Genomic DNA, 55,603 nt, shown 5'->3' with positions numbered 1-55,603 from the left:
TGGTTTAACCCGAAGCGGGCAGGATGGGCACAGTCAGGCCCCGCGGCCGAAGCCCGGAGATTCTCGGATGAACTTACTGATCGGCGCTGTCATCGTCTTTGCTTCCGTCCTGGGCGGCTTCATGGCCCTGGGCGGCCATCTGACTGTCCTGTGGCAACCGTTCGAGGCCGTTATCATCTGCGGTGCCGCCTTCGGCGCCTTCATCATCGCCAACCCGTGGGAGGTGATCAAGGATACCGGCGGTTCCGTCATCGCCATTTTCAAGGGCACGCGGCACAAGCGGTCGGATTATCTCGACCTGCTGTCCCTGCTCTACACCATCCTGCGGACGGCCCGCACCAAGGGGCTGCTGGGGCTGGAAAAGGATATCGAACATCCCCAGGACAGCGCCCTGTTCCAGCAATTTCCCAAGGTGGTGGAACATAAAAGGGCGCTGCGCTTCATCACCGATTACCTGCGCCTGATGTCGCTGGGCGGCGACAAGGCGATGGAACTGGAAGTGCTGATGGACGAGGAGCTGCACACCATGTCCAAGGAATTCGGCCGCGCGCCGCGCGCCCTGCACACCATGGCAGAGGCCATGCCGGCGCTGGGCATCGTGGCGGCCGTGCTGGGCATGATCAAGGCCATGGGCGCCATTTCCGAACCGCCGGGATATCTGGGAAAGCTGATCGGCGGGGCCATGGTCGGCACCTTTCTGGGCGTGCTGCTCTCCTATGGGCTGGTCGGGCCGCTGGCCGCAGCCCTGAACCGGATGCGGGAAGATGAGCTGCGCTATTTCCACTGCATCAAGGCAGCACTGGTGGCCCATGTCGGCGGCTCCGCCCCGGCCGTGGCCATCGAACATGCGCGCAAGATGCTGCATAGCGAGGTACAGCCCACCTTCCACGAGGTGGAGGAAGTGACCAGCAACGCCACCCAGCGTCTGGGTGGCGAGCGCAAGGCAGCCTGATCATGGCAGGCCCCGGCAAGCGTCCCAATGGCGCCAACCACCATGTTGTGGTGCGCCGCAAATATATGCATGGCGAACATGAAGCGCATAATGGCGGCTGGAAGATCGCCTATGCTGACTACGCCACCATGCTGATGGCCTTCTTCATGATGATGTGGCTGGTGAACATCACCACCGAATCGCAGCGGGAAGGCATCGCCGACTATTTCAGCCCGATCAATGTCTCGGACAGCAATTCCGGTGCCGATGGCCAGCTTTCCGGCCGCAGCGTGGCGGAAAAGGGCAACCTGACCAGCTCGGTCGCCAGCGCCTGGGAAACCATCCCGACAGCGCGGGTGCCCGCCCTGTCGCCCCCCGGCCCCTCGCCGCAGATTGTGGAAGAAGGGGTGGGGGATGAAAAGGTGCGCAAGCCCGGACTGGCCGGTGCCACCGGCGACATGACCCTGGGCGAAATCCCCGCCGGCAGCATCCCGGAAGGGGAGGCGATGGACCCGTTGCTGCGCGAACAACTGGCCAAGGTGGCGGCCGAACAGGCCGCCTTTCAGCGGATTGAGGCAGAGGTCCGCACCGCCATGGCGGCGGCCGGCGATCTGGCCGGGCTGTCGGACAATCTGCTGTTCGAAATGACGCCAGAGGGGCTGCGCATCCAGATCACCGACCAGCCGCATTTCGCCATGTTCGAGGTGGGGTCGACCCGCATGAATGACCGGGCGGATGCGTTGTTGCGCGTGGTGGCGGCGGCGCTGGTGCCGGTGCCCAACCGTATCGCCGTCTCTGGCCATACCGATGGTCGCGGCTTTTCCACCACGGCGCGCTATGGCAATTGGGAATTGTCTTCCGACCGGGCCAATGCCGCCCGGCGCATTCTGTTCGCCGGCGGCATTCCCTCCACCCGCATGGCGCGGGTGGAAGGGATGGCCGACACGCTGCACCTGATCCCGGATAATCCCGGTGATCCCCGCAACCGTCGCATCAGCATCACCGTGCTGCGCCGCGTGCCGCTGCCGATGGGCATGAAGCCCGGCGCGGTGCCGGCCCCCCAATAATATCCATGAACATCCCTCCGGGCAGAAGTCTGGTTGAAGGGGGCAGTCCCCATGGCACGCATCCGGCCCTGGCCGGTCCGACAGCGCCAGCCATCCCCAGAACAGGTTGCTTCAACCGCATCAAGCAGACTGGAGAAGAAAGATGACCATCTACAGCGCCATGAATTCCGGTGTTGCCGGTCTGGCCGCCCAGAGCACGAAGTTCGGCGCCATTTCCGACAATATCTCCAACTCCTCCACCATCGGCTATAAGCGCACCGATGTGCAGTTCGCCACCATGGTGACCAGCACCACCATCCCCGGTTCCTACTCGGCCGGTGGTCTGCAGACCGATGTGCGCTCGGAAACCACCATCCAGGGCACGGTGCAAAGCACCTCCACCTCCACCGATCTGGCCATTTCCGGCAGTGGCTTCTTCGTCGTCAGTTCGGCCGCCACGGACGATGTGACCAAGGCATCGGAAAAGCTGCTGACCCGCTCCGGCTCCTTCCGGGTGGATGAACAGGGCAATCTGGTCAATGCGGCCGGTTACTTCCTGCAGGGCTGGCCGCTGGATAGCAACGGCAAGGTGTCTGGCGGGGAACCGTCACGCACCAGCTTCACCTCCCTGCAGACGGTGAACCTGGCGGAGATCACGGGCATGGCACAACCGACGACCGCGATCACGTTCGCGGCGAACCTGCCGGCCAGCAGCACCAGTCAGACCCAGGTCTCCGCCCCATTTTCGACATCCATTGATTATTTCACGCCGCTTGGCTTCACCAAGCAGCTGGATATGCAATGGGTACCAAAGCCGGCCACCACCACCACGAACGCGGCAGGCGCGACAGTCGTCACGCCCAGCAACGAGTGGACATTGAATATCATTGATGGCGGTTCTGTTCGGCAAAGCGTCACGATTAAGTTCAACGATGGTATCACCGCTACGCCGGCAGGCAGAATTGCCAGCATCACGCCCGCGACGAACGGTATTGTCTCTGTCACCACCACCGCTGGTCAGAAGCTGAATATCGATATCGGCCAGGCCGGCAGCCTGACCCAGTGGGGTGACCAGTATGTGCCCAGCAAGATCAGCAAAGATGGCGCCTCCTATGCCTCGCTGGACCGGGTGCAGGTTGGTGAAGACGGCATCGTCACCGCCATCTATGGCAATGGTTTGCGCCAGGCTGTCTACCAGCTGCCGCTGGCGACCGTCATCAATGCCGACGGGCTGACCAGCGTGGCCGGCAATGCCTACAAGGTCAGCCGAGAGTCAGGCGATATCTATCTCTGGGATTCCGGGTCGGGTTCGACCGGCACCATCAGCGGCGGGGCGCTGGAAGCCTCCAATGTTGATATCGCCAAGGAACTGACCAGCATCATCGAGACGCAGCGCGCCTATTCCTCCTGCGCCAAGATCATCCAGACCGCGGACGAGATGCTGGAACAGATCAGCATGTTGATGCGCTGATCCGGGGATGTGAAAAGGGGAGTCAGCCATCATGACCATCAGCGTGGCCCTGCAGAATGCCCTCAGCGGGATGCAGGCGAACCAGTCCCGATCCGCCGTCATTTCCCGCAATATCGCCAATGCCAGCACAGAGGGCTATACGCGCAAGCAGGCGGTGCTGACCTCGCTCACCATTGCCGGCGAAGGGCGGGGCGTCACGGTGGCCAGCGTGGAGCGGCAACTCAACGCCTCCCTGGTGCGGGAAACCCGGGTTCAGTCATCCGCCTATCAGGCCCAGGCCGCCAAGGCGGAAATGCTGACCCTTTATACGGACAGTATCGGCCAGCCCGCCGATGCCCGCAGCATCAGCAGCAAATTGTCCGGTCTGGAACAGGCACTGGTCGGGCTGGAGGAACTGCCCGACAGTGCTGCCCAGCAGCGCGCCGTGGTGGATGCCGCCGTCACCCTGGCCAATGGCCTGAACAGTGCCAGCGACACCATTGCCGATGTGCGCCAGCAGGCCGATGCCGGCATCAATGACGGGGTGACCCAGGTCAACACCGCGTTGAAGCAGATGGAGGATTTGAACCGCCAGATCGGCATCCGCACCGGCGCCGGTCAGGATACCAGCGAGATGGAGGATCAGCGTGACCGGCTGCTGGATCAGGTCGCCTCGCTGATCGATATCCAATATTTCACCCGCGCCGGGAACGAGATGGTGGTGATGACCAGCAGCGGTGTCACCCTGCTGGATGAACGGGCCCGCACGCTGGAATTTACCCCCACGCCCGTCATCGGGGCGCAGGCAGCCTATCCTGGCGGTCTGTCTGGCCTGAAGGTGGAAGGGGTGGATATCGCGCCGGCCAGCGGGTCACCGCAGCGCATCGCCGGCGGCCGCATTGCCGGCCTGTTTGCCATCCGTGACGAGGCCATGCCGGAGGCACAGCGCCAGGTGGATGAGGTGGCCAGCGTGCTGACCAGCCTGTTCCAATCGGCCGATGCCTCCGTTACCGGCACGGGGAGCAGCGCCACCGGTCTGTTTACCGATAATGGCCAGCCGCATAACCGGGCGGCCGGCCCGGTGCTGGGCATGGCCGATCGCATTCGGGTGAATGACCGGGTGCTGCTGTCAGCCGGTGGCGATCCCTCGCGGGTGGTGACCGGCCTGCATGCCAGTGGCGGCGATATCGGCAATACCAAGCAGGTTGCCGCCTTCATCGGCACCTTCAGTACCCGGACCAGCTTCTCTGCCGCAGCCGGGCTGAGCACCAGCAACACCATCAAGAACTACGCCAATGCGGCCATCAGCCAGCAGCACACGACCCGCGCGGCGGCACAGAACAGTGCCACCACGCTGAATGTGAAGCTGGAAACCGTGAAGGCCAGCCGCGAGGCGGCCGAGGGCGTGAATATTGAAGAAGAGCTGCAGGACTTGATGCTGCTGGAACGCAGCTTTGCCGCCAACGCCCAGATCATGCAGGCCGCCGGCCGCATGTTGGACAAGCTGCTGGAGATCTGATCCATGACCATGATCCGCGTTTCCACCCTCTCCATGGCCCGCCAGACGCGCAACAATGTGGCGCAGATGCAGGCCGAGATGATGAAGCTGCAGCAGGAACAGGCGTCCGGCACCAAAATGGATGTGGCCGGGGAGAATGGCAGCCGCACCGCCACCCTGATCAGCCTGCGCAACACGGTTGACGAGATCAATCAGTTCGACACCAACATGACCGGACAGGCGGCCCGCCTGTCCACCATGCAGGAAGCCCTGACCCAGGCCCGCACATCGGCACAGACGGTCCGCGACCTGGCGCTGGCCGCGTCGGGCAGCCAGTCGCAGACCAGCAACGCCACCATCAAGGGGGCGGCAACCGATGCGATCAAGGCGATCACCAACATGCTGAACAGCAGCCAGTCCGGCCGCTTCCTGTTCGCTGGCACCCGCTTTGACCAGCAGCCGTTGCAGCAGCCTGATGCGGTGGCGGCGTCGGGCCTGTCCCCCAACGCCGCTGTCACCCAGGTGATCAACGCCTTTGGCGGCACCGCTGCACTGACCAGCCCCGCCCAGGTGGATGCGTTGATCGATGGGCCCAACGGTATTGGCGCCCTGTTCAATGATACCCGTGTGCCGGCGGCCGGCAATTATTCCAACACCTTCTTCAATGGCTCCACCACGCCTGTGGTGGGCCGGGTGGAAGGCAGCGTCACCATCACCTATAACGCGACGGCCGGCGACCAGAGCGTGCGCGACATGATGCAGGGCCTGTACATGCTGTCCGCCGTCCGGGCCGAGGATGTGCCGGACGAGGCCTATCAGCAGCTGGCCGGGCGGGCCATGAAGCTGATCAATTCCGGGCTGGAGAAGCTGACCCAGACGCAGAGTCTGCTGGGCTTGAATGAACAGACCGTGTCCAATACCCAGGAAAATCTGCGGGTTCAGAAGGGGCTGGTGAATAACCAGATCGTCAAGCTGGAGGAAGCCGACCCTTATGAATCATCCCTGCGGCTGACCGTCCTGAAGACCCAGCTGGAAGCCACCTTCTCCGTCACGGCCAGCCTGGGTAAGCTGTCGCTGATGAATTATCTCTGAGTGTTGGCTTGAAAGGATTTTTGTTTACTATCAAAACATCACCGCATTCTCACCGTCACCCCGGCCGCAGCATGGGTGACGGTGATACGGGAAATAAAGCCGTGTAAGGAATTGAAATAAAAGTTTACGCCCCCCTAAACGGGCCGCAACACCCCACCTTTTCATCAGTGACGGAAAAAGGCCGCCCCCGGCAATCACGGGGGCGGCCGCGCAAATAGCCAGAGCCTTGGACCTGCCTGGGCAGCGGGGAGGTGCCGACAGCCGTCAGGCCGCCGCACCCCCCATCAGGGCCATGGGAAAATCCTTGGCGGAGGCGGGCGTCAGCTCGCGGTCTTCATCGGCTGGGGCCTCGAACTTGTAACCGCGGCCATAGACGGTCTCGATATACTTGTCGCCGCCAGTCGCCTCAGCGATCTTCTTGCGCAGCTTGCAAATATAGACATCGATCACCTTGTCCAGCGGGTCGGAGCCGGACAGGGTATAGACCGATTCGTAAATCTTTTCCTTGGAAACCACCCGTCCGACATTCAGCGCCAGCACGCTGAAAATGGCATGTTCGCGGTGCGACAGGCGCAGGCGCTGGCCATCCACGCAGGGGTCGCGCCCGTCCAGATAGACGGTCAGGCGGCCCACCGTCAGCTCCGGTGAGCTATGGCCATGGGTACGGCGGCGCACGGCGTGCAGCCGCGCCTCAATCTCCTGCGGATTGATCGGCTTCACCAGCACATCGTCGGCCCCTGCCCGCAGATGCTGGATGGTGGAGTTGACGCAGCGATGATCCAGCAGGCTGACGATGATTGCCTGGCCGACGATGGCCCGCAGCTGGGCGATGAAGCCGTCAGCGCCGCTGATGCCCCCGACCAGGATAGCGTCATGGTTTTCCATGCTGCCATCGCGTTCGGCCAGGAAACCCTCCGCCTCCGCCTGGGTCTGATGTTCGCAACGGACACCAACCCGCCCGATAGCCCGGGAAATTGCTCCCGCGATGGTTCGATCGTTCTCAATCAACAAGACGCGCATTACCCCACTCCTGCGTTCAAGTCCAAGCCCAAGGGAAGACTCAGTAGATTCTATTCGAGGAAAATTTATTATGATTTTTGTAGCGTTTTTGATTTGCTCTACTCTCAGAAACTCACCTGAAAGAGCAATGACTACCCACAAGGTCGTAGTCAAGTCGGGAATCAAAAATGTCTTAAAGCACCATTAACGCGAAGCCGGGCTGAAAACCCGCTTTAACCCTGCGGGCCTATGGTTGGCATCCGATCGGGAATTTGCAGGGGAAGGCCATGGCTGAGCGCCATTACGTCCACCGTTTCATGGCCATGGCGGCCTGTCTGTGGGCGCTGGCCCTGCCCATGGCGGCATCGGCCCAGATGCGCATCAAGGATCTGGTGGAGGTGGAAGGGGTGCGCGGCAACCAGCTGCTGGGCTATGGCCTGGTGGTGGGGCTGAACGGCACTGGCGACCGCTTGCAGAACTCCCCCTTCACCCAGCAGAGCCTGGAAGGCATGTTGGAACGGCTGGGCGTGAACATCACCGGCTTGAATGTGAAAACACGCAATGTCGCCGCCGTGATGGTGACGGCGACATTGCCGCCCTTTCCCCGTCAAGGCACACGATTGGATGTGTCCATCTCCACCATGGGGGACGCGAAAAGCCTTTCGGGTGGCAACCTGATTGCCACGCCGCTGATGGGGGCCGATGGCAAGATCTATGCGGTGGCGCAGGGGCCGGTGGCCACGGCGGGCTATGCGGTGGAAGGGGCGGCGGCCAGTGTCACCAAGGGGGTGCCGACCTCTGGCCGCATCGCCAATGGCGCCATCGTGGAACGGGAGGTGGATTTCGATCTGGACAGCCTCAGCCGGGTGCGGCTGACCCTGCGCAATCCCGATTTCTCCACCGCCAACCGCATCGCGGCGGCGGTGAACCAGACGCTGGGCGGCGGGACGGCGCGGTCCACCGATCCCGCCACCGTGGATATTACCGTGCCCGACAATTACCAGGGCAATGTCGCCGGGCTGATGACCCGCATCGAAACCCTGCCCATCAAGCCCGATCAGGTGGCCCGCGTGGTGATCGATGAACAATCGGGCACCATCGTCATGGGTGAGAATGTGCGGATCAGCACGGTGGCCATTGCCCAGGGCAACCTGACCGTGCGGGTGGAGGAGACACCGCAGGTTTCCCAACCCGCACCCTTTGCCACCCAGGGCCAGACCACATTGGTGCCGCGCACCCAGATTCAGGTGGATGAGGGTCAGGGTCAGCGGGTGAATGTGCTGGAAGGCGGGGCCTCGCTGCGCGATCTGGTCAATGGTCTCAACAAGCTGGGCGCCACGCCGCGTGACATCATCACCATGTTGCAGGCCATCAAGGCGGCGGGCGCCCTTCATGCCGAACTGGAGGTGATGTGATGCTGGATACCGTGACCACCACCGTCCTGCCACCGGCCAGCCCGCCAGTCGCCCCGACCGGGGCGGCGGGGGCCGACAAGGTGGACAGCGTTGCCCGCGAATTCGAGGCGATGATGTTGAATCAAGCCCTGCAATCCATGTTCGAAGGCGTGTCCACCGAGGGTGCTTTCGGCGGTGGTTATGCCGAAGAGGTCTATCGCGGGATGATGCTGGACGCCGTGGCCCGCTCCATCGCTGACGGCGGCGGGCTGGGCATCGCCCCCCAGGTGGCGGCCCAGATCGACGCCTATAATAAAGCCAAGGAGTCCTGAGCCATGCGCGCTGAGGAAATGTCGCCCGATCTGCGCCTGCATCTGCTGGAGGCGCTGGAACTGCTGTCCCAGGTGCTGGAGGAAGAGACGGAGAAGGTCGCCCAAAGCCAGACCGAGGGGCTGGACCTCTATCTGGCGGCCAAGCGCCAGCTGTTCGAACGGCTGGGCCTGCTGCTGCGGCAGGCCCATCGGCCGGCAATAACGGCTTCCCCGTCAGCGGACGCGGACGGGGAAGAAGAGGCGATGGACGATCCGGCCCCGCCGGCGGCGCTGCGCGCGGCGGGTGACCGGCTGCGTGAGGCCATTGCCGCCAACTTGCGCACCCTGACGGCGGCGCAGGAAGCGGTGGCGGCGATCACGGGTCACATGGCCCGCATCGCCGCCCGCCAGCAGGCCGATGGCGTCTATGGCCGGCGCGGGGATGAGACCCGCCGCGCCATCCCCGGCTATGGCCGGGTGGAGCATCAGCTCTAGCCGGTTGCTTTTAACCGGAAACACAACCGGCTCTAAATCCTTGTTCAACGAGCGGATTCACGCTCCAATACTTTCAGCTTCCGGGCTGGCCGCCAGCCCGGAAGCGACCGGCCAGCCAGGTGCAGACGATCAATTGGATCTGATGGAAGATCATCAGCGGCAGAATCAGCAAGCCGACCTGCGCGGCTGAAAACAGCACGCCTGCCATGGGTACGCCGGAAACAAGGCTTTTCTTCGATCCGCAGAAAATCAGGGTGATCCTATCCGCGCGGTTGAAGCCCAGCAGCCGCCCGGCCAGGGCCGACAGGCCCAGCACCAGCCCCAGCAACAGCGAACTGGCCACCAGGATGGTGACCAGATCAAACGGCGCCACCTTGTGCCACAGCCCTTCCGCCACGGCGGCACTGAAGGCGGAATAGACCACCAGCAGGATCGATCCCCGGTCGCTATAGCCGATCAGCTGCTTATGCCGCGCCACGAAGCCGCCGATCAGCGGGCGCAGCAGATGGCCGCCGACAAACGGCACCAGCAATTGCAGCAGGATCGATTCGATGGCGTGCAGCGAAATCCCCGCCTCCCCGTTGGTCTGCATCAACAGGCCGACCAGCACCGGGGTGATGAAGATGCCCAGCAGGTTGGAAGCCGAGGCCGAACAGATGGCCGCCGGCACATTGCCGCCGGCCATGGAGGTAAAGGCGATGGAGCTTTGCACCGTGGAGGGCAGCAGGCAGAGATAGAGCAGGCCGCCGGCGATACCCGGTGACAACAGCCATGCCGGCAGCAACCCCATGCCCAGCCCTAACAGGGGGAACAGCACAAAGGTGGTGGCCAGCACCGTCAGATGCAGCCGCCAATGCCCGATGCCGGCCAGAATGGCCTCCCGCGACAGCTTGGCTCCGTGGAAGAAGAACAGCAGCGCGATGGCGATATCGGCCGCCACATCCACCCACCCCACCAGCGCCCCGCTGGCCGGAAACAAGGCGGCCAGCCCCACCGTTGTCAACAGGGCCAGCAGGAACGGGTCAATCACCGTGCGCAGGAAACGGAACATGGTCGCGGGCCTACATCATCATCTTCGCCTTGCCTTGACTTTAAAGCCCCATTTCCCCGCCGCACCAACCCCGCGCCGCACATAGGGCCCATGCCCGGCCCCCTATGCTGGGTCGATAGGGGCGCCACGGTACGGTCAAAGCCATTATCGCGGGTGACAAGCGGCTCCAGTGCTGATAAGGGTATATCAATATACCATTTAATGTCCCGCTTCAGCGGGCAAGGCTTTTGGGGTTGGGGTAGTCTCACATGGCGAAAACCTTGGTGGAAAAGTTATGGTCACGGCATTGCGTCGCCGATCTGGGCGATGGGACGGACCTGCTTTACATCGACCGGGTGCTGCTGCATGAGCGCACGGGCTCCATCGCCCTGAAGGGTCTGGCCGAACAGGGGCGCGCCGTGCGCCACCCGGACCGCGCCTTTGTCTGCATGGATCATATTGTCGATACGCGGCCGGGTCGCGGCGATGAAACCCTGATGCCGGGTGGTGAAGCCTTTATCCGCGAAACCCGTGCGGCGGCCAATGCCGCCGGCATCCGCATCTTTGATATTGGCGATAATCGCCAGGGCATTGTGCATGTGGTGTCGCCGGAACAGGGTATTGCCCTGCCGGGGCTGACCCTGGTCTGCCCGGACAGCCATACCTGCACCCAGGGCGGGTTGGGCGCCTTGGCCTGGGGCATCGGCTCGTCAGAGGCGGCGCACGCGCTGGCCACCCAGACGCTGGTGGTGCGCCGCCCGCGCCAGATGCGGGTGCGGTTTGAAGGCGAATTGCCGGCCGGCGTCGGCGCCAAGGATATGATCCTGCACCTGATCGCCGCCCATGGGGCCGGTGGTGGCTCTGGCTATGCCATTGAATTTGCCGGGTCCGCTGTTTCCGCCCTGTCGGTGGAAGCGCGCATGACCCTGTGCAACATGGCCGTGGAATTCGCCGCCTGGACCGGCCTGTGCGCGCCCGATGCCAAGACCATTGCCTGGGTGGAAGGCCGGCCCTTCGCGCCCAAGGGGATGGCTTGGGCACAGGCGCTGGCCGATTGGGCTGATCTGGTGTCGGATGCCGATGCGGTGTTTGACAAGGAAATCGTGGTGGATTGCGCCAGCATCGCCCCCACCATCACCTGGGGCACCAGCCCGCAGCACGCGTTACCAATCACGGGTGTGGTGCCTGATCCCGCCCATGCCGCCGATGCCAATGCAGCCGAGGCACAACGCCGGGCGCTGACCTATATGGGGCTGGAGCCGGGGCAGGCCCTGGCGGGGCTGCCCATCGATGGCGCCTTCATCGGCAGTTGCACCAACAGCCGCCTGTCGGACCTGCGGGCAGCCGCCGCCATCCTGAAGGGCCGGCATGTGGCACCGGGCGTGCGCGCCATTTGCGTGCCCGGTTCCGGTCTGGTGAAGGCAGCGGCGGAGGCCGAGGGCCTGCATCAGATCTTCCTGGATGCCGGGTTTGAATGGCGCGAAAGCGGCTGTTCCATGTGCTTCTTCGCCGGGGGCGAGAGTTTCGGCAAGGGTGAACGGGTGGTGACCTCCACCAACCGCAATTTTGAAAACCGCCAGGGGCCGGGCACCCGCTCGCATCTGGCCAGTCCGGTCACGGTGGCGGCATCGGCCATTGCCGGTCGCATCGCCGATGCCCGCGCGCTGGCCGCCCAGCCGGTGGAGGCTTGATCCCATGGAAAAATTCATCCGCCTGACCGGTATCGCCGCCCCTTTGTTCCGCGCCAATGTGGATACGGATGCCATCATCCCGTCGCGCGAGATGAAGCGCGTCTCCAAGGAAGGCTTGGGGGAGGGCATGTTCGCCGACTGGCGTTACAGCGACGTGGCGAACCGGGTGGAAAACCCGGATTTCGTGTTGAACCGGGCGCCCTTCCGTCAGGCCCCGATCCTGCTGGCCGGGGCCAATTTCGGCTGCGGCTCCTCGCGAGAACATGCCGTCTGGGCCCTGAAGGATTATGGGGTGCGCTGTGTCATCGCCCCCAGCTTCGGGGCGATCTTCCAGGGCAATTGCGTGCGCAACGGCATCCTGCCGCTGGTGCTGCCGGAACCGGAGGTGGCGGCCCTGGTGGCGGCTGCCGGCCCCACCCCGCTGACCATCGATCTGGCCGCGCTGACTGTCCACAGCGCAGACGGGCGCACGCTTTCCTTCAGCATTCCCCCGGCAGATCGGGAAATGCTGCTGGAAGGGCTGGATGCCATCGGCGTCACCCTGAAGCGACTGCCCGCCATCAAAGAATTCGAGGGTGCCTACCGTACCCGCCATCCCTGGATGTTTGCCTGATTTTGCTTTGAGGGATTTGAAATGCCGAACGATAACAGCACCGCCCCCCTGCCGCTGGCCGGGCTGAAAGTGGTGGAATTCACCCATATGGTGATGGGGCCGACGGTCGGCATGGTGCTGGGCGATCTGGGTGCCGATGTCATCAAGGTGGAGCCGATCGGCGGCGACAATACCCGCCGCCTGCTGGGGGCCGGTTCTGGCTATTTCCCCATGTATGGCCGCAACAAGCGCAGCTTGGCCGTTGACCTGAAGTCGGATGAGGGCAAGCAGATTGCCTTTGACCTGATCGACAAGGCCGATGTGCTGATCGAAAATTTCCGCCCCGGCGCCATGGAGGCGCTGGGCTTCGGGGAAAAGGCGCTGGCCGCCCGCAACCCCAACCTCATCTATTGCTCGGCCAAGGGCTTCCTGTCCGGCCCCTATGAACATCGCGCCGCCTTGGATGAGGTGGCGCAGATGATGGGCGGCCTTGCCTATATGACCGGTCCGCCGGGCCGCCCGTTGCGCGCCGGATCGTCGGTGATCGACGTGATGGGCGGGCTGTTCGGGGTGATCGGCGTGCTGGCCGCCCTGATCCAGCGCGGCACGCTGGGCCGGGGCCAGACGGTGAAATCGGCCCTGTTTGAAAATTGCGTCTTCATGGTCGGCCAGCATATGGCCCAATATGCCGTGACCGGTAACGCCGCCCGCCCGATGCCGGTGCGTATTTCCGCCTGGGCCATCTATGACCAGTTCCGCACCAAGGAAGATGAGATCGTCTTTGTCGGCGTGGTGACGGATGGCCAGTGGGTCAGTTTCTGCAAGGCGTTCGGCCTGGATGATTTCGCCGCCGATGAAACGCTGGCCAAAAATAATGGCCGCGTGCAGGCGCGTGAACGGGTGATCCCGCGCGTGCAGGAGCTTTTCCAGAATTTCACCAAGGCCGAACTGCTGCAAAAGCTGGAAGAAATCGGCCTGCCCTTTGCCCCGATCAACCGGCCGGAAGATTTGTTCGAAGATCCGCATCTGGTGGAATCCGGCGGCCTGCTGGAACTGCATCTGCCCGATGATCAGCGTTCCATCCGCCTGCCGGCCCTGCCGGTGGAAATTGACGGCAAGCGCCCGACCATCACCCATGATCTGGCCAAGCCGGGCGCGCACAGCCGGCAATTGCTGGCCGAACTGGGCTATGACACCGCCCGCATCGATGACCTGCAGGCCCGTGGCCTGATCGCCCAGGCGGAGGGTTGAGCCATGGCCGGCACCTTCATCGAAATCTCTGAGGTTGGCCCCCGCGACGGGCTGCAGAGCATCACCCCGATCATGCCGACCGAGGCGAAGAAGGCCTGGATCGCGGCAGAGGCAGCATCCGGCGTGCGGGAGATTGAGGTTGGTTCCTTCGTCCCGGCCAAGGTGCTGCCGCAACTGGCCGATACGGCGGAAATCGTGGCCTATGCCCGCACCATTCCGGGCCTGACGGTGGCCGTTCTTGTGCCAAATCTTAAGGGGGCGGAAGCGGCCATTGCGGCGGGTGCGCATAAGATCACCATCCCGCTGTCGGTGTCGGAAACCCATTCCCTGCGCAATGTCCGCCGTACCCATGCGCAGATGCTGGAAGAAACGGCGGCCATTGCCGAGCGTATCAAGGCCCTGCCAGCGGACAGCCGGCCCAAATTCGAAGGCGGGCTTTCCACCGCCTTTGGCTGCACCCTGGAAGGGGTGGTGCCGCAGAAAAAGGTGCTGGAAATCGCTGAGGCCCTGATGAAGGCCGGCTGTGATGAGGTGGGCCTGTCCGATACCACCGGTTACGCCAACCCGGCCCAGCTGCGTTCCATGATCCGCGCCGTGCGCGGTGTGGTGGGCGACCATGCCTGCAGCGGCGTGCATCTGCATAATACGCGCGGTCTGGGTCTAGCCAATGCGCTGGTGGCGCTGGAAGAGGGGATCACCACCCTGGATGCCTCGCTGGGCGGCATCGGCGGCTGTCCCTTTGCACCCGGTGCGTCGGGCAATATCGTCACCGAAGATCTGGTCTTCATGCTGGCCGCCATGGGCTTTGACACCGGCATCGACCTGGAAAAGCTGCTGGCCGTGCGGGATATCGTGAAACAGGCCCTGCCGGAAACAGAACTGTACGGCTTCACACCCGATGCCGGCCTGCCCAAGGGCTTCGTCGCCGGCGCCCCCTATCCCCCGCATGAAATGTGAGTATCAAGAGTCATGTTCCATGCCTCTTGATACTCCCTTTTTCCCTCAAGCGCCGGGCGCCGCCATCCGGCGGCTTGGCTTGCGCGCACACGCGTGCGCGGGCCGCCGGTCGGCGGCCTCCAAGGGTCATTGGGCATGACCCTTGGTTCGGGCACTGACTCTCCCCCAGCCGCCGGCCAGATGCCTAGCCGTCGCCAGATGGCGGGCTTTGGCGCCTTGGGGCTGGGCATGTTCCTGGCCATCTTGAATGTCCAGATCGTCGCCGCCTCGCTCGGCCCCATCCGCGATGGGTTGAAGGCCAGCGCCGATCAGATCAGCTGGGTCCAGACCAGCTATCTGATTGGCGAGGTGCTGATGATCCCGCTGACCGGGATGCTGACGCGCATCCTGTCCAGCCGATACTTGTTCATGCTCTCCGCCGCCGGCTTTGCGCTGGCCAGCATCGGCTGTGCCTTTGCCAGCAGCATGGAAACCATGGTGGTGGGCCGCGCCATCCAGGGTTTCATGGGCGGCTCCATGGTGCCGGCCATCTTCGTGGCCGTGTTCCGCCTGTTCCCCGATGGCAGGCGCGGCGCGGCCATGGCGGCCGTCACCGTGCTGGGCACGCTGGCCCCCACCTTCGGGCCGACGCTGGGCGGTCTGGTCACGGCGGCTTTGTCCTGGCACTGGCTGTTCCTGATCAATGTCTTCCCCGCGCCGCTGATCATGCTGATCGGCTGGTACAGCATCAATTGGGACAAGCCCGACTGGTCGCTGGCCCGCCATATCGACCTGACGGGCACGCTGTTGCTGACCCTGGCGCTGGGCGCCGGCCTCTATGTGCTGGAGGAAGGGCACCGGCATGGCTGGTTCGACAGCGTAACCATCGCCCTGTCCAGCACCGTGGCCCTTGTCTCTGCGCTGTTGCTGGGCCTGCGGCTGCGGTTTGCCCGGCATCCGGTGCTGGATATGGCGCCCTTCCGCCAGCCGCTTTTCATCATCGGCAGCTTATATTCCACCCTGATCGGGGTGGGCCTGTTCGGCACCGTGTTTTTGCAGGTGCTGTTCATGGACCGGGTGCTGCATTTCGACCCCGTCACCATCGGCGTCGTCATGGGGGTTTCCGGTCTGGCGCAGCTCGTCCTCACCCCACTGGTCGGCTGGGCCAGCGACCGGGTGGAACCGCGCCTGCTGCTGGGGCTGGCGCTGGCCTGTTTCCTGGCGGCATCCTGGTGGCTGGCTGGGGTTGGCACCGGCTGGGGGCAGGGGGATTTCACCGGCCCGCAGGTGCTGCGCGCCATCGCCATCTCCTTCATCTTCCCGCCGGTCAGTTTCCTTAGCTTCGCCCGTATCAGCCCCCGGCTGGTGCCTGATGCCAGCGGCATTTTCAATCTGGTGCGCATGTTGGGCGGGGCGGTGGCCATTGCCGGGCTGAACAGCCTGATTTCCCTGCGGGAGGCCAGCCATCTTGCCGCCGGTCTGCTGGGGCCGACAGCACTGGCCCACGCCTTTCAGGATGCCTTCCGGCTGTTGCTGCTGCTGTTCGCGCTGGCTCTGCTGGCCTGCTTTTTCCTGCCTGCCCTGAAGCGCGGGACCTGACACCAAGGGGCATGTCCCATGACCCTTGGAGGCCGGTGACCGCCGGCCCGCGGGCACGTGCCCGCGTAAGCCCGAGCTGCCGGAGGCAGCGCCCGGCGATTGAGGGAACAAGCATATAGCAAGAGCCATGATCCATGGCTCTTGCTATTAAAAGGGGGTTCCCCGTCTGCCCTGGCGGCTCTACCTTGCGCCCACAAAGCTTCGGTAGAGGATATAAGTGATGTTGGATAAGTTGCTGCGCGGCGTTGCCATCGCCGATCTTGAAACGGCCATGGAACGGCTGGGCCTGTCGGCGACGCTGGAGACGCTGCCCAATGGTGCGCCGGTGCTGCGTTCTTCCATTGGCGGGCTGGCCTTCAATGTGCGCCCCGGCGGCCTGATGCAGGCCGATGACGGGCAGCGCCATGGCGATTTCAGCTTCAATCTGATGGTTCAGACCGAAAAGCCGGTGGACGGCAATATCCTGAATGAATGGAACCGGCAGAAGCGTTTCGGCCGCCTGTTCCAGCGCGATGATTTCCTGGTGTTGGAAATGGATGTGCTGGCCGTGGGCATCAGCGGCGACCAGATTCTGGCCAGCCTGGAAATCTGGGGCCGGCTGGTGGTGGAAGTCCTGACCTTCCTGCGCACCGCGCACGCCCCTGCCGCCGGTAATTCCTGAGCCGGCGATTGTCTCTGATCCCCTTATGATGTTATCATTTCTTCGCTCAATGATTGTGGGAAATAAAATTCCCTAAAATGCATTTTGATTTGTGGGGATAGCGGGGTGCATACCCTGGGGGCATTATGAGTGTGGTGACCCTGTTGCTGGTCAATGTGCTTTTGCATCTGACGGCCGGTGTCTGTCTGTTTGTGGCGGGGCGATCATTACGGGCAGGGGCGGCACTGTCCCTGTGGGGGCTGTCGAACTTGGTCTATGCGGCTGGGTTCATTGTCCTGGTCCAGCGCCCCTCCCCCAGTCTGGATGCCTATTTCAGCCTGGGCGGTAATCTGCTACTCGATTTGGGGGCGGCTATCGCCTTTCTCAGCCTGCATCGCTTGCTGGGCGGTTCCAGGCGTGATCTCTGGCCGCTGCTGCCGGCGGCTTTGCTGTCGCTGGGCAAGGTCGCCTTCACGCTGGCGGTGGAATATAATCTCTCCCTCAATATCGTGCTGGGCTGCCTGTCGCGGGCCTTGCTGGCCGGGATGGGCAGCTGGCTGTTGCTGCGCCGGGCGGAGCCCTGGCTGCGCCCGGCTGCCTGGATGGTGGCGGGTTTCCAGTTGCTCTGGGTGTTGCTCCTGCTGGTCCGGGTGGTCTGGCAAACGGCTTGGGCGCTGCGGCCGGATGCTGCTTTGCTGGGGTCGCTGACCGATCCGACCTCTGCCATCTCCCTGCTGCTGCGGTCGGTCATCACCTTCACCATGACGGTGGGTTTTCTCTGGATGATTGGTCGCCGGCTGGAGGCGACGCTGGTGCGGCAGGCGACGGAGGATCCGCTGACCGGGGTGGCCAACCGCCGTGCCCTGTGGGAAAAGGCGGAACGGCTGATCGGCCGTGCCGCTTCACGGCGCGCGCCGCTCAGTGTGCTGATGGTGGATATCGACCATTTCAAAAGCGTCAATGACCGTTGGGGCCACGGCATGGGTGACCGGCTGCTGAAGGCGGTCGCGGGGGCATTGACCGACGGGGTGCGGACCGGTGACATGGTGGCCCGCGTGGGGGGTGAGGAATTTGCCATCATGTTGCCCGATGCTGATGCGGCCACGGCGGCGGCCGTGGCGGAGCGGGTGCGGGCGGCGGTGGCGCTGTTGCAGGTGGAGGGGGATGAGGGGGCTTTGTCCTGCACCGTCAGCATCGGCCACGCTACCCTTGCCCCCGGCCTGCCCTGGGAAAGGCTGATAAAGGCAGCGGATGAGGCGCTTTACAACGCCAAACGCGGCGGCCGCAACCGGGTGGAGGCCGCCGCCGCCCCTGTCGCCTGAGGACAGGGAAACCAAGGGGCATGTTGATGCCCCTTTGAGGCCGGCGACCGCCGGCTGAGGACAAAACAGACTCACCCCCGCGTGATGGACACCCCGCCATCCACCAGCAGGCTGGTACCGGTGACGAAGCTGGCGGCATCCGATGCCAGATAGAGCGCCGCCTGGGCGATTTCCGCCGGGTCCGCCAGCCGTTTCAGCGCGTGGAGCCCCTCCACGAACTGCCGTGCTTCCGGCGTGGCTGCCGCCGCCCTGCCCATGGGCGTGTCGGTGCCGCCGGGCAACAGGGCATTGGCGCGGATCTTATGCGGCCCATATTCCGCCGCGATCACCTGCACCAGCCCGCCCAGCCCCGCCTTGGCGGCCGCATAGGCGGCCATGCCGGGAAAGCCCACCGTATGGCCGACAAAGCTGGAGGTGAAGATCAGCGATCCGCCGCCGCGTTCCAGCATGGCCAGAACCTGATAGCGCGCGGCCAGGAAGGCGCTGGTCAGGTTGACATCCAGCACATGGCGCCAATTCTCCAGGCTCAGGCCCGCCAGCGGTGCGGTCTCCCCCATGGTGCCGGCATTGTTGAAGGCGATGTCCAGCCCGCCGAACCGCTCCACCGCCATTTTCACCGCCGCCACGGCCGTTGCCTCCTCGGCCACATCGCCGGCGACCAATGCCGCCTCGCCGCCCGCCGCGCTGATTTCCGCCGCCAGTTCGGCCAGGGCGGCTTCCCGCCGGGCGACAAGCACCAGCCGGGCGCCTTGCCGGGCGAACAGGCGTGCTGCCGCCTGGCCGATACCGGAACTGGCACCGGTGATGATGGCGACCTTGCCCGCAAGCTGTGTCATGTTTGCTGATCCCTTGTTGGTTTATGGTCAATGAAGGCGCGACCATGGCGGCAGGGACGGCCCCGCCGCGCTCCGTTTTTTGCCCTGGAACTGCGGCGGGGGATTTGAGAGCAAGCGGCGGAGTGGGGGGCGGGCAGGGGCCTGCTATGACAGTGGCCATGACAACGCGAAGGAATGCCAGCCATGACCGACCAGCCCGCCCGCATTGAACAAGACCCCCGCTGGGCCCAGCTGCTGGCCCGCGATCCGGCGGCAGAGGGGCAGTTTTTCTATGGGGTGAAGACCACCGGGGTCTATTGCCGCCCCACCTGCCCGTCACGCCTGCCCAAGCCGGGCAATGTCAGTTTCCATGCAAGCTGTGCGGCGGCAGAGGCGGCGGGCCTGCGTCCCTGCCGGCGCTGCAACCCGCGCGGTCCGTCGCTGGCCGCCGCCAATGCCGCCATCGTGGCGGAAGCCTGCCGCCGGATCGAAGCGGCGGAAACCCCGCCCCGGCTGGACGATCTGGCGACCCAGATGGGCTGGAGCCCGTTTTACTTTCACCGCCAGTTCAAGGCCGTCACCGGCCTGACGCCCAAGCAATATGCCACGGCGCAACAGGCCCGCCGGGTGCGGGCCGAACTGACCGATGCCGGGGGCAGCGTCACCCGCGCCATTTACGAGGCCGGTTTCAACGCCAACAGCCGGTTTTACGAGAAATCCGACCAGTTGCTGGGCATGACCCCCACCCGGTTCAAGCGCGGCGGCCAGGATGTCTCCATCCGCTTTGCCCTGGCCCAGTGCGCGCTGGGCGCGCTGCTGGTCGCCTGTTCGGACAAGGGCATCTGCGCCATCACCCTGGGGGATGACCCGGATGCGCTGCTGCGTGATCTGCAGGACCGTTTCCCCCGCGCCCATCTGGTGGGTGGGGATGGCGAATTTGAACGGCTGGTCGCCCGCGTGGTGGGCTTTGTCGAAGCACCGCGCCTGGGGCTGGATCTGCCGCTGGATGTGCAGGGGACAGCCTTTCAGCAACGGGTCTGGCAGGCCTTGCGGGAAATCCCGGTGGGCCAGACCGCCAGCTATGCCGACATCGCCGCCCGCATCGGGGAGCCCAAGGCCGTGCGCGCTGTGGCCCAGGCCTGTGCTGCCAACAAGATCGCCGTGGCCATCCCCTGCCATCGCGTGGTGCGCCATGATGGCAATCTGTCGGGCTATCGCTGGGGCGTGGACCGCAAACGCGCTTTGCTGGCGGCGGAGGCGGAGGGGTGAAGCTCAGTGCTCCCCCCGCTCCCGGCTGTAACTCATGGAGTAAACGAAGCGGTCGGCGGGGTGGACGGTTTCGCTGGCCAGGAACAGATGCCCCTGGGCATCGAGATAGAGCCGCCGGGTCAGCAGCGCTGCACTGCCCGTGGCCGTGCCCAGCAACTGCGCCAGCAGGCTATCCAGCACAATGGCGCTGATCTGCTGGTCGATGCGGCTGGCGGCCACGCCAAACCGCGCCTCAATGGCATCGGCCACGGTGGCGGCGGCCACGATCTCCCCCGGATCGGGCGCGCAATCACCCCGGATCAACATGCGGGTCAGGCCCACCGTCTTGGCACCATTGCCACGCCGGCCGCGCAGTTCGCGCCATTGCGCCGGGTCCACCTGGATGGTGGCGGCCAGACCATCGGCGGGGGCGGGGCCGTAATAGATGACGCCCAGCCGGGCGCTGCGCACATATTGCAGAAGGTCTTGAAAGCCGCCCAGCGGCTGCACGAACATGGCCGGCTCCGGCGGGGCTGTCACCACCGTGCCGGCGCGGCGCTTGCGGCTGACCAGCCCCTCATCGGTCAGCAGGCGCAGCGCATCGCGCACCGTGTGGCGGGAAATATCATACAGCGCGCACAGCTCATGCTCGGTCGGCAGCGTATCGCCCACCTTATAGGTGCCATTGCCGATCTGGGCCCGCAGCATCTGGGCAATCTGCTGATAACGCGGGGCGGCACCGCTGGGCATGGGGTTTTCCTTTTTGGGTTCAGGGGGGCGGGAGATTATTGTTCACTTTCAAAAATGGAGTGCCTCCCCCGCGAAAGCGGGGGTCCAGGGGCCAAGGGCACGGAAGCGTTGGTTCCTGTGTCCCTGGACCCCCGCTTCCGCGGGGGAGGCATGGAGGAGCAAACGGCCAAGTGAGTGCTGATCCGCGGCGATCCCGCAAAATATCCACTCACCCACCCCCCGCCATCTCCCGCAACCGCCCCGCCTCCTGGCGCAGCAGGTCGATCATCTCCGTTTCCACCGGTGTCAGGGTGGCGCGGCGGCGGCGCAGCAGCACCAGCGGCGTGGTCCAGCGCCCATCCGCCAGATCGCGCCCCACCAGTCCTGGCACCCCTTCCACCATGGAATGCGGCAGAATGGCCAGCATGTCGCTGCTGCCCAGCATCTGCATCCCGAAATCGCTGGTACTGGTGGAAATGCGCGGCTGAATGGGTTGGATGCCGGCATCAATAAAATGCTGGTCCACCCGTTCATCCAGCCCGTCCGGCAGCTTGCCGAAAATCCAGTCGGCATCGGCCAGATCGGCGATGGAACGGGCCGCTGCCAGCTTGGGGTTGCCCACACGCCCCACCACCAGCCAGCGTTCATCACCTAAGCTGGTGGCCATGATCTGCGGGTCGATGCCGGGGATGCCGGTGGTGACGGCCAGATCGATCTCCCCCGCCAGCAGCAGCCGCACGAAATGCGGCGCCGTCCCCGGCTCCACCTTCAGCACCAGGCGCGGGAAGCGCCGCAACAGGGCGCTGACCGCGTGCCGCCCGATCCCGGACGCGGCAATGGGGCTGAGGCCGATGGCAAATTGCGTGGTGCTGCGCCCCAGCGCCACATCCACATCGCGGCGGAAATGCGCCACCTCCGCCAGCACATTCTGGGCGCGGCTCAACAAGGCCTCGCCCATGCGGGTCAGCATGATGCCCTTGGGCGTGCGCTCCAGCAGGGCTACGCCCAATTCGCCCTCCAGCCGGGCCAGACTTTTCGATAAAGCCTGCTGGCTCAGGCCCCGTTGACGGGCCGCCAGGGTCAGGCTGCCCGTCTCCACCACGGTGAGGAAATATTCCAGATCACGCAGTTCCATCGGGGCCTGTGCCTGCAAGGTCAGATCGGCTTCACCGTGCCCAGGAAGGCCATGGTGATGATGCCGGCCCAATAGAAATAGGCAAGCTTGCGGGAAAACGCCATGGCCGAGCCCATCTTCTGTTCAACAGCCGGATTGGGGCCGCCCGACACCAGCTTGCGGAAATCCGTCACCCAGTCGCGCATCACGAAACGCAGGATCAGCCCGATGATCAGCAGGCCGGAGAACAAGGTGGCCTTGGCGGCATACCAGTGTGCCGTGAAGGGGCCGCCGGTCACCAGACTATAAACGCCGGTCAGAAACAAAGCCGGGATGACGAAATACCGGATCGCCTCATCCAGCTTGGTCAGCAGGATGCCCAGATCGCTGCCGCGCTGGAAGAAGGCGGTGAGCGTCAGCGACAGCCAGCCGGCGACGAAAATCCACATGCCCACCAGCCAGGGGCCGCCCAGCGGCTGCACACCCAGATTATTGCCCATATGCAGCCCCAGCGGCAGCAGCAGGATGATGCCGGTGCGGGCCAGAATATCGATGCGGTAGGCGGTTTCCATATGGCGCAGCCGCTCATCCAGCGGCAGGTCGGGCCGCGCGATATTGCGCGCCGCGTTGAACACGCCCCATTCCCCGCCCAGCCAATAGGCCATGGCGATGATGTGCAGCCAGCGCAGCACCAGATGTTCATCCAAATACATACCCAGCAGTTCCATGACCCGATCCTGTTCCTGTTGAACGCTCATGGGGCTTGCCGCCCCCTTTCAGGGTCTGTCTGAGAGATTTTGCTTTGATATCAATAACTTGCCACCAGACCGCACCCATAGGCGCCGACGTCGTCCCTTGGAATGGTGCCTTCCCCGCGAAAGCGGGGATCCAGGGGCCACAAGACCAACGCTTCGGTCCCCTCGGCCCCTGGCCCCCCGCTTTCGCGGGGGAGGCAAGGAGGGTGCAAGGGACGACGTCAGCGCCTATGGGCGAAGGGCGCGGTGACGGTGAAGTTGAAAGCAAAGAGACCTTTCCAGACAGACACTGAGGGGCAACCCCATTTGTCCTGACATATTCCGAACTTCTGGCTGTGCTGTCCAATCACGGCGGGGAAAATCGGCACAAAATTCGGTTGTGAATTGACCGAACATATTCGTACACACAAACAAAATTTGTAGTGTTTGACAATTGGATGTGGAGCAAATCCCGCCATCCGGCCCTAGGCTTGCCCCATCCCAGCGATCAGCCCCGGCCCTCGACGGCCGGGGTCGCAAATAAGGAGGCTTCAAGCATGGATGGTTCGGGTAACATTACCGATGCACGCGCCCAGGCGGCGTTGGCCGCCTATGACGGCCCGCCGGATTACCGCGTGGTCGGTCAGCATGGCATCTATCCCAAGGTGACCCATGACGAGATTGAACGGTTCAATTTCCTGGCCCAGATGAACCGTTTCCTGGCCGGCAAGGTGATGCCGGGCGTGAAGACCGCTTTCGACAAGCGCGTCGCCCCCACCTTCAAGGCGGAGCACAGCCGCGATTTCAAGGATCGGCATGAGGTGCGCAAGGCCCTGGCCAAGGATCCCTATTGGCAGCTCTGGTCGGCGCTGCGCCGTTCCACCATGGAAACCCGCCAGCAGGCCGGCCGCTGGGTCACCCTGCGCCAGCGGGAAGAGCTGGCGGAGCGCGCCGCCGCCCTGATCGGCGCCGATACCGACCGGCTGGTGCTGGACCCGGATCTGAAGCTGCCGCGCTATGTGGAAGCCATCGACCATCATTGTATGCCTGGCAGCTATCACACCGAATATGGTCCGGGTGATGTGGCCAATGCCGCCAATTATGATTGCGGCCTGTTCGCCACCACCGGCGGCATGTTGGGCCGCTTCAATGATGGCGGCGGTCAGGCCGTTGCCCGCTGGGTGAAGAAGAACCTGCCAGACTTCCAGCCCAAGCGCATTCTGGATATTGGCTGCGGCCTTGGCCACAATGTGCTGCCCATCGCCCAGGCCTATCCGGATGCCGAGGTGGTGGCCGTGGACGTCGGCGCGCCGATGCTGCGCTATGGTCTGGCCCGGGCGCAGAGCCTGGGGGTGAAGAATGTCACCTTCGTGCAGGCCAATGTGGAAAGCCTGCCCCAGTTTGCCGATGGCAGCTTCGACTGGGTGCAGTCCACCATGTTCCTGCATGAAACCAGCTACGCGTCCATGCAGCGCATCTTCAAGGAAAGCCATCGCCTGCTGGCGCCGGGCGGCATCGTCGCCCATGTCGAACAGCCGCAATATGCCGCCACCATGCCGCTGTTCGAACAGGCCATGCGTGACTGGGACGCCTTCTATAACGCCGAACCGTTCTGGACCAAGATGCACGAGTGCGACCTGGATGCCTGGCTGGTTGCGGCTGGATTCTCGGCCGACAGCCTGATCCATGGCGGCGTCACCGCCGTGGTCGATAAGAGCGTATTCCCCGACGCCGCCGAGGATGAGGGCGAAGATTATGGCCGCAAGGCCGCCTGGCACGTGGTTGGTGCCCGCAAGGAGGTGAAGTGATGTCCGTCCAGTTCGCCCTGTCCGCCGCCTCCGCCAAGCCCACCGGCAAGCGCCCGCGTTTCCTGGAGAATTGGGAAACCGAACGGCTGTTGACCATCACCATGGCGCTGGCCACCGAACTGTCGGTGACCCGCCAGCGCCTGGATACCTTGGAGCGCCTGCTGGCCGCCAAGGGTGTGGTTGCCCGCGATGAGGTGGAGACCTTCACCCCCACCAAGGCCGAAGCCGCCGAACGTGGCCTGTGGCAGCAGGAATTCCTGACCCGTATCCTGCGCGTGGTGCAGCAGGAAGCCGAGGCCATCAACGCCACCGATGACACCAGCGAGAATATCGCGGACGAGTTGGCCTCGTAAGGGGTGGGCGGGGGCAGTTGCTGCTGCTCCCGCTTTCTCTGGGGGCGTCTCGGGCTTTCTCGCCCATGGGCGCTAAGTTAGTCCTATTTGCCCCTCCCTGCCTCCCCCGCGAAAGCGGGGGTCCAGGGGCCAAGGGCACGCAAGCGTGGTTCTTGCGGCCCCTGGATCCCCGCTTCCGCGGGGAAGGCACCTTATTCCAAGGGGCTAAGTTAGCGCCGCCCTCATCCGCCTTTATGAAGCCGCACCACACCCACCCAAAGGGGCTGCTCCCGCATCAGGCGGGAACAGCCCCTTTGGCGTTTCACGGCCGCTCCGCCGTCTGCGTCGTGGCACGGGCGCGGCTGTTGCCGGCGGTTTTGCTGCCGGGGCCGTTGCGGTCGGCCGGCAGCAGGCGGCGCTGGGCCATGGTGCGGGTCAAGCTGTTGACCTTGGCGGCATCCATTTCCGCCAGAATGGGGGCGGAGCGGCGTTCCTGCATCAGATCCATCAGATCGACCAGGATTTCCGCATCGGTTTCATTCAGCAGCCGGGCGGCATCCTTGGGCTTCATGCTTTCATAGATGGCCACCAGCCGTTGCAGATCGGCCTTGGCCATGCTGGCGCGGCGGTCCAGCAGGCCGGTCACTTCCTTGCCGGCAGCCTCCAGCCGGGCCAATTGTTCGCGGGCCTTGGCCTCTGCGGCGGCCAGCATCTGCGCCCGCACCTCCAGTTCCGCCCGGCGCTCGGCCAGGGCCTTGCGCTCCGCCGTCAGCATGTCGGCCAGCCCTGGCTCACAGACAGATACATTGGCCAGATTGGCGTTGCCGGCGGCGGGCGGACGGGCCAGCAGGTCGGTCACCCCGGTATCGCCAGTGCTGTTGGCGGAGGCAGCGGCCGAAGCCTGGGCTGTGGCCGGTGCCGGGCTGGCGGCGGCCTGGGGTTTTTCCTTCACCGGATCATCGCCGAACGCGGCCACCGACGCGGCATAAAGCGGGGCGGCCAGACCGCAGATGGTGATCATCACCGGCAGCAGGCGCGGGCGCGGCAGCTTGGCCGGCCAGCCCTTTGCCAGACCCTGGCCCAGCTTCTTGGCATCAAAGCGCACGGAATGTCTCCCGGAACAGGCGCAGGGCGGCGGCACGGTCGCCCTGATCAAGGGCGGCGGCCGGGCGGGCGGGGCCGCGCTGCTGCGGTGGGACTTGCTTGCCCGGTTTGCCGCGCTTGGCCCCTTGCGGGGACGCCGGGTTCGGCTGTGCTGTCACCGCCGCCGCCCCCGCTTCCAGCCTTGCCAGCATGGCGGCAATCTCGGCGGTGGTGGCATCGATGGCGGTCTTCATCCGGTCCGCCTCTTCCAGGGAGCGGCCGAGATCGCCCGCCAGTTGCTGGGCCACGCCGCGCATGGTGGTGATGGCCTTTTCCGCCCCATCCACCTGATCGGAACAGGCACGCAACAGGGTGCGCAGTTCCGACTGTGCCCCGCGCATCGCCGTCACCTTCTCGTTCAGGCGCACCAGATAGAACAGGGTGCCGAGAAACAGCGCCGCCATGGCCAGATTGATGAAGGGGGACAGCGCCTCAACGCTTGAGAAGACCATGGATCACCTCATCCTGGCCGCCCAGGTCGGTTTCGATGCGGATGGCGATGCGGCCATTGCGCTGGCCCATTTCGCCGGCGAACATCTGCACATGGCCACAGGTCAGCGTGGCGCGGGTTTCCGGCCGTGCATCCAGTTTCAACTGGGTGCCGGGCTTCCAGTTCAGGATATCGGCCAGATTGACCGTGGCCTGCCCCAGCACGGCGGACAAATCCACATTGGTGCGGCGCAGTTCCGATTTCAGATGGGTTTCCCACATCGCGTCACGGCCGAACTTTTCGCCCATGAATTGCTGCAACAGCACATTGCGCACCGGCTCCAGCGAGGCGTAGGGGATCAGCAGGCTCATGCCCCCTGACCGCCCATCCAGCATGATGCGGAAGGTGACGGCGACGGCGGCATTATTGGCCCGGGTGATGGTGGCGAACTGGGGGTTCGTCTCTATCCGTTCCGGTGCGAACTGCACGACGGTCAGGGGGGCGAAGGCCGCCGACAGGTCGCGCAGCGCCATCTTGATGGCGCGTTCGGCCAGCGCGCGTTCGATCACCGTATAGGGGCGGCCATCGATGGGGGCCGGTTCGCTGCGCCGCCCGCCCAGCAGGATATCGACGATGGAATAGATCAGCTCGCTATCCACGGTCAGCAGCAGGGTGCTGTCCCATTCCTCCGCCTTCACCACGGTGATCAGGGAGGGCAGCGGCACCCCGGAGAGAAAATCGCCAAACCGCACCGAGTCCGGGGCCTCCGCCGTCACTTCCACATTGCCCGTGGTCATGTTGCGGAAGGAGGAGGAGAGCAGGCGGACCAGCCGGTCGAAAATCACGTCCAGCATGGGCAGCCGGTCGTAATTGACGAAACTGGAATTGACGATCTGGTCAATGACGCTGCGGGGCGCGGCACCGGCGATATCGTCGAACTGCAAAAGGCGGTCGATCTCCTTCTGGCTCAACATCTTGTCGCCTTCGCTGCCCAGCATGGATTCCCAGGCCAGGGCATCATTGCCGCCGTCGCCACCCTCTTCCATGCCCGGCATCTCGGTATCGCTCATCGCCGATCTCCCTCCATTATTCCCGCCCCTCAATCGCCGCCGCCAACATCACGAGCGGCGCGGCGGCCGTCGCCGCCGGACACGAGCGGTCAAAATATTGACCGCTCGTGTCATTGCAGGATCAAGGTGCGCAGCAGCACGCCTTCCACCGGCAGCGGATCGGCCAGCAGGCGCACCCGGCGCAGGATTTCCGTGCGCAGCGTTTCCACGCCCAGCCTTCCTTCCAGATCATGTTCATCCAGGCCGCGCAGGTAGGATTGCAACCCATCCACCAGCACCGGCGCCATGGCGGCCAGCTTGGCATTATTGTCCGGGGCCACCTGCAGGGTGACGCCGATCTTCATCAGCCGCACGCTGGCCGTGCCGCGCAGATTGACCAGCATTTCCGGCAGGGTGACGAACTGGGCGGCCGTGGCTTCCCGTGCGGCCTGATCGGCGGCCTGCTTGTTATCTTCCAGCGCCGTCAGCCGCCCGGCCGCCAGCCCCAGCACGCCGCCCGCCAGCCCGACACCCACGATCACCATCAGGCGCCGCCGGTCCGGCGTGGCCGCCTTGGCCGGCGGGGGCAGACGCTTTTCAAGTCGATCAAATGTACTGTCAGTCATCGTCGATCCCGCCGCAGAAGATACAGGGCAATTCCGAAGTATTTTCGTGAATTTGTCTGAACTTTTTCCGTCGCCGTTTTTACGCCCGTTAAAAGTGCCTCGGCTAAGGTTGCGTCCAGGTCACGGGCTGAACATAGCCGCGGCCGGTTTCCAGAAACGTTAAAGAGCCGAGGCACCAGCGTGGCGAAACTCCTTCAGAACCTGACGGCGTTGGGACCGAAGCGGCTGGCCCTGATGGGCGTGACAGCGGCCCTGGTGCTGCTGGCGGTGGGGCTTGTCGGCTTCACCGTGACCCGTCCCACCATGGGCGTGCTCTATGCCGGGCTGGACGATGCGGAGGCCGGGCGCATCCTGGCGCAGTTGCAGACCATGAATGTGACGCACGAGGTGGGCGGCGGGGCCGGCGTCATCCGCGTGCCGGTGGAACAGATCGCCCGCATCCGCATGGAACTGGCCCAGCAGGGTCTGCCCAGCGCCGGCGGTGTGGGGTATGAGCTGTTCGACAGCCAGGGCGCGCTGGGCATGACCTCCTTCATGCAGAAGATGAACCGGCTGCGCGCGATGGAAGGCGAACTTGCCCGCACCATCCAGACGCTGAACGGCGTGCGCTCGGCCCGCGTGCATCTCTCCCTGCCGGATAATGAGACGTTCCAGGCCCAGACCGCCCCACCATCGGCCTCCGTCGTGGTGCGCACGGCAGGGGCGGGGCTGGAACGGTCGCAGGCGCTGGCCGTGCGCCATCTGGTATCGGCTGCCGTGCCGGGGCTGCGGCCGGGCAATGTCACGGTGATGGACGGGTCGGGCGTGGTGCTGGCCGCCGAGGATGGGGCCGCCGACGGCATGGCCCTGGTGCGGGCCGAAGAACTGCGCGCCAGCACCGAACAGCGCCTTGCCCGCGCGATTGAGGAAATTCTGGTGCCGAAATTCGGCCCCGGCAATGTGCGGGTGCGGGTGGCGGCTGAACTGGATCTGGGCCGCGAAACCCTGCGCGAACAGACCTATGACCCCAATGGCCGTGTCGAACGCTCGGTGCAGACGGTCAGCGAGCGGGAAAATTCCAGCGACCGGCAGACGGAAAAGGCCACGACGGTGGAACAGAATCTGCCGCTGGAAAATGTCAATGACGCGCCGGCCACCGGGTCACGCTCCGACACCGCGCGGGAGGAGGAGACGACCAATTACGAGGTCAGTTCCAAGCTGCGCGAACGGGTGCAGGATGCCGGCGATATCCGCCGGCTGGCCGTGGCCGTGGTGGTGAACGGCACCTACGTGGCCGGCGGCAACGGGCCTAGCACCTATCAGCCGCGCAGCGAGGCTGAGCTGCGGCAGGTGGAAAATGTCGTGCGCACCGCCATCGGCTTTTCCGAAGACCGGGGCGATCAGGTGACGGTGGAAAACCTGCAATTCCTGGAAGAACCGGTGCCGGCAGAGGTAGCCGCCGCCGTGGCGGCAGCGGATGAAAGCTGGAAGCGTTATCTGCCCTGGGGCATCGCCGCCCTGGCGGTCACCTTGCTGGTGGTCATGGCGCTGCGCCCCTTGCTGGGCCGCGGACTGGCCCCGACCCCGGCCCTGGCCGGCGTGCCGTCCGACATGGCGGGCGATGGCGCCCCGCAACTGACCAGCGAGGCACCTGCCGCCGCCCCGCAGATCGCCCCGCCGCCCAATACCGCCGTGGCCGCCGCCGCCCCCGCCAAACCGGCAGCGGAAGAGGATGAAAATGAAAGCGGCATGTCGCTGGAAGAGGAGATGGACAGCCTGATCGACCTGCGGTCGGTGGAAGGCGGGGTCAGTGCTGCCGCTCTGCGCCGGCTGGCCGCCATGGTCGACACCCATCCCGAAGACAGCGTGAACGTGCTGCGCGGCTGGATCTATGAAGGGAATTCCTGATCATGCGGCCTTTCCTGTTCAACATGCAGTTCCCGGCCGACAGCATCGGCAATGATCCGGCCAGCCCGCCGGAACAGCCCCCCGCCTTCCATATGGGCGGCTTCACCGAAGAAGACCTGGAGGCGGTGCGCGACCGCGCCTTCAAGCAGGGGCTGGAAGTGGGCGCCCGCGACGGGTTCGAACGCGGTCAGCAGGCCCTGCGCCAGTCGGTGGAAGCCCAGCAGACCCAGGCGCTGGCCGCCGTGGAAGCAGCCCTTAACAGCGCCGGCAGCCGGCTGGATGCCCTGTGCAGCAAGCTGGAACAGGATACGGTGCGGGTGGTGACGGCGCTGGTGGGAAAGCTGGCCCCGCCGCTGCTGGATGCGGTGGCGGAAGCAGAGCTGGACAATCTGCTGGCCGAGGTGATGGTGGCCGCCGTGGGCCGCCCGGTGCTGGACCTGCGGCTGGCCCCGCCGGCCGCCGAACGGCTGCGCCCGCAGATCGACGATCTGGCCGCCAAGGCCGGATTCCGGGGCAAGATCAACATTATCGCCGATGCGACACAGCCGGCGGGTGCCGCACGCGCCGACTGGGGCACCGGTGGGGCCGAACACAGCCCGCGCAGCCTGGAACGCCAGTTGGGCGACGCCGTGGCCATCGCCATCAGCCGCCTGACCATCGCCCGCCCCTGACGGGCGGGACAACGCACTATCCCGACCAGACAACCGCCAACCGGCATTGACAAAGGATCAAACCATGGTCGCACAGCAGGCGAATTTCCCCCCCGCCGGTGACGAAGAAACGGTCGCCCCGCAGGACCGGGACGAATTGAAGGCCATCTTCAACGTCCCGGTCAATGTGCAGGTGGTGCTGGGCAGCACCACCATGCCGGTCAGCCAGTTGCTGAAACTGGGCCGGGGTGCGGTGGTGGAACTGAACCGCAAGGTGGGGGAAGCCGTGGATGTCTATGTCAATGACCGGCTGATTGCGCGCGGCGAGGTGGTGATTGTCGATGAGGGCAATCTGGGCGTCACCATGACGGAAATCGTCAAGGCCGAGCTTGGGCTGATCTGATGCAATCCCCCCACCGTTCAGAAGGACGGCCCCTGAAACCGCCCCCGGCCGATGGCGGCTTTGGCTGGATCGGGGCGTTCGCCCTGGCCGCCGGTCTGGCCCTGCTGCTGCTGGCGGGGCCGGCGGATGCCCAATCGATCACGCTGGATGCCGGCACGGGGGGCGCCTCCTTCTCCGGCCGGCTGGTGCAGATCATGGCGCTGGTCACGGTGCTGTCGGTGGCACCGGGCCTGCTGGTGATGGTGACCAGCTTCACCCGCATCGTCGTGGTGCTGTCGCTGCTGCGCTCCGCGCTCGGCCTGCAGCAGACGCCCCCCAACATGGTGCTGGTGGGGCTGGGCCTGCTGCTGACCGCCTATATCATGGGCCCCACCATGGACCGCGCCTGGACTGACGGCGTGCAGCCGCTGGTGGATGGCCAGATTACCGAGGAACAGGCGCTGGAACGCACGGTGGACCCGTTCCGCCAGTTCATGAAAACCCATGTCCGGCCCAAGGATCTGGACGCCTTTCAGGCCTTCAGCCAGCTGGCCGGATCGCCCACCACCAAAGGCCCGGAGGCCGCCAAGGCGGAACCGGGCCTGCGCACCCTGGTGGCGGCCTTCGTGATTTCCGAACTGCGCCGGGCGTTTGAAATCGGCTTTCTGCTGTTCCTGCCCTTTCTGGTCATCGACATGATCGTCGCCGCCGTGCTGATGGCCATGGGCATGATGATGCTGCCGCCGGTCGTCATCTCCCTGCCGTTCAAGATCATCTTCTTCGTGCTGGTGGATGGCTGGCTGCTGGTGGCACAGAGCCTTGTCCGCTCCTATGGCGGGGGCGGTTGATGGGGGATGATCCTGCCTGCCGCCCCGCCCCGCCGCGCGGCACCGCCCGCGCCGCCGCCCTGCACTATCGCCAGGGCGACGATGCCCTGCCGCGCATCGTGGCATCGGGCCGGGGCGCGGTGGCTGAACGCATCGTCGATCTGGCCTTTGCCCATGGCGTGCCGGTGCGGGAGGACAGCGATCTGGCCGCCCTGCTGGCCAGTGTGGAGCCGGGCAACGACATCCCCCTTGAGGCGATGATGGCCGTGGCCGAAGTGCTGAGCCACCTTTACCGCCTGAATAACTGGCTGGGCGCCGATGCCGCCCCGCCTCCTTCCCTTCCCGACAGCGTCTGATCCGCCGGAGGTTCCGCCCATGTTGAAGGTACGCAGCGATTATAAAAGCCTGAACGGGATCGAGAAGGCCGCCGTCATTCTGCTGGCATTGGGGGAGGAACGCGGTTCCCGCCTGATGGAACGGCTGGAAGATGATGAAATCCGCGAAGTGTCCTATGCCATGGCGGGCCTGGGCACCGTGTCGGGCAAGATTGTCGAACGGCTGATCCGCGATTTCACCGAACGGTTCGCCGGTACGGGCGAACTGGCCGGCACCTTCGATACCACCGAACGTTTCCTGTCCAAATTCATGAACGGGGAACGGGTGCAGGAAATCATGGCCGACCTGCGTGGTCCCGCCGGCCGGACCATGTGGGAGAAGATGAGCAATGTGAACGAGCAGGTGCTGGCCACATATCTGCGCAACGAACATCCCCAGACCATCGCCGTGGTGCTGACCAAGATCAGGCCCGAACATGCCGCCAAGGTGCTGGGCCTGCTGCCCGCCAATCTGGTGCAGATGGTGGTGGCCCGCATCATCAAGATGGAAGCCGTGCCGCGCGACGTGCTGGAGGATGTGGAAAAGACCCTGCGCAGCGAGTTCATGGCCAATTATGTGCGCACGCTGGGCCATGACAGCCACGCCATCATGGCGGAAATCCTCAACCGCACCGACCGGGGCGTGTTCGATATGATCATGGACCCGCTGGAACGCCGGATGCCGGAAAGTGCCACCCGCATCAAGCAACTGATGTTCACCTTCGAGGATCTGGCACGGCTGGACCCGCAGGCCATCCAGGTGCTGATCCGCAATTGCGAGGGCGACCAGTTGGCCTATGCGCTGAAGGGGCTGGATGAGGGGATGCAGAACCGCTTCCTGTCCAACATGTCCGAACGCGCCGCCAATATGGTGCGTGATGAGATCGAAATGATGGGGGCAGTGCGCGCCCGCGATGTGGAAGAGGCGCGGCTGGGCATTCTGAAAACCGCCAAGCAACTGGCCGATGCCGGGGAGATCATCATCACCAACAATGACAGCACCAGCCAGCTGGTCTACTGACCATGGCCGCCGGGGATGCCTTTACCGGGCCGCAGCCGGTCGGGCCCATCGCGGGCAGTGCCGGGGTGGGGGGTGTTGCCGGCCCGCTGGTGCGGCCGTTGCCCAGCCTGCCGGTGCAGGCCACCATCCTGTCCCGCCCGCCGGACCTGCCTTCGGTGGGGATCACCCAGCTTGCCGGCACCATCGGTGCGGCCTTGCCGGATGGGGAAGTGCCGCTGGCCACCAGCCTGGGCACGGTGCTGCTGCGTCCCCTGCCGGGGGCCTGGCCGGCCGATCTGGCGCCGGGCAGCAGCGTCAATATCACCCTGGGGCCGGGGGCGCGGGCCGGCAATCTGGAGGTGACGGGGCGGCCGCCCGCCGCCGCTGCGGCCACCGGGGCCGATGGCCATGCGGTCAATCCCCCCGTCACCAGCACCAAGCCGCTGGATAATGCCGCCGTGCTGCGCGGGTTGCTGGCCGGGGCCAATGGCACCTCCCCGCAGCAGCCGGTCATCCCTGGCCTGCGGGCCAGCCCGGCGGCGGTGCTGGCGGCCGGCACGGCGGGGCAGCCCATGCCCACCGCCCCGCAGACGGCCAGCCTGTCGGCGGCCAGCGGCGCCTTGCTCTCCAGTGCCGGCAGCAACCAGCCGCGCCCGCTGGCTGCCGCCATCCAGGCACCCGGCCCGGCGGCAGCACCCCCGGCCAGCCTGGCACAGTCCCCGCAGGCCGTGGCCCAGGTCGCCCCCGACAGCGGGCCGGCCACCCAGGATCTGCTGCGCCATGCCACCCCGCAGGCCCCGCTGGCCGGGGGCGGCAAGGCGGCACTGCCGCCGGGAATGGCCGCGCCGCTGGCAGATGATCTGGTGGTGGACAAGGGCAAGACCGACAGCGCGCCAGCAGCACCCCGCGCCGATCAGGCCCTGGCGGCGGCCCTGGCCCAGCCGGGCATGATGGCGCGCATGGCCGCTTTCATGCCGCGCCCCGACCGCTTGGGTGGGCTGGCCCTGATGCTCTATCTGTTCGGGGCCCGCAATGGCGGGGTGCGGGCGTGGCTGGGCGATGACCAGCTTCAGCATGTCACCAAGGGGGAGGCGGCGGCCCTGGCGGAACTGGATCAGGCCATGGTGCCGGTGACGCGGCTGGCCGGTGATGGCCAGGGCTGGACCAGCCTGCTGGTGCCCTTCATGGAGGGCGACAAGCCATCGGTCTTTCTGCTGGCCACGCTGGGCGGGCTGGTGGTGCCGGTGGAACGCGACCGGCCGGGCCAGGACCAGCCGGCGCGGGAGACGGGAGAGGAAGGCCCGCCGACCCTGCCGGCCAGCGCCTTCACCCTGGGCGTCCATCTCAGCGAATTGGGGGCGGTACAGGTGCAGGGGCTCTGCCTGCCCGGCCGCCTGTCGCTGGAGATCACCATCGCCGCCCTGCCCGAACCACCCGACCGGGACGCCTTTGCCGAACGGCTGCAAATCGCCCTGGCCCGGGTTGAACCCGGCAGCCATGTCCGCCTGCGTTGGGGCCACCCGCCCCTGGTGCCGGACCTGATGCCGGGTGGCGCCCAGCCGGTGATGGAACGGCGGGTTTAGTGTCTGTCCGGAAAGGTTTGTTTGATTTCAATTACACCGTCACCCATGCTGCGGCCGGGGTCCAGGTTCGTAGAGCGAAGCGCCCTTTGAGTCTGGACCCCGGCCGCAGCATGGATGACGGAGGGGCGGGACACCGCACGCAAAATCGCAAGGCCGCCAACAGCCCCACCCCCGAATATGAATCAAATTTAACCCAATTTTATTCAAGCCCCACCCGCACTTTTAAAGCGGCTTTAACCCGGTTCGTATCAAATTTTAGAAAAATAAGCTGTGGCGAAAACCACACCGACCATTGACCGAAACCGAAGGAGTGTAGAATGCCATTGGCCGATTCCCTCCAGTCCGAACTCCACATGTTGCTGGACAGGGCCGCCTCTTTCAGCGACGAGCGGGCGCTGGCCCGTCTGCACCAGATGCTGACATGTCTGGCGGAAGGGGCTGAACTGGTGGATTACAGCCTGGATGTGCCCGATGGTCTGGGCCATATCCCGGCCTTGCAGCGTGCCATCCTGACCCAAAGCCTGTTGAAGGTGGAAGCAGCCGGCTGCTGCTGACCAAAAATGACGCCCTGAAGGGTGTGCTGACAACCCGTCCTTCCCGGCACAAGTCGGGAACCGGCGGTCAGCCCTTCGCGGCGGGCGGGGCTTTTAATCGGCTTTCCGCTGCTTCCAGATCCGTCCAGAATTCCTTGAACAGCTCCACCCGAAGCCCATAGCTGCCGTCGCGCTTGGCCGTATCGGGGTGGAATTTGCGGGCAAAGGCCGCTTTCAGCGCCGAGATTTCCCGCAAGGCGCTCACCGCCTCTTCCCGCGCCGTTGTGGCTGTGACCACGGGCTTGGGCTTTTCGGCTTCCGCCGCTGCCGGCGGGGTCGCCTGCACACCATCGGCGATGAAACGGGCCTGGGCCGTTGGCTGAAAATAGGCCTGGATGCGCCGGGCCACCGGCACATCCAGACAGACATAGCTGACCGCCATCTGGCCCCGGTCGGGATGGGTGCGCACCACGCGCAATTCCGCCGGAAAGGCGAAATGCTGGGGCCCCGCCATCAGGTCGATCTCAGCCGACAGGCGGCTGCCCCGCTCCGGCAATGGCCCCGCCGCGGCCAGCAGCAGGCCGTTCTGGCTCCAGTTCAGCAGGCCGAACGGCTGGCCCGCGATCAGCGCCTGCCCGTCGGTCACAGGCTCCCGCAACTGGCGGCGCCTTTCAAAAAATTGACTGCGCATGGGACAGGTCCACCCGACAAGGGCCTGTGGAAGGAAGGCGGATACCGGCACAGTAAATCGCCGCTTGGTTAGGGGAAGATTAAGGTCAGCCCCGACCGCGCACAATCCATCCGAACGGATGGGGCATACCGGGGCATACTCGTTTCAAGGGCGGGAATTTGTTATAGAATACGCCCACATGGGCGACAGGCGATGCGGATGCTGACCGGGACCGAAGGTTTATTGCAGCTATTGGCCGAAGGACAGGCATCGGGCACGGCGGTGCTGATCGATCTGCGGGCCGTGCCCCACGCGGAAAACCCGCTGTTCCGGCAATCCATTGTCGCCCTGGTGGACCGGTTCGCCGCCCAGTTCCGGCCGGAAATTGTCGATATCGGCCGTTTTGCCCAGGTCTATCTGTTTCAGGACCGTTCGGCCGATCCCTTCATCGCCAAGTTGAATGCCGTGGCGGCCGATTTCGCCGACCAGCATATGGCGGCCCCCCGCGTCGGCGTGTTTCGCCTGCCGGCGGAAGGGGCCAAGCTGGCGGCGCAGTTGCGCAAGGCGGCACCCCCGGCGGAAAAGCAGGCCGCCAGCGCCCCGCCGGCCCTGACGGCGGTGGAGGCGCAGCAACTGGCCGCCATCCACAAGCTGGCAACCTATGAACAGGTGCTGGCCGGGGCCGATGTGTCGGCGCTGATCCGCGAATCACCGGTCTGGCGACTGGAAGACGGGTACTGGAACCTGCATTTCAGCGAGGTGACGGTCGCCATCGACAATCTGGAACGCGCCGTCGGCACGCCGTTGCGCCGCGACCCCTGGCTGTTGCAGCAGATTTCCCCCATCCTGGACCGCCGGGTGATCCGGCATTTTCAGCATGAACATGCCCGCCTGTTCCGCGCCCATTCCATCAATCTGAAATGCGTCACCGTGGTGGATGCGGTGTTCCATGAATTCGTGCGCGAACTGACCTATGACCAGCGGCGCAACCTGATCGTCGAACTGTCGGTGCTGGACAGCGACCTGACGGAGGACACGATCAATGAGGCGGTGGATGTGCTGCGCCTGTGGGATTGCCGGGTCGCCATCGACCAACTGTCGCCGCGCAACACCGATGCCGGCTTCCTGCCGCTGAAATCGGTGGACCTGCTGAAGCTGGACATCACCCGCCTGCATGTGGATGAGGCGGGGCGGCTGCCCGCCCTGCCGGATTGGATGGTGCAGTTCGGTGTGGAGCGTATCGTCGCCGTGCATCCCCATGATGATCAGGTGATTGCCGCCTGTCTGGCCCTGGGCCTGCGCATGATCGAACGCCGGGACCGCCCGGCGGTCCCGGCTGACCGGCGGATGTTGCCGGGGCGGTAATCCCCCCTGTGGCGCAGCGGTGACACTGCACCTGAATGCCATGGCATGTTATTGAACGCTATTGCGGCTGATAATGATTGTCACTATAGCCGGTCGCACTTGCGAATGAATAGCATGTGGAACCCCGACCGTGCGCATCCCCCTGTCGCTGTTGCTGCTGGCTGGTGCCAGTGCCCTGTCGCTGCCGGCCCTGGCGCAAGAGACTTTGTCGGTGGACGAAATCATCGTCACCGCCGCCCGCAGTAAGCTGCCGGCCAATGCGCTGCCGCTGACGGTGGATGTGATCAACAGCAAGTCGCTGGCGGAACAGGCGGCCATTGGCGGGTCCGTGGTGGATGCGGTTTCCACCCTGCTGCCCTCCTTCTCCCCCACGCGGCAGAAACTGTCCGGTGCGGGGGAGACGCTGCGCGGCCGATCCCCGCTTTACGCCATCAACGGCATTCCGCAATCCACCCCGCTGCGTGATGGCAGCCGCGACGGTTTCACCATCGATCCTTTCTTCGTGGATCGGGTGGAGGTGATCTATGGCTCCAACGCCCTGCAGGGCATTGGCGGTACTGGCGGCATCGTCAATCAGGTGACGGTCGGCCCGCCGCGCCAGGATGGTGTTTCCGGCAAGCTGCTGGTGCAGGGCAGCAGCGATGACGGGTTCAGCGGCGATGGAAGGGGCGGCAAGCTGGCTGGCCTGCTCGCCTATCGTGAAGGCCCGTGGGATGCCATGGTTGGCGGCGCCTATGAAAAGCGCGGTGCCTTTTATGATGGCCAGGGCCGCCGCATCGGTGTGGACAGTACCCAGGGCGAAACCCAGGATTCGCAAAGCTGGTCCGCCTTTGGTCGTTTCGGATATGAAACAAATGACGGCGTGCGGCTGGACCTGATGCTGAACCGGTTTCAGTTGAAGGGCGATGGTGATTATCTGGTGGTGAATGGCAACCAGAAGACCGGCCTGCCGACCAGCGCCAAGCGCGGCACCCCGCCGGGCGACCCGGCGCAGGGTCGCACCGAAAGTGCTGCCCTGACCCTGACGGCCGATGATCTGGCCGGCGGTGCCTTCACCGCCCAGGCCTTCTTCAACCGCACCCAGGACACGTTCGGCAGCGATGCCAGCCCGGTGGATACGTTCCAGGATATCCGCATCGCCCCACTGAAGACCCTGTATGACCAGTCGCAGAACCGGTCGCGCAAGCTGGGGGCCAAGCTCAGCTATGAACGCGCCATGCCGGGGTTTGAAGCTTTGACCACCATTGTCGGCCTGGACACTTTGTTCGACAAGACCGAACAGCGCCTGATCAAGACCGGGCGCAAATGGGTGCCGCCGACGGATTTCCGCAGCCTGGCCCCCTTTGCCCAGTTCAACCTCTCCCTGCTGGAAGACCGGTTGCATCTGGCCGCCGGTGTGCGGCATGAAAATGGCCAGGTGAAGATCGACGATTACACCACGCTGGCCTCCACCGGCTCCCGCCGGGTCAAGGGCGGCAAGCCGACCTTCAACGACACGCTGTTCAATGGTGGCATCGTGGCGGAACCGTGGGAGGATGTGCGCCTCTATGGTTCCTATGCCCAGGGCTATACCATGGCCGATATTGGCCGCATCACCCGCGCCATCAACAAGGATGGGGTCGATCTGAACAATTTCCTGGATATCGATCCGGTGATTTCCGACAACCGCGAAATCGGCGTGGAGCTGGGTCGCGGTTCGGTCACCGCCTCGGCCGCCTATTTCTGGTCCACCTCCAAGAAGGGCCAGAATCTGGTGCTGGTCGGCGGCGTCTATGAGGTGCAGCGCCAGCGGGTGGAGATTGAGGGGCTGGAACTGAATGCCAGCTGGGAAACCCCCGTCACCGGGCTGACGCTCTCGGCCGGCTATGCCCATCTGGATGGGCGCACCGACAGCAATGGCGATGGCAAGGTCGATATTGATCTGGACGGTTCAAACATCTCCCCCGACCGGGTGAATGTCGCCGCCGCCTATGCCTATGGCCCGGTCACCGCACGGCTGCAGACCCAGTTCTACATTGCCCGCCGTTTCGATGGTGGGGTGAAGGATAGCGGCTTTGGCGGCTATAACCTGACCGATCTGCTGCTACGGCACGCCATCGGCACGGGCGGGCTGACGCTGTCCATCAGCAACCTGTTCGACAAGCAATATATCACCTATTACAGCGAAACCACGCGGGTGACGGATGATCAGCGCCTGTTCGCCGGGCGCGGCCGCACATTGACGCTGGGTTGGGATTATAGTTTCTGAAACCCTTCGTCAGAAGGGAGGCCGGCGACTGCCGGCCCGGCGCACATGCGCCGCAAGCCAAGGCGGCGGATGCCGCCGCCCGGCGATTGAGGGAACGCGCAATCCAGCTTGATCGGCCACGATCAAGCTGGATTGCCATGATAACAGGGCACCATGCGCACGCTTGACCTTCTGCATCGCTGGGCCGGTGGCCTGATCGGCCTGCTGCTGGCCCTGCTGGGCCTGACCGGCACCATTCTGGTGCATCAGGATGCCTGGGTGATGCTGCCCGGCGCGGATCAGGCCCTGGTCACCGACGCCGCCCAGGTGGGGCCGGTGGTGGCGGGGTTGCTGGCCGATCCGGCCAGCCGGCCGCAATCCATCATCTTCGCCGATGACGGGTTCGGCCTGCACCGGCTGCGCATGGGCAACGGGGCCGGGGCCTATGCCGACCAGTCGGGCAGCATCGTCAGCCGCTGGGACAGCGAATGGGCGCGGCCGGAACTCTGGCTGGCCGATCTGCACAAGCATCTGCTGGCCGGCGATGTGGGGGAGACGATTGGCGGCATCGCCGCGCTGATCGGCCTGTTCTTCATCATTTCCGGCATCATTCTGTGGTGGAAGCTGCGCTTCACCTTCAGTTTCCGCCTCTGGCCAGCGCGGTTGAGCCGGCCCGCCATCATCCGCCAGCACCGGGATTTCGGGGTGGTGATGGCACCCTTGCTGTTCCTGTCCTGCCTGACCGGGGTAATGCTGACCCTGCCGCCGGTCACCAACCTGCTGCTGTCGCCAGTCATTTCGCCAGCGGAACGAAAGGCCGCCATGGCGGTGCCGGCGGTGAAGGGCGGGGCGCTGGCACCGGGGCTGGATTGGGCCGCCATGCTGGCAGAGGCGCAGAAGACCTTCCCCGATGGGGAATTCCGCGTACTGACCCTGCCGCGCCGTCCGGGCGAACTGATCAGCCTGCGCCTGCGCCGGCCGGTGGAATGGCTGCCCAATGGCCGCACCATGGTCTGGTTCCAGCCGGAGACGGGGGCCATGGTGGGCAGCCGCGATGCCGCGACCCTGCCGCTGGGGGCGCGCATTTTCAACCTGGCCTATCCGCTGCACGCGGCCAAGGTAGGCGGGCTGGCATTCCGGCTGGTGATGAGTGTCAGCGGGCTGGCGCTGGTCCTGCTGGGCACGCTGGCCGTCTGGAGCTTCTGGTTCCGCCGGCCCCCACCGCAACGGGCGCCGGCCGGGCGGAAGAAGGCTGCGGTATAACACCAACCTGCCTGAAGGCTGGCCTTCGGGCAGGTTGGAGGTCGGCGACTGCCGACCCGGCGCCTGAGGGCGATTAGTTTAGGGCCGCCCCACCCATATCCGCAACGCCTGCCACGGGTGCCGGCTGGCGGCCATGTCGCGGAACAGCCGGCCCCATTCGGCAAAGGCGATGCGCAGCGGGTTATAGCTGACCGGCCCGCCCTGCACGCCATAGCGCAGCTTCCGCCCCGGCTCCACGGTGGCAAAGCTGCCGAACAGCCGGTCGAAGATGATCAGCATCCCGCCGAAATTGCGGTCAATGCAGTCGGCATCCGATCCATGATGCACCCGGTGATGGTTGGGCGTGTTCAGCACCCATTCCAGCGGCCCCAGCCGCCCCACCATTTCCGTGTGCAGGAACAGTTGATAGGTCAGGTTCAGGCTGAACATGCCCAGCACGGCGACCGGGTGATAGCCCAGCCAGATCAGCGGCAGCAGCAACACCCAGCTTCCGGTCAGCAGATTGGTCCAGCCCAGCCGGAACGCCGCCGTCAGGTTCAGCCGGGTGGAGGAATGGTGCACGGCATGGTTGGCCCACATGAAGCGTACCCGGTGCGACAGCCGGTGAAACCAGTAATAGGCCAGCTCCACCCCCAGGAACAGCCCGACCAGCCCCAGCCCGCTCCCGCCGTCAAGCGTGAACAGCCGCTGGTCATACAGCGCGAACATCAGCGGTGCGATCAGCCCGATTCCGGCGGTGCGGATGGCGATCTGCCCCACCATGATGCCCAGCGTGGCGGCACTTTCCCGCAGGTCATAGCCATCGCTGCCGCGCTGCCGGTGCCAGAGATATTCCCCCAGCGCCAGCAGGGCCACCACCGCCAGAAAGGCGGGGGAGCGGTCGACCAGGGCAACAAGATCCATCGGCGGCTTCTCCGTCCATCCCCGCTGTCGCCAGCAAAGGGCGACTAGGGTGCCGCAGGATAATCACATCATCGTATGGTTGTCTGTGAACAACTTCACGTTACGTTATACGGCACCGTCCGGCGTTCATGCGCATCCACGCGCAGCGCCTTGCCGATGGGCGGGAAGGCGCGGTGGCGGCAATCTTCCCGGTCACAGACCTTGCAGTTGGACCCGATGGGCACCGCCGCATCGGCATCCTTCAAATCCAGCCCGGCGGAATAGACCAGCTGGTCGGCAAAGCTGATCTCACAGCCCAATCCAACCGCCGCTTCCCGTGGACGCGACAGATAGCCGCTGCCACCCGCCACCACCGTGCGGGCGATGCACAGATAGGTTGCCCCATCCGGCATCCGCGCCTGTTGCACCAGAATGCGACCCGGCTGGGCAAAGGCCTGATGCACATTCCACAAGGGGCAGGCACCGCCGAAGCGGGCAAACTGAAACCGGGTGGCGCTGGAGCGTTTGGCGATATTGCCCGCCATATCCACCTTCATGAAATAAAACGGCACCCCCGGCATCCCCGGCCGCTGCATGGTGGACAGCCGGTGGCAGACCTGTTCGAAGCTGACCCCGAAATAGGCGCTCAACCGATCAATATCATAGCGCATGCGCTGCGCCTCGGTCAGAAAACGGCGGTAAGGCAGGATCAATGCGCCTGCGAAATAATTGGCCAGCCCCACCCGGGCGATGGACCGTGCCTCCACACTGGAAAGGTTGGCCTCCGCCACCAGCCGTTCAATCTCCACCCCATAGGACAGCAGGCCGATCTGGTGTGCCGCATAGAAAGTGCGGCTCTCCCGCGGGGCCGTTTCGGATACGAAAAGAATCCGCTCTTCCGGTTCATAGCGCCACAGCACATCATGCCGGGCAAATCCCTGCGCCACCCGGATGGTCACGCCATGCCGGTCGGCCAGGAACTGGGCCAGATGTTCCAGCAGCCGGTCCTTGGAAAAGCCGGACGCCTCAAACAAATCTTCCGCCGCGTGGTCCAGCCCTTCAAAATGGTTGCGCCGCGACTGCACGAAGTCGCGCACCTCATCATAGGGGAAGGCGGGGCCGTTCACTGTCTCCTCCCCCCCCACCCGGTCCACCAGCGCCTGCTGCTCCTCTTCCAGCGAGCGATAGGCGCGGTAGAGTTTCAGGAAGGCCCCCATGATCTCCGGCGCCGCTCGCACCGCATCGCGGATGCCGGCGAACTTTACCTCCTGCTCAGCAAACAGCGGATCACCCAAGGCTTCCCGCATCTCCGACGCCAGCCGCATATCGGCATCATCGGCAAAATGACTGGGCTCGACGGAGAAGTAAGACGACAGCCGGATCACCGCCGCCGCCGACAAGGGGCGCTGGTTATTCTCAATCTGGTTCAGGTAGGAGGTGGACAGCCCCACCGCCGCCGCTAGGGCAGCCTGACTGATACCGCGCACTTCCCGCAGACGGCGGATACGTTCACCGGCATAGATTTTGGTGCTCATGGGGGATTTTGCTCCGGCGTCGCGTCGGGGGGTGTTGCACTGAAATGCAGAATGCCGTTCGGGCGTTTTTCAATCCAAACAACGCCGCCGTCTTCCAAGCCTAAATGGGCCAGCAACTCGGCGGGCAAGGTGATCTGGCATTCGTCGTTCAAGGTCAGGTGATACCCCATGTTCGTCACCCTCTGCGCTGACTGAAGCTATTCTTGAGAGTCCGTCCGGAAAGTTTCACGCTATCTCAAGGTCTTACACGTCTTATCTTTAAACGCTACCGTCACCCCGGCGAAGGCCCATAGGCGCTAAGTTAGTCCCTTGGAATAACGTGCCTTCCCCGCGGAAGCGGGGATCCAGGGGCCACAAGAACCAACGCTTGGGTACCCTTGGCCCCTGGACCCCCGCTTCCGCGGGGGAGGCAGGGAGGTGCGGGCGGCAACAAACAGCCCCACCTTTCGCCCGACCACTTTACCCTCACCCTTGCAAATTTGCAAAATTTGCAATCCGCACCGATCCCCTTCGCATTTATGCACCTTTCCACGCCTATCCACCACCCCGCATAATTTGCATAAACAACCCAACGAAACCGATCAGGGCGGGAACTTCCCATGCAGGATGTGCTGTTGAAGCTGGAACAGATGCGTGCCGGTGCCCGGCTGGGCGGCGGCGAAAAGCGTATCGCGGGCCAGCATGCCAAGGGCAAGCTGACGGCACGCGAACGGATCGACATTCTGCTGGACGAAGGTTCCTTCGAAGAATGGGACATGTTCGTCGAACATCGCTGCAGCGATTTCGGCATGGAAGCGCAGAAGGTGCCGGGCGACGGTGTGGTCACCGGCCATGGCACCATCAATGGCCGTCTGGTCTTCGTCTTTTCCCAGGATTTCACCGTCTTCGGCGGCTCCCTGTCAGAAGCGCACGCGGAGAAGATCTGCAAGATCATGGATCAGGCGATGAAGGTGGGTGCCCCCGTCATCGGCCTGAATGACAGCGGCGGCGCCCGCATCCAGGAAGGTGTCGCCTCGCTCGGCGGTTATGCCGAAGTGTTCCAGCGCAATGTGCTGGCCTCTGGTGTGGTGCCGCAGATCAGCCTGATCATGGGGCCGTGCGCCGGTGGTGCCGTCTATTCGCCGGCCATGACCGACTTCATCTTCATGGTGAAGGATAGTTCTTACATGTTCGTCACCGGCCCCGATGTGGTGAAGACGGTGACGCATGAGGTGGTGACGGCGGAGGAGCTGGGCGGCGCCGTGACCCATACGGCCAAATCCGGCGTGGCCGATCTGGCCTTTGAAAATGACGTGCAGGCTTTGCTGGAAACCCGCCGCTTTGTGGATTTCCTGCCGCTGTCGAACCGGGAAAAGCCGCCGGTGCGCCCCACGCCGGATGAGGCCGACCGCCCGGAAATGAGCCTGGATACGCTGGTTCCGGCCAATCCCAACAAGCCCTACGATATGAAGGAACTAATCCTGAAGATCGTGGATGAGGGTGATTTCTTCGAAATCCAGCCGGATTATGCCAAGAACATCATCACCGGCTTCGGGCGGATGCAGGGATCGACGGTTGGTTTCGTCGCCAACCAGCCGATGGTGCTGGCCGGCTGCCTGGATATTGACAGCGCCATCAAGGGCGCGCGCTTCGTGCGGTTCTGCGATGCTTTCAACATCCCCATCGTCACCCTGGTGGATGTGCCGGGCTTCCTGCCGGGTACGGCGCAGGAATTCAACGGCATCATCAAACATGGCGCCAAGCTGCTGTTCGCCTATGGCGAAGCGACGGTGCCCAAGGTGACGCTGATCACCCGCAAGGCCTATGGCGGTGCCTATGACGTGATGGCGTCCAAGCATCTGCGCGGCGATGTGAACTATGCCTGGCCCAGTGCGGAAATCGCCGTGATGGGGCCGAAGGGGGCGGTGGAGATCATTTTCCGTGGCGATATTGGCGATCAGGCCAAGATTGAGGCGCGGACCGAGGAATATCGCCAGAAATTCGCCAATCCCTTTGTGGCGGCGGGCCGTGGCTATATCGACGACGTGATCATGCCCCACGGCACCCGCCGCCGCCTGTGCAAGGCCTTGGCGATGCTGAAGAACAAGCAACTCCAGAACCCCTGGAAGAAGCACGATAATCTGCCGTTGTGAGAACGGGTGTTACGGCCAACGCTGCACCTACCTGCCTCCCCCGCGAAAGCGGGGGTCCAGGGGCCAAGGGCACTAAGCGTCGGCCTGCTACCCCTGGATCCCCGCTTTCGCGGGGAAGGCATTGGTTAGGTTTCGCGGAATAGACGCAAGGCGCAGCCAGACGCTGCCCCCGGAGACGCCAAGATGTTCAAGAAGATCCTCATCGCCAACCGTGGTGAAATCGCCTGCCGCGTCATCAAGACTGCCCGGCGCATGGGCATCAAGACGGTGGCGGTTTATTCCGATGCCGATGCCGGCGCCCTGCATGTGGAAATGGCGGATGAGGCGGTGCATATCGGCCCCGCCCCGTCCGCCCAATCCTATCTGCTGGCCGACAAGATCATTGAGGCCTGCCAGAAGACCGGGGCCGAGGCCGTCCACCCCGGCTATGGCTTCCTGTCGGAAAAGGCCGCCTTCTGCGAGGCGCTGAAGGCGGCGGGCATCACCTTCATCGGTCCCGATGTCCATGCCATCGGCGCCATGGGCGACAAGATCGAGAGCAAGAAGCTGGCAAAGGCGGCGGGCGTTTCCACCGTGCCGGGCTATCTGGGCGTCATCAAGGATGATGAGGAAGCCATCCGCATTGCGCGGGAAATCGGTTTCCCGGTGATGATCAAGGCATCCGCCGGCGGCGGCGGCAAGGGGATGCGCGTGGCCTGGAACGAGGGGGAGGTGGCCGACGGCTTCCGCTCCGCCACCAACGAAGCGCGTTCCAGCTTTGCCGATGACCGCGTGTTCATCGAAAAATACATCACCGAGCCGCGCCACATCGAAATCCAGTTGCTGGCCGACAGCCATGGCAACGCCGTTTACCTGAACGAGCGTGAATGCTCCATCCAGCGCCGTCACCAGAAGGTGATCGAAGAAGCGCCCTCGCCCTTCCTGGATGAGGCCACCCGCCGCGCCATGGGCGAACAGTCGGTGGCGCTGGCCAAGGCGGTGCAATACCGTTCCGCCGGCACGGTGGAATTCATCGTCGACAAGGACCGGAATTTCTACTTCCTGGAGATGAACACACGGCTCCAGGTGGAACATCCCGTTACCGAAATGATCACCGGCCTGGATCTGGTGGAACTGATGATCCGCGTGGCGGCGGGCGAAAAGCTGCCGCTGACCCAGGCGGATATCGGTATCAACGGTTGGTCACTGGAAGCACGCGTTTACGCCGAGGAACCCACCCGTGGCTTCCTGCCCTCCACCGGTCGCGTCACCCGCTACCGTCCCCCGGCGGAGGGCACGCGCCCCGATGGTTCCATCGTCCGCGTCGATACCGGCGTGTATGAGGGCGGCGAGATCAGCATGTATTACGATCCGATGATCGCCAAGCTGATCACCTGGGCCCCCACCCGTGACGCCGCCACCGACGCCATGTCAGACGCGCTGGACGGGTTCCAGATCCGGGGTGTCGGGCACAATATCTCCTTCCTCGCCTCCCTGATGCAGAAGCAGCGCTTCCGCGATGGTCGCCTGACCACCAATTTCATCGCGGAGGAATATCCCGACGGCTTCCACGGCCTGTCCCCGGACGACGCGGCGCGCAATCGCCTGCTGGCACTGGCCACTCTGTTTCAGCAGCGGGTGGCGGCGCGTGATGGCATGGTCTCCGGCCAGGTGCCCGCCCATGGCCGCCGCACCGCCCGCGACTGGGTAGCCCGCGCCGAGCGCACCAACCACCCGGCCCATGTGACGCTGACCGATGACGGCGCCACCGTCACCCTGGCCGGTCGCGACCTTACCGTTATTGGCCCGTGGGAAATCGGCCAGAGCCTCTGGCAGGGCAGCATCGACAATGTGGCGATGAGCGTGCAGGTGGACCGCAAGGGCCTGTCCTGGGTGCTGACCCATGGCGGTGCGGCCCTGGTCGTGGATGTGCTGACGGCCCGCGCGGCGGAACTGGCCGACCTGATGCCGGTGAAACTGCCGCCCGACATGTCCAAATACCTGCTGTCCCCCATGCCCGGCCTGCTGGTATCCGTGGCCGTGAAGGAAGGGGAGGCGGTGAAGGCCGGCCAGGAACTGGCCGTGGTGGAAGCGATGAAGATGGAAAACATCCTGCGCGCCGAAGCCGATGGCACGGTCAAGAAAATCCACGCCGCCAAGGGCGCCTCGCTGGCGGTGGATGAGAAGATTATTGAGTTTGAGTGAGAGTGAACGGGGACGAATTTTTCTTATCCACCCCCGCCCCACCCAACCTGCCTTCCCCGCGAAAGCGGGGATCCAGGGGCCACAGGCCCGACCGTTATTTCAAGCGGCCCCTGGACCCCCGCTTTCGCGGGGGAGGCACGTAGAGTTAGAAGTCAACGGTAGCACCCCCTCCCCCGGAGACCCCCCATGACCCAGTTCCCCACCAAATCCCTCGCCGACTGGGAAGCCCTTGCCGCCAAGGATGTGGGGGCCGGTGCGTCTCTCTCCGACCTCACCCGCACCACGGCGGAGGGCTTGTCGGTCAAGCCGCTCTACACCGCCGAAGACCTCGAAGGCTTGGAAACCACCGGCACCCTGCCGGGTTTCGCGCCCTTCACCCGTGGCCCCCGCGCCACCATGTATGCGGTGAAGCCCTGGACCATCCGCCAGTATGCGGGTTTCTCCACGGCGGAAGAGTCCAACCGCTTCTACCGCGCCAACCTCGCCGCCGGCCAGATGGGCCTGTCGGTGGCCTTCGATCTGGCCACCCATCGCGGCTATGACAGCGACCATCCCCGCGTGGTGGGCGATGTCGGCAAGGCCGGCGTGGCGATTGACTCGGTGGAGGATATGAAAATCCTCTTCGACGGCATCCCGCTGGATAAGATGTCCGTCTCCATGACCATGAACGGCGCCGTGCTGCCCATCCTGGCCATGTATATCGTGGCCGGTGAGGAACAGGGCGTGCCGACGGAGAAGCTCTCCGGCACCATTCAGAATGACATTCTGAAGGAGTTCATGGTCCGCAACACCTATATCTACCCGCCCGAACCCAGTATGCGGATCATCGCGGACATTATCGAATACACCGCGAATCATATGCCCAAGTTCAACTCCATCTCCATTTCCGGCTATCACATGCAGGAAGCCGGGGCCACGGCGGTGCAGGAACTGGCCTTCACCCTGGCCGATGGGCTGGAATATGTCCGCGCCGCCCTGGCCAAGGGCCTGAACGTGGACAAGTTCGCCCCGCGCCTGTCCTTCTTCTTCGCCATCGGCATGGATTTCTTTATGGAGGTGGCGAAGCTGCGCGCCGCCCGCCTGCTCTGGGCCAAGCTGATGGACAAGCATTTCGCGCCTAAGGATGCCCGCTCCCTGGCGCTGCGCACCCATTGCCAGACCTCGGGCGTCTCACTGACGGAGCAAGACCCCTATAACAACGTCATCCGCACGACGATTGAGGCGATGGCCGCCATCATGGGCGGCACCCAGTCCCTGCACACCAATTCCTTTGACGAGGCGTTGGGCCTGCCCACCCCGTTCAGCGCCCGCATCGCCCGCAACACCCAGTTGATCATCGCGGAGGAAACCCGCATTCCTCATGTGGTCGATCCGCTGGGCGGTTCCTATTACGTGGAACACCTGACATCCTCCCTGGCCGAAGCGGCGGAAAAGCTGATTATCCAAGTGGAGGAAATGGGCGGCATGACCAAGGCCGTGGAAAGCGGCCTGCCCAAACTGATGATCGAGGAAGCCGCCGCCCGGCGTCAGGCCCGCATCGACCGGGGCGAGGAAGTCATTGTCGGCGTCAACAAGTACCGCCCGCAGAACCCGGAAAAGGTGGACGTTCTCGACATCGACAACACCGCCGTGCGCGAGGCCCAGGTCGCCCTGCTGCACCGCATCCGCGCCACCCGCGACGATGCCAAGGTCCGCGAAACCCTGGCCGCCTTGACCAAGGCGGCGGCCGAGAAATCCGGCAACCTGCTGGCGCTGGCCGTGGATGCCGCCCGCGCCCGCGCCACCGTGGGGGAGATTTCTGACGCCATGGAAGAGGTTTTCACCCGTCACCGCGCCGTGATCCGCTCCGTCTCCGGCGTCTATGGTGCCGCTTACGAGGGCGACGAGGGCTTCAAACGCATCCAGCAGGATGTGGAAGCCTTCGCCGAGGCCGAAGGCCGTCGCCCGCGTATGCTGGTGGTGAAGATGGGCCAGGACGGGCACGACCGGGGCGCCAAGGTCATCGCCACCGCCTTTGCCGATATCGGCTTTGACGTCGATGTGGGGGCCCTGTTCCAGACGCCGGAGGAAGCCGCTCGCCAGGCCATTGAAAACGACGTGCATGTCGTCGGTGTCTCCAGCCTTGCGGCGGGTCACAAGACCCTGGTGCCGCAACTGGCCGCCGCCTTGAAGGAACAGGGTGCCGGCGACATCCTGATCGTCTGCGGCGGCGTCATCCCGCCCCAGGATTATGATTTCCTGCTGAACGCGGGTGCGGCGGCCATCTACGGGCCGGGCACCAACATCCCCAAGGCGGCGGCGGAGATCATGGAGATGATCAAGGCCAAGCGCGGGGAGTAAGGGGCGGCGGGGGGCTTCGGCCCCTCTCGCCTACCCACCTACCGCGTCTCTCATCCCCCTGGATCCCGGCGAAAGCCGGGATCCAGGGGCCAAGCTCCCGACCTGTCGGTGGCCTCGTCGCAGTGGCAGCACCCCACTAGCGAATTGCGCAATTCTTGCATATTGTGTAACTTAAAGTGGCAACAACGGGCGCTGCCGCCCCATGGCTCAACTGCAACCGACGCGTCGCCGAGGTTTGGGAAAATCTCAATCGACAGGCGCGCAACATCCTCAAGCGCGCGTCAATCAGCCCATACTCCCCTATATGCGATCAAAACCAGACATTTCTGACGGACTCTATTTTTAATAAATTTTATGCACATTTTATGGTGCACATTCATTCAAAGGTGGTATATATTCGAATCTCGGCAACCAAATTGTCATGGGATCGGCCAAATTAACGGTTGGGAGGGTGTTATGTCAAATATTTTTACAATCAATGTGGTAAACCAATCTTCGGCAATGCAGAGTATTTATTTATTTCAGCAGCCATCTATCTATACAGGTGGGGTTCCTGTATATTCGAATAGTATTGCCGAGTCTGCGGTTGCGCCATATTCCACAACGGGTAACGTGGTGACATTTATGGTCAACGCCCAATACTATGCGGGTGCTCAGCAGGCTCAGTCGCGATCGCCGATGATCGGCCAGGTTTCCGGCGGCAATATTGTGGTGCAACCTATTTCGCTCGCGTCCTCCGGGGGCAGTTCTCCACCGGACACGACGAAAATGAACACCTCTCCCCTGTCGCTGACAACACCTGCTTTCACCCAGGGTGTGCAGCCCGGCTCATTCCGGATTGTAACGCCAAGTTATAATATTTCCGAGTATTTCAATGTTGGTTCCGCTTCTTACGTGAATGGGCGGATATTAATGTCAAATTTTGTTGCCGCTGAACAGTTACAAAATATAGATATACAGCCAATTCAAAAATATTATATTGCAATTGGTTCTTTTATGCCTGGAACAGTAATATATTTTACTGCTTCATCAGTTGGAGCGGCGATGTGTGATTTTAGCCATGGATACGCAACGGCAAATGTTACATTGAATTCTAATGGCTCTTGGTCGGTATCTATGTCCTAATCCCCATTTTGGGTATAAATTAAACTAATACCAATCTGTTGAGGGCTTGCTTTTGGCGGCTATGATGATAGCAGGCCTTTGTTCAGCTGATATAGGCGAGGATAAGCGCCGCCAGCTTATCTTCGCGCCCGCCAAAGCTCTCGATCATGGCGGAAAGAACCTCGGCGGGATCAAGCGCCCCGTCATTGACCGCATAGCCCGCGTTCGTCGCCCGGCGAAGGGCGGTGCGTTGTTCTTTCATGGACTTAAATTACCCTGATGGCCCTGTGAACGCCATCTGATCCCGACCCCAAGCACGCCCATGGCATTGCCCTTCGCCGCTCACCTGCCGTCACTCTGGCGCAAAAGCCTTCACCGGTCCAGCCTATGCCGCCCTCACCCCACCCGCCGCCCGTCGCAGCCGGCGAATGAACCGGATATTACTGAACAGCATGGCCAGGGCCAGCGGCACCAGCAGGGCGATCAACCAGGGTTGGATATCCACCAGCACCGGCCTGCCGATCTGCATCAGCAGCACCGCCGACAGCGGGGCCAGCCCAGACCAGGGGCGCAGCAATTCCAGGGCCGTCAATCCGCGCGGCTGCGGCAGGATCAGGCGCAATGGCCGGTTCATCGGCACCTGTGTGCAGGCCCGTTGCAACAGGGGAAAGTAAAGGGCGTTCAACAGCAACCAGATACCGCCCAGCAGCGCCGCCGCCACTTCCGGCCCGGCCAGCAGCCATGCCGGCGCGACGCCCGCCAGTAACAGGAATGACAGCACAAACAGCCCCGTTGCCACCTTGGGCAACAGCCCAATCCAGCCCGGCCGCACCTGTGCCACACGCAGCCACGCCTCCTCCGGCATCTGCACCGGGCTGGGCCGCACAGCCTCCCCCGTCAGGTCGGCGCGGTGTGAATGGTAAATGGTCCCCTGATCATCCCGATAGAGCGGCATGTGTCCCCCATGTTTGGCGGGAGTGTACCATTGCATCCCACTGCAACCAATATGGCCCAGCTGCGCCAATCGCGGATCATGATCAAGCCCAATTGATCCCCTGCAGATTTCGCCGTGTATCCATCACACGCACAATTTCCACCCACTCAACAGGTCCCTCGTCCGTATCTGGTTCGGTTTCGAACAGGATCAGATACGGACCTTCCACCAGGGCGCGGGCAGATGGGGCGATATCAGGCCGGCGGTTGCCCAAACGGGGGAACTGTGCCAGCCGCTCAATCCTTTTACCCTGCCGCCGCAGCATCGACGTTGCGGCATCCGGGTTATCTGCGGCGATCACGAGCCAGATATCCTGTAGATCGGCTTCCGCCGCCGCCGTGCGGATCAGGCGCACCATGCCTTACCGCCCCCGTGCCTTCGCGGCGGCAATGGTGCGCTCTATGTCAAATGCCGCTGTTCCACCACTCTCCTTGCCCTCATTCCAGGCATGGCGCAGCCGGGCCAGTTCCTCTTGCCGCTGGGCGCGCTTCAGCTGCCAGTCCCGCACGGCCTCTCGCACCACTTCGCTGGTGGTGGCATAATCACCGGTTTCCACCGCCTCGCGCATGGCGGCCAGTTGGTCGCTGGTCACGGCAATGCTGATTTTCTGAATATCCGGCATGGCGGGGGCTTCCTGGTAACACCAAGTAGCAAAAATTACTCCAATCCCCGCGCCCCGTCCACCCCATCTTGCCCGCCACCCTCAACCATGATAGGAATAAATACCCCACCCCATCACCCCGGAGCCTCCCATGCCGCGCGACGTCAAGCCCACCACCCATTCCCTGGACCCGGCCCAGTTGGATCCCGCCTATGCCGCCCTGCCCAAGGATGAACAGCGGGAGGCCTGGTGGCGCGGGTCGGAGGATAAGGAGGCGTGGCGCAATGGGGATGATGTTGAATATGCCTATGAACATATGTTCACCGAGGGGCTGAACAACCGCAGCCGTACCGATGAACAATGGGCGCGCATCGCCTATTATCTGGCGTCCGGCGTGACGGTGACAGAGGTGGCGCGCCATTTCACCCTGTCGCGCAGCACCATCTGGCGGGCGCTGCAGCGCTCCCCCGGTCTGCGCCGTCGCATCGCGGCGGAACGGGAAATGCTGCGCCGGGAAAGCGACAGCCGGTTCGTCGCCATGCGTCATGCCGTGGTGGAAGGGCTGTCGCGGGCCATCAATGCCGGCAATATCCGCGCCATCCTCTGGGCGGCGCAACGGCTGGAACTGGGTGGGCCGCTGCTGGTGGCCAAGGAATGTCAGCCTGAACCGGAACGCCGTCCTATCCGTCGCCCTGTGCCCCGGCGGCCCCGGTCCCAGACTTCTGATACCCGGTCCCCGGCGGCCAGCGCCCCGGTGGCCGATCTCCCCCCGGACCCGGTGGCGGAAACGCCCGATCCGGACCCCGCCGCCCCGGCATCGCCGGGGGAGGCACCCCCCGCCACTGCCACCGCCACCGTGACGGGTGCCCCGGCGGCGCCGGTTGCCGTCGCCGATCCGGCCGCCCGTCAGCCGCGCCGCCCGGTGCCGGTCCGCCCGGCCGGGGTGATGTTGCCATCGGCCTGCCGGGCTGTGCGCCCGCCGGTGCGTCTGCTGGTCTATCGGTTGCGGGCCATGCTGCAACTGACCGATGATGTTGATGAACGGCTGGTGCCCTTTCCCGCCGGGGGGGAGGCGCGCATGAACCCCTGGCTGGCCCGCACGGCGGGGGAGGAGCTGAACATTTACCGCCCCGCCACCCGTCCCCGGTACTGATCGGGGCCGGGCGGCTACGCACCATCAGCGGCTGAAATGTTGCGTAGTGTTGCGTTGGGGGCTCGGGCAGGGCAGGGCAGGCGATCAGCGCTTCACATCCAGCCCGCCGCCCGCCATCACCGCCTGCACATCGCCGACGGAGACCAGATTGGCATCACCCGGCACGGAATGTTTCAGCAAGGCGGCACAGACGGCGAAATCCAGCGCCGTGGCATCGTCCATGCCGCTGGTGATGCCGTGCAGCAGCCCGGCAGCAAAGGCATCGCCGCCGCCGATCCGGTCCACAATGCCGGACATGGCGCGCACCGGCGTGCGCACCAGTGCGCCGCCCCGGCTGATCATCTGGCCGGCCAGATCCTGGCAATCCACCGACTCATGCGACCGGATGGTGCAGGCCAGCCGTTGCAGGCGGGGGAACGCCTGGAAGGCGGTTTCGGCGGCGGCCAGGAACTTCTCTTCCGTGCTGGGCTGGTTGAAGCTGGTTTGCAGCATCAAGGCGATATCCCGATGATTGCCCAGCAGCAGATCGGCATGGCCCGCCAGTTCCAGCAGGGTGGCGCGGCCGTCGGTGCCGCGCGCTTCCCACAGCTTCTGCCGGTAATTACAGTCGAAGGAGACCTTCACCCCGGCTTCCACGGCGGCCTTGGCGGCGGCCAGGGCGGCCCGCCCCGCCGTCTCGCTCACCGCCGGGGTGACGCCGGACAGGTGCAGCCGCTCGGCCCCCTGCACCAGGGCGGCCCAGTCATAATGGTCGGCATCGGCCAGGGCAAAGGCGGTATCCACCCGGTCATAGATGATTTCCGACGGGCGGGACAAAGCCCCGGTGGCCAGGAAATACAGCCCCATCCGCCCCGGCACCCGGCGCACCGCGCGCGTATCCACGCCCTGGCGGCGCAATTCGCCAATGGCCGCCTCGCCCAGCGCATGGTCGGGCACGGTGCCCACCATGGCGCATTCATGCCCAAAGCGGGACAGCGAAACGGCGACATTGGCCTCCGCCCCGCCGACATTCACCTCAAATCCGGGGGTTTGCAGAAACATCTGCCGGCCCGGCGCGGACAGGCGCAACAGCAACTCACCGAAAAACACAAAGCGTGCGGCCATATCCTGTTTCCTTACCCTTTGCTTTTGCTGGTTTTTCCCCATATTCAGGGGGCTGGGCGCAACAGGGGCGCAAAGCCTCTGTTGCGGGCATTTCCACTCTGCTTAATCGTCGCTGTTACCGGTGTCAATTGAGGCTTTCTGCCCATCACAACGCCCCACCCCACCATTGATGGCAACCCTGTCCGGCATGATTTCCCCCTCCCTCTGGCACGGCATTATTTAGTTCCATAAATTGGGAGATTATACCATATTGTGGCGGAATTTAAGGGGGCGGTTATCGCCGCACCCCAGCCCCGCGCTGCATTGGGAGAGAGTTGATGTTTGAGAAGACGTTCCACGCCACGCATCCGGACAGCCTGGAAGCGGCGAATACGGCGGATCTGCGTAACCGCTATCTGGTGACGGGGATTTTTCAGCCGGGTCGGGTGGTGCTGAACTACTCCCATAATGAGCGTTTTGTCATCGGCGGGGCCGCCCCGGTGGATGGCGTTCTGGAATTGCCCACCCA

At 64.3% G+C, this 55,603-nt stretch carries 53 protein-coding genes and 1 pseudogene; 35 read left to right on the top strand and 19 right to left on the bottom strand.

All coding sequences use genetic code 11. The annotated features are described in order from the left end of the window. The first annotated feature begins 67 nt into the window (after positions 1–67). From motA to CHB97_RS11770, 5 genes are all read left to right on the top strand, one after another. Positions 68–952 carry a flagellar motor stator protein MotA gene (gene motA, locus CHB97_RS11790; RefSeq protein WP_089288178.1) on the top strand — a complete coding sequence of 295 codons (885 nt, stop codon included), beginning with the start codon at positions 68–70 and terminating at the stop codon, positions 950–952. Positions 953–954: 2 nt separating this feature from the next. Then, complete coding sequence (locus CHB97_RS11785; protein ID WP_089288177.1) at positions 955–1,998, top strand: flagellar motor protein MotB; 1,044 nt, start codon at positions 955–957, stop codon at positions 1,996–1,998. A gap of 142 nt (positions 1,999–2,140) precedes the next feature. Next, positions 2,141–3,448, top strand: a complete 1,308-nt coding sequence (locus CHB97_RS11780) for a flagellar hook protein FlgE (RefSeq protein ID WP_089288176.1) — start codon at positions 2,141–2,143, stop codon at positions 3,446–3,448. A 31-nt stretch (positions 3,449–3,479) separates the two neighbouring features. Further along, positions 3,480–4,946 (top strand): flagellar hook-associated protein FlgK, encoded by a 1,467-nt coding sequence (gene flgK / locus CHB97_RS11775; RefSeq protein WP_089288175.1) that lies wholly within the window; start codon positions 3,480–3,482, stop codon positions 4,944–4,946. A gap of 3 nt (positions 4,947–4,949) precedes the next feature. Further along, the gene (locus CHB97_RS11770; protein WP_089288174.1) at positions 4,950–6,017 is read left to right on the top strand and encodes a flagellin; all 1,068 of its coding nucleotides are present in this window, start codon (positions 4,950–4,952) and stop codon (positions 6,015–6,017) included. Positions 6,018–6,281: 264 nt separating this feature from the next. Here CHB97_RS11770 and CHB97_RS11765 read toward each other — a convergent pair whose 3' ends face one another. Next, positions 6,282–7,037 carry a response regulator transcription factor gene (locus CHB97_RS11765; protein WP_089288173.1) on the bottom strand — a complete coding sequence of 252 codons (756 nt, stop codon included), beginning with the start codon at positions 7,035–7,037 and terminating at the stop codon, positions 6,282–6,284. Between the two features lie 266 nt (positions 7,038–7,303). Here CHB97_RS11765 and CHB97_RS11760 point away from each other — a divergent pair, with 266 nt between their 5' ends. Genes CHB97_RS11760 through CHB97_RS11750 form a run of 3 tightly spaced genes read left to right on the top strand, consistent with a single transcriptional unit; the run spans position 7,304 to position 9,216 of the window. Further along, the gene (locus tag CHB97_RS11760) at positions 7,304–8,431 is read left to right on the top strand and encodes a flagellar basal body P-ring protein FlgI (protein WP_089288172.1); all 1,128 of its coding nucleotides are present in this window, start codon (positions 7,304–7,306) and stop codon (positions 8,429–8,431) included. Further along, positions 8,431–8,742, top strand: coding sequence for a rod-binding protein (locus CHB97_RS11755; RefSeq protein ID WP_089288171.1), 312 nt, complete (start codon positions 8,431–8,433; stop codon positions 8,740–8,742). The genes CHB97_RS11760 and CHB97_RS11755 overlap by 1 nt, the downstream gene beginning before the upstream one ends. Positions 8,743–8,745: 3 nt before the next feature. Further along, positions 8,746–9,216 (top strand): hypothetical protein, encoded by a 471-nt coding sequence (locus tag CHB97_RS11750; RefSeq protein ID WP_089288170.1) that lies wholly within the window; start codon positions 8,746–8,748, stop codon positions 9,214–9,216. 73 nt (positions 9,217–9,289) lie between these two features. Here CHB97_RS11750 and CHB97_RS11745 read toward each other — a convergent pair whose 3' ends face one another. Next, positions 9,290–10,267, bottom strand: a complete 978-nt coding sequence (locus CHB97_RS11745) for a bile acid:sodium symporter family protein (RefSeq protein WP_143270852.1) — start codon at positions 10,265–10,267, stop codon at positions 9,290–9,292. Between the two features lie 248 nt (positions 10,268–10,515). On the opposite strand from CHB97_RS11745, the gene CHB97_RS11740 reads away from it, so the two are divergent. The 7 genes from CHB97_RS11740 (at position 10,516) to CHB97_RS11710 (ending at position 18,277) form a co-directional block, all read left to right on the top strand. After that, positions 10,516–11,937, top strand: a complete 1,422-nt coding sequence (locus CHB97_RS11740) for a 3-isopropylmalate dehydratase large subunit (RefSeq protein WP_089288169.1) — start codon at positions 10,516–10,518, stop codon at positions 11,935–11,937. Between the two features lie 4 nt (positions 11,938–11,941). Then, entirely contained in the window at positions 11,942–12,550 is a 609-nt protein-coding gene (leuD, locus tag CHB97_RS11735; protein ID WP_089288168.1) for a 3-isopropylmalate dehydratase small subunit, read from the top strand. A 21-nt stretch (positions 12,551–12,571) separates the two neighbouring features. Beyond that, the gene (locus CHB97_RS11730) at positions 12,572–13,780 is read left to right on the top strand and encodes a CaiB/BaiF CoA-transferase family protein (RefSeq protein WP_089288167.1); all 1,209 of its coding nucleotides are present in this window, start codon (positions 12,572–12,574) and stop codon (positions 13,778–13,780) included. A 3-nt stretch (positions 13,781–13,783) separates the two neighbouring features. Beyond that, on the top strand, positions 13,784–14,737 hold the full coding sequence (locus CHB97_RS11725; protein ID WP_089288166.1) for a hydroxymethylglutaryl-CoA lyase: 954 nt from the start codon (positions 13,784–13,786) through the stop codon (positions 14,735–14,737). Positions 14,738–14,872: 135 nt separating this feature from the next. Then, complete coding sequence (locus CHB97_RS11720) at positions 14,873–16,315, top strand: DHA2 family efflux MFS transporter permease subunit (RefSeq protein ID WP_089288165.1); 1,443 nt, start codon at positions 14,873–14,875, stop codon at positions 16,313–16,315. 220 nt (positions 16,316–16,535) lie between these two features. Beyond that, positions 16,536–16,976: a YbjN domain-containing protein gene (locus tag CHB97_RS11715; protein ID WP_089288164.1), complete on the top strand. Its 441-nt coding sequence runs from the start codon at positions 16,536–16,538 to the stop codon at positions 16,974–16,976. Between the two features lie 125 nt (positions 16,977–17,101). Next, positions 17,102–18,277: a GGDEF domain-containing protein gene (locus CHB97_RS11710; RefSeq protein ID WP_089288163.1), complete on the top strand. Its 1,176-nt coding sequence runs from the start codon at positions 17,102–17,104 to the stop codon at positions 18,275–18,277. 71 nt (positions 18,278–18,348) lie between these two features. Here CHB97_RS11710 and CHB97_RS11705 read toward each other — a convergent pair whose 3' ends face one another. Then, positions 18,349–19,113 carry an SDR family oxidoreductase gene (locus CHB97_RS11705; RefSeq protein ID WP_089288162.1) on the bottom strand — a complete coding sequence of 255 codons (765 nt, stop codon included), beginning with the start codon at positions 19,111–19,113 and terminating at the stop codon, positions 18,349–18,351. Positions 19,114–19,296: 183 nt separating this feature from the next. On the opposite strand from CHB97_RS11705, the gene ada reads away from it, so the two are divergent. Beyond that, on the top strand, positions 19,297–20,361 hold the full coding sequence (gene ada / locus CHB97_RS11700) for a bifunctional DNA-binding transcriptional regulator/O6-methylguanine-DNA methyltransferase Ada (protein ID WP_244559511.1): 1,065 nt from the start codon (positions 19,297–19,299) through the stop codon (positions 20,359–20,361). A 3-nt stretch (positions 20,362–20,364) separates the two neighbouring features. On the opposite strand, the gene CHB97_RS11695 is transcribed toward ada, so the two are convergent. From CHB97_RS11695 to CHB97_RS11685, 3 genes are all read right to left on the bottom strand, one after another. Next, a complete protein-coding gene (locus CHB97_RS11695) occupies positions 20,365–21,090 on the bottom strand; it encodes a GntR family transcriptional regulator (RefSeq protein WP_089288160.1) in 726 nt (241 codons plus the stop codon). Positions 21,091–21,298: 208 nt separating this feature from the next. Beyond that, the gene (locus CHB97_RS11690; protein ID WP_143270849.1) at positions 21,299–22,204 is read right to left on the bottom strand and encodes a LysR family transcriptional regulator; all 906 of its coding nucleotides are present in this window, start codon (positions 22,202–22,204) and stop codon (positions 21,299–21,301) included. A gap of 20 nt (positions 22,205–22,224) precedes the next feature. Beyond that, positions 22,225–22,941, bottom strand: coding sequence for a hypothetical protein (locus CHB97_RS11685; RefSeq protein WP_200819904.1), 717 nt, complete (start codon positions 22,939–22,941; stop codon positions 22,225–22,227). A gap of 533 nt (positions 22,942–23,474) precedes the next feature. Between CHB97_RS11685 and CHB97_RS11680 the strand changes: the two genes are divergently transcribed. Next, entirely contained in the window at positions 23,475–24,725 is a 1,251-nt protein-coding gene (locus CHB97_RS11680; RefSeq protein ID WP_089288158.1) for a class I SAM-dependent methyltransferase, read from the top strand. After that, on the top strand, positions 24,725–25,078 hold the full coding sequence (locus CHB97_RS11675) for a hypothetical protein (protein ID WP_089288157.1): 354 nt from the start codon (positions 24,725–24,727) through the stop codon (positions 25,076–25,078). Before CHB97_RS11680 ends, CHB97_RS11675 begins: the two co-directional genes overlap by 1 nt. A 301-nt stretch (positions 25,079–25,379) precedes the next feature. Here the strand turns inward: CHB97_RS11675 and CHB97_RS11670 are convergent, their stop codons facing one another. The 4 genes from CHB97_RS11670 to fliL form a co-directional block, all read right to left on the bottom strand. Next, positions 25,380–26,162 (bottom strand): MotE family protein, encoded by a 783-nt coding sequence (locus CHB97_RS11670; RefSeq protein WP_089288156.1) that lies wholly within the window; start codon positions 26,160–26,162, stop codon positions 25,380–25,382. Next, complete coding sequence (locus CHB97_RS11665) at positions 26,152–26,652, bottom strand: DUF6468 domain-containing protein (RefSeq protein WP_089288155.1); 501 nt, start codon at positions 26,650–26,652, stop codon at positions 26,152–26,154. Before CHB97_RS11665 ends, CHB97_RS11670 begins: the two co-directional genes overlap by 11 nt. Further along, entirely contained in the window at positions 26,633–27,700 is a 1,068-nt protein-coding gene (gene fliM / locus CHB97_RS11660) for a flagellar motor switch protein FliM (protein WP_244559510.1), read from the bottom strand. Before fliM ends, CHB97_RS11665 begins: the two co-directional genes overlap by 20 nt. A 110-nt stretch (positions 27,701–27,810) precedes the next feature. Further along, positions 27,811–28,305 carry a flagellar basal body-associated protein FliL gene (fliL, locus tag CHB97_RS11655; protein ID WP_089288154.1) on the bottom strand — a complete coding sequence of 165 codons (495 nt, stop codon included), beginning with the start codon at positions 28,303–28,305 and terminating at the stop codon, positions 27,811–27,813. A gap of 180 nt (positions 28,306–28,485) precedes the next feature. On the opposite strand from fliL, the gene fliF reads away from it, so the two are divergent. The 8 genes from fliF (at position 28,486) to CHB97_RS11615 (ending at position 35,562) form a co-directional block, all read left to right on the top strand. Further along, positions 28,486–30,192 carry a flagellar basal-body MS-ring/collar protein FliF gene (gene fliF / locus CHB97_RS11650; RefSeq protein WP_089288153.1) on the top strand — a complete coding sequence of 569 codons (1,707 nt, stop codon included), beginning with the start codon at positions 28,486–28,488 and terminating at the stop codon, positions 30,190–30,192. Positions 30,193–30,194: 2 nt separating this feature from the next. Beyond that, positions 30,195–30,863, top strand: a complete 669-nt coding sequence (locus CHB97_RS11645) for a hypothetical protein (RefSeq protein ID WP_089288152.1) — start codon at positions 30,195–30,197, stop codon at positions 30,861–30,863. A 64-nt stretch (positions 30,864–30,927) separates the two neighbouring features. Next, positions 30,928–31,245: a flagellar motor switch protein FliN gene (fliN, locus tag CHB97_RS11640; RefSeq protein ID WP_244559509.1), complete on the top strand. Its 318-nt coding sequence runs from the start codon at positions 30,928–30,930 to the stop codon at positions 31,243–31,245. After that, positions 31,245–32,072: a flagellar type III secretion system pore protein FliP gene (gene fliP / locus CHB97_RS11635; protein ID WP_089288151.1), complete on the top strand. Its 828-nt coding sequence runs from the start codon at positions 31,245–31,247 to the stop codon at positions 32,070–32,072. Before fliN ends, fliP begins: the two co-directional genes overlap by 1 nt. Then, entirely contained in the window at positions 32,072–32,407 is a 336-nt protein-coding gene (locus CHB97_RS11630; protein ID WP_089288150.1) for an EscU/YscU/HrcU family type III secretion system export apparatus switch protein, read from the top strand. Before fliP ends, CHB97_RS11630 begins: the two co-directional genes overlap by 1 nt. Positions 32,408–32,426: 19 nt before the next feature. After that, complete coding sequence (locus CHB97_RS11625; protein WP_089288149.1) at positions 32,427–33,446, top strand: flagellar motor switch protein FliG; 1,020 nt, start codon at positions 32,427–32,429, stop codon at positions 33,444–33,446. A gap of 2 nt (positions 33,447–33,448) precedes the next feature. After that, on the top strand, positions 33,449–35,008 hold the full coding sequence (locus CHB97_RS11620; protein ID WP_089288148.1) for a hypothetical protein: 1,560 nt from the start codon (positions 33,449–33,451) through the stop codon (positions 35,006–35,008). A gap of 317 nt (positions 35,009–35,325) precedes the next feature. Next, complete coding sequence (locus tag CHB97_RS11615; protein WP_089288147.1) at positions 35,326–35,562, top strand: hypothetical protein; 237 nt, start codon at positions 35,326–35,328, stop codon at positions 35,560–35,562. 67 nt (positions 35,563–35,629) lie between these two features. Here the strand turns inward: CHB97_RS11615 and CHB97_RS11610 are convergent, their stop codons facing one another. After that, positions 35,630–36,232, bottom strand: coding sequence for a PilZ domain-containing protein (locus tag CHB97_RS11610; RefSeq protein WP_089288146.1), 603 nt, complete (start codon positions 36,230–36,232; stop codon positions 35,630–35,632). Positions 36,233–36,430: 198 nt separating this feature from the next. Between CHB97_RS11610 and CHB97_RS11605 the strand changes: the two genes are divergently transcribed. The 3 genes from CHB97_RS11605 to CHB97_RS11595 all read left to right on the top strand — a co-directional run bounded on the left by CHB97_RS11605 (position 36,431) and on the right by CHB97_RS11595 (position 41,066). Beyond that, positions 36,431–37,576 (top strand): hypothetical protein, encoded by a 1,146-nt coding sequence (locus CHB97_RS11605; RefSeq protein WP_089367433.1) that lies wholly within the window; start codon positions 36,431–36,433, stop codon positions 37,574–37,576. A 130-nt stretch (positions 37,577–37,706) separates the two neighbouring features. Then, positions 37,707–39,824 carry a TonB-dependent receptor gene (locus CHB97_RS11600; protein ID WP_089288144.1) on the top strand — a complete coding sequence of 706 codons (2,118 nt, stop codon included), beginning with the start codon at positions 37,707–37,709 and terminating at the stop codon, positions 39,822–39,824. 153 nt (positions 39,825–39,977) lie between these two features. Next, the gene (locus CHB97_RS11595; RefSeq protein WP_089288143.1) at positions 39,978–41,066 is read left to right on the top strand and encodes a PepSY domain-containing protein; all 1,089 of its coding nucleotides are present in this window, start codon (positions 39,978–39,980) and stop codon (positions 41,064–41,066) included. A 78-nt stretch (positions 41,067–41,144) separates the two neighbouring features. On the opposite strand, the gene CHB97_RS11590 is transcribed toward CHB97_RS11595, so the two are convergent. From CHB97_RS11590 to CHB97_RS25925, 3 genes are all read right to left on the bottom strand, one after another. Then, positions 41,145–41,969, bottom strand: a complete 825-nt coding sequence (locus CHB97_RS11590) for a sterol desaturase family protein (protein WP_089288142.1) — start codon at positions 41,967–41,969, stop codon at positions 41,145–41,147. A gap of 95 nt (positions 41,970–42,064) precedes the next feature. Then, positions 42,065–43,483, bottom strand: coding sequence for a short-chain fatty acyl-CoA regulator family protein (locus CHB97_RS11585; RefSeq protein WP_029014976.1), 1,419 nt, complete (start codon positions 43,481–43,483; stop codon positions 42,065–42,067). Continuing rightward, complete coding sequence (locus tag CHB97_RS25925) at positions 43,480–43,653, bottom strand: AbrB/MazE/SpoVT family DNA-binding domain-containing protein (protein ID WP_143270847.1); 174 nt, start codon at positions 43,651–43,653, stop codon at positions 43,480–43,482. The genes CHB97_RS11585 and CHB97_RS25925 overlap by 4 nt, the downstream gene beginning before the upstream one ends. 429 nt (positions 43,654–44,082) lie before the next feature. On the opposite strand from CHB97_RS25925, the gene CHB97_RS11580 reads away from it, so the two are divergent. From CHB97_RS11580 to CHB97_RS11565, 4 genes are all read left to right on the top strand, one after another. Next, complete coding sequence (locus CHB97_RS11580) at positions 44,083–45,615, top strand: acyl-CoA carboxylase subunit beta (protein WP_089288141.1); 1,533 nt, start codon at positions 44,083–44,085, stop codon at positions 45,613–45,615. Positions 45,616–45,798: 183 nt separating this feature from the next. Beyond that, entirely contained in the window at positions 45,799–47,799 is a 2,001-nt protein-coding gene (locus CHB97_RS11575; RefSeq protein WP_089288140.1) for an acetyl/propionyl/methylcrotonyl-CoA carboxylase subunit alpha, read from the top strand. Positions 47,800–47,985: 186 nt separating this feature from the next. Then, the gene (gene scpA / locus CHB97_RS11570) at positions 47,986–50,139 is read left to right on the top strand and encodes a methylmalonyl-CoA mutase (protein WP_089288139.1); all 2,154 of its coding nucleotides are present in this window, start codon (positions 47,986–47,988) and stop codon (positions 50,137–50,139) included. A 456-nt stretch (positions 50,140–50,595) separates the two neighbouring features. After that, entirely contained in the window at positions 50,596–51,264 is a 669-nt protein-coding gene (locus CHB97_RS11565; RefSeq protein WP_089288138.1) for a hypothetical protein, read from the top strand. Between the two features lie 82 nt (positions 51,265–51,346). Here the strand turns inward: CHB97_RS11565 and CHB97_RS26370 are convergent, their stop codons facing one another. From CHB97_RS26370 to CHB97_RS11550, 4 genes are all read right to left on the bottom strand, one after another. Continuing rightward, entirely contained in the window at positions 51,347–51,505 is a 159-nt protein-coding gene (locus CHB97_RS26370) for a hypothetical protein (protein ID WP_160105776.1), read from the bottom strand. 123 nt (positions 51,506–51,628) lie between these two features. Beyond that, a complete protein-coding gene (locus CHB97_RS11560) occupies positions 51,629–52,198 on the bottom strand; it encodes a hypothetical protein (RefSeq protein WP_089288137.1) in 570 nt (189 codons plus the stop codon). Between the two features lie 82 nt (positions 52,199–52,280). Continuing rightward, positions 52,281–52,595, bottom strand: a complete 315-nt coding sequence (locus tag CHB97_RS11555; protein WP_089288136.1) for a type II toxin-antitoxin system RelE/ParE family toxin — start codon at positions 52,593–52,595, stop codon at positions 52,281–52,283. 3 nt (positions 52,596–52,598) lie between these two features. Continuing rightward, positions 52,599–52,859 carry a type II toxin-antitoxin system ParD family antitoxin gene (locus tag CHB97_RS11550; RefSeq protein WP_089288135.1) on the bottom strand — a complete coding sequence of 87 codons (261 nt, stop codon included), beginning with the start codon at positions 52,857–52,859 and terminating at the stop codon, positions 52,599–52,601. Between the two features lie 130 nt (positions 52,860–52,989). Here CHB97_RS11550 and CHB97_RS11545 point away from each other — a divergent pair, with 130 nt between their 5' ends. Next, on the top strand, positions 52,990–53,991 hold the full coding sequence (locus CHB97_RS11545; protein WP_089288134.1) for a helix-turn-helix domain-containing protein: 1,002 nt from the start codon (positions 52,990–52,992) through the stop codon (positions 53,989–53,991). An 84-nt stretch (positions 53,992–54,075) separates the two neighbouring features. Here the strand turns inward: CHB97_RS11545 and CHB97_RS11540 are convergent, their stop codons facing one another. After that, positions 54,076–55,095: a sugar kinase gene (locus CHB97_RS11540; RefSeq protein ID WP_089288133.1), complete on the bottom strand. Its 1,020-nt coding sequence runs from the start codon at positions 55,093–55,095 to the stop codon at positions 54,076–54,078. 317 nt (positions 55,096–55,412) lie between these two features. Here CHB97_RS11540 and CHB97_RS11535 point away from each other — a divergent pair. Beyond that, a pseudogene (locus tag CHB97_RS11535) lies at positions 55,413–55,603 on the top strand (5-dehydro-4-deoxy-D-glucuronate isomerase); the annotation flags it as partial.

Origin of the sequence: Azospirillum sp. RU38E, assembly GCF_900188385.1 — a bacterium.
GTDB lineage: Bacteria > Pseudomonadota > Alphaproteobacteria > Azospirillales > Azospirillaceae > Niveispirillum.
Note: the sequence above shows the minus strand (reverse complement) of the source record. Positions and strands in the feature narration are given on the sequence as shown.

What these genes read in the sequence shown, in the direction of transcription:
- motA (WP_089288178.1), top strand. Translation starts at nt 68, where the DNA reads ATGAACTTACTGATCGGCGCTGTCATCGTCTTTGCTTCCGTCCTGGGC.
- CHB97_RS11785 (WP_089288177.1), top strand. Translation starts at nt 955, where the DNA reads ATGGCAGGCCCCGGCAAGCGTCCCAATGGCGCCAACCACCATGTTGTG.
- CHB97_RS11780 (WP_089288176.1), top strand. Translation starts at nt 2,141, where the DNA reads ATGACCATCTACAGCGCCATGAATTCCGGTGTTGCCGGTCTGGCCGCC.
- flgK (WP_089288175.1), top strand. Translation starts at nt 3,480, where the DNA reads ATGACCATCAGCGTGGCCCTGCAGAATGCCCTCAGCGGGATGCAGGCG.
- CHB97_RS11770 (WP_089288174.1), top strand. Translation starts at nt 4,950, where the DNA reads ATGACCATGATCCGCGTTTCCACCCTCTCCATGGCCCGCCAGACGCGC.
- CHB97_RS11765 (WP_089288173.1), bottom strand. Translation starts at nt 7,037, where the DNA reads ATGCGCGTCTTGTTGATTGAGAACGATCGAACCATCGCGGGAGCAATT.
- CHB97_RS11760 (WP_089288172.1), top strand. Translation starts at nt 7,304, where the DNA reads ATGGCTGAGCGCCATTACGTCCACCGTTTCATGGCCATGGCGGCCTGT.
- CHB97_RS11755 (WP_089288171.1), top strand. Translation starts at nt 8,431, where the DNA reads ATGCTGGATACCGTGACCACCACCGTCCTGCCACCGGCCAGCCCGCCA.
- CHB97_RS11750 (WP_089288170.1), top strand. Translation starts at nt 8,746, where the DNA reads ATGCGCGCTGAGGAAATGTCGCCCGATCTGCGCCTGCATCTGCTGGAG.
- CHB97_RS11745 (WP_143270852.1), bottom strand. Translation starts at nt 10,267, where the DNA reads ATGTTCCGTTTCCTGCGCACGGTGATTGACCCGTTCCTGCTGGCCCTG.
- CHB97_RS11740 (WP_089288169.1), top strand. Translation starts at nt 10,516, where the DNA reads ATGGCGAAAACCTTGGTGGAAAAGTTATGGTCACGGCATTGCGTCGCC.
- leuD (WP_089288168.1), top strand. Translation starts at nt 11,942, where the DNA reads ATGGAAAAATTCATCCGCCTGACCGGTATCGCCGCCCCTTTGTTCCGC.
- CHB97_RS11730 (WP_089288167.1), top strand. Translation starts at nt 12,572, where the DNA reads ATGCCGAACGATAACAGCACCGCCCCCCTGCCGCTGGCCGGGCTGAAA.
- CHB97_RS11725 (WP_089288166.1), top strand. Translation starts at nt 13,784, where the DNA reads ATGGCCGGCACCTTCATCGAAATCTCTGAGGTTGGCCCCCGCGACGGG.
- CHB97_RS11720 (WP_089288165.1), top strand. Translation starts at nt 14,873, where the DNA reads ATGACCCTTGGTTCGGGCACTGACTCTCCCCCAGCCGCCGGCCAGATG.
- CHB97_RS11715 (WP_089288164.1), top strand. Translation starts at nt 16,536, where the DNA reads ATGTTGGATAAGTTGCTGCGCGGCGTTGCCATCGCCGATCTTGAAACG.
- CHB97_RS11710 (WP_089288163.1), top strand. Translation starts at nt 17,102, where the DNA reads ATGAGTGTGGTGACCCTGTTGCTGGTCAATGTGCTTTTGCATCTGACG.
- CHB97_RS11705 (WP_089288162.1), bottom strand. Translation starts at nt 19,113, where the DNA reads ATGACACAGCTTGCGGGCAAGGTCGCCATCATCACCGGTGCCAGTTCC.
- ada (WP_244559511.1), top strand. Translation starts at nt 19,297, where the DNA reads ATGACCGACCAGCCCGCCCGCATTGAACAAGACCCCCGCTGGGCCCAG.
- CHB97_RS11695 (WP_089288160.1), bottom strand. Translation starts at nt 21,090, where the DNA reads ATGCCCAGCGGTGCCGCCCCGCGTTATCAGCAGATTGCCCAGATGCTG.
- CHB97_RS11690 (WP_143270849.1), bottom strand. Translation starts at nt 22,204, where the DNA reads ATGGAACTGCGTGATCTGGAATATTTCCTCACCGTGGTGGAGACGGGC.
- CHB97_RS11685 (WP_200819904.1), bottom strand. Translation starts at nt 22,941, where the DNA reads ATGAGCGTTCAACAGGAACAGGATCGGGTCATGGAACTGCTGGGTATG.
- CHB97_RS11680 (WP_089288158.1), top strand. Translation starts at nt 23,475, where the DNA reads ATGGATGGTTCGGGTAACATTACCGATGCACGCGCCCAGGCGGCGTTG.
- CHB97_RS11675 (WP_089288157.1), top strand. Translation starts at nt 24,725, where the DNA reads ATGTCCGTCCAGTTCGCCCTGTCCGCCGCCTCCGCCAAGCCCACCGGC.
- CHB97_RS11665 (WP_089288155.1), bottom strand. Translation starts at nt 26,652, where the DNA reads ATGGTCTTCTCAAGCGTTGAGGCGCTGTCCCCCTTCATCAATCTGGCC.
- fliM (WP_244559510.1), bottom strand. Translation starts at nt 27,700, where the DNA reads ATGAGCGATACCGAGATGCCGGGCATGGAAGAGGGTGGCGACGGCGGC.
- fliL (WP_089288154.1), bottom strand. Translation starts at nt 28,305, where the DNA reads ATGACTGACAGTACATTTGATCGACTTGAAAAGCGTCTGCCCCCGCCG.
- CHB97_RS11645 (WP_089288152.1), top strand. Translation starts at nt 30,195, where the DNA reads ATGCGGCCTTTCCTGTTCAACATGCAGTTCCCGGCCGACAGCATCGGC.
- fliN (WP_244559509.1), top strand. Translation starts at nt 30,928, where the DNA reads ATGGTCGCACAGCAGGCGAATTTCCCCCCCGCCGGTGACGAAGAAACG.
- fliP (WP_089288151.1), top strand. Translation starts at nt 31,245, where the DNA reads ATGCAATCCCCCCACCGTTCAGAAGGACGGCCCCTGAAACCGCCCCCG.
- CHB97_RS11630 (WP_089288150.1), top strand. Translation starts at nt 32,072, where the DNA reads ATGGGGGATGATCCTGCCTGCCGCCCCGCCCCGCCGCGCGGCACCGCC.
- CHB97_RS11625 (WP_089288149.1), top strand. Translation starts at nt 32,427, where the DNA reads ATGTTGAAGGTACGCAGCGATTATAAAAGCCTGAACGGGATCGAGAAG.
- CHB97_RS11620 (WP_089288148.1), top strand. Translation starts at nt 33,449, where the DNA reads ATGGCCGCCGGGGATGCCTTTACCGGGCCGCAGCCGGTCGGGCCCATC.
- CHB97_RS11615 (WP_089288147.1), top strand. Translation starts at nt 35,326, where the DNA reads ATGCCATTGGCCGATTCCCTCCAGTCCGAACTCCACATGTTGCTGGAC.
- CHB97_RS11610 (WP_089288146.1), bottom strand. Translation starts at nt 36,232, where the DNA reads ATGCGCAGTCAATTTTTTGAAAGGCGCCGCCAGTTGCGGGAGCCTGTG.
- CHB97_RS11605 (WP_089367433.1), top strand. Translation starts at nt 36,431, where the DNA reads ATGCTGACCGGGACCGAAGGTTTATTGCAGCTATTGGCCGAAGGACAG.
- CHB97_RS11595 (WP_089288143.1), top strand. Translation starts at nt 39,978, where the DNA reads ATGCGCACGCTTGACCTTCTGCATCGCTGGGCCGGTGGCCTGATCGGC.
- CHB97_RS11590 (WP_089288142.1), bottom strand. Translation starts at nt 41,969, where the DNA reads ATGGATCTTGTTGCCCTGGTCGACCGCTCCCCCGCCTTTCTGGCGGTG.
- CHB97_RS11585 (WP_029014976.1), bottom strand. Translation starts at nt 43,483, where the DNA reads ATGAGCACCAAAATCTATGCCGGTGAACGTATCCGCCGTCTGCGGGAA.
- CHB97_RS25925 (WP_143270847.1), bottom strand. Translation starts at nt 43,653, where the DNA reads ATGGGGTATCACCTGACCTTGAACGACGAATGCCAGATCACCTTGCCC.
- CHB97_RS11580 (WP_089288141.1), top strand. Translation starts at nt 44,083, where the DNA reads ATGCAGGATGTGCTGTTGAAGCTGGAACAGATGCGTGCCGGTGCCCGG.
- CHB97_RS11575 (WP_089288140.1), top strand. Translation starts at nt 45,799, where the DNA reads ATGTTCAAGAAGATCCTCATCGCCAACCGTGGTGAAATCGCCTGCCGC.
- scpA (WP_089288139.1), top strand. Translation starts at nt 47,986, where the DNA reads ATGACCCAGTTCCCCACCAAATCCCTCGCCGACTGGGAAGCCCTTGCC.
- CHB97_RS11565 (WP_089288138.1), top strand. Translation starts at nt 50,596, where the DNA reads ATGTCAAATATTTTTACAATCAATGTGGTAAACCAATCTTCGGCAATG.
- CHB97_RS26370 (WP_160105776.1), bottom strand. Translation starts at nt 51,505, where the DNA reads ATGAAAGAACAACGCACCGCCCTTCGCCGGGCGACGAACGCGGGCTAT.
- CHB97_RS11560 (WP_089288137.1), bottom strand. Translation starts at nt 52,198, where the DNA reads ATGCCGCTCTATCGGGATGATCAGGGGACCATTTACCATTCACACCGC.
- CHB97_RS11555 (WP_089288136.1), bottom strand. Translation starts at nt 52,595, where the DNA reads ATGGTGCGCCTGATCCGCACGGCGGCGGCGGAAGCCGATCTACAGGAT.
- CHB97_RS11550 (WP_089288135.1), bottom strand. Translation starts at nt 52,859, where the DNA reads ATGCCGGATATTCAGAAAATCAGCATTGCCGTGACCAGCGACCAACTG.
- CHB97_RS11545 (WP_089288134.1), top strand. Translation starts at nt 52,990, where the DNA reads ATGCCGCGCGACGTCAAGCCCACCACCCATTCCCTGGACCCGGCCCAG.
- CHB97_RS11540 (WP_089288133.1), bottom strand. Translation starts at nt 55,095, where the DNA reads ATGGCCGCACGCTTTGTGTTTTTCGGTGAGTTGCTGTTGCGCCTGTCC.